This window comes from Stenotrophomonas pictorum JCM 9942, from assembly GCF_001431585.1.
In the GTDB taxonomy this organism is placed as follows: domain Bacteria; phylum Pseudomonadota; class Gammaproteobacteria; order Xanthomonadales; family Xanthomonadaceae; genus Stenotrophomonas; species Stenotrophomonas pictorum.
The window spans coordinates 1-57671 of the sequence record NZ_LLXS01000038.1 but is presented as its reverse complement, the minus strand read 5'-3'; the positions used below and the strand labels follow the sequence as shown (position 1 = coordinate 57671).

General features: G+C 67.1%; 49 protein-coding genes and 1 riboswitch (1 of these 50 running past the window's edge). Of the genes, 21 read left to right on the top strand and 28 right to left on the bottom strand.

The window, feature by feature from the left end; all coding sequences use genetic code 11:
- The 6 genes from ARC78_RS11740 to ARC78_RS11715 all read right to left on the bottom strand — a co-directional run.
- Positions 1–23: the start of a type II secretion system F family protein gene (locus tag ARC78_RS11740; RefSeq protein WP_096144965.1), read on the bottom strand. The gene continues 1189 nt to the left of window position 1, outside the view; only the first 23 of its 1212 coding nucleotides appear in the window; its start codon is at positions 21–23; its stop codon lies beyond the left edge, outside the window.
- Complete coding sequence (locus ARC78_RS11735) at positions 16–1731, bottom strand: GspE/PulE family protein (protein ID WP_054658319.1); 1716 nt, start codon at positions 1729–1731, stop codon at positions 16–18. Before ARC78_RS11735 ends, ARC78_RS11740 begins: the two co-directional genes overlap by 8 nt.
- Positions 1732–1783: 52 nt before the next feature.
- Complete coding sequence (locus ARC78_RS11730; RefSeq protein ID WP_054658316.1) at positions 1784–3154, bottom strand: pyridoxal-phosphate dependent enzyme; 1371 nt, start codon at positions 3152–3154, stop codon at positions 1784–1786.
- Positions 3155–3330: 176 nt separating this feature from the next.
- Positions 3331–3549, bottom strand: a complete 219-nt coding sequence (locus ARC78_RS11725; protein ID WP_054658314.1) for an HP1242/YdcH family protein — start codon at positions 3547–3549, stop codon at positions 3331–3333.
- Positions 3550–3877: 328 nt separating this feature from the next.
- A complete protein-coding gene (locus tag ARC78_RS11720) occupies positions 3878–4759 on the bottom strand; it encodes an OmpA family protein (RefSeq protein WP_057506368.1) in 882 nt (293 codons plus the stop codon).
- Positions 4759–5145, bottom strand: a complete 387-nt coding sequence (locus ARC78_RS11715) for a DUF4398 domain-containing protein (RefSeq protein WP_057506367.1) — start codon at positions 5143–5145, stop codon at positions 4759–4761. Before ARC78_RS11715 ends, ARC78_RS11720 begins: the two co-directional genes overlap by 1 nt.
- 98 nt (positions 5146–5243) lie before the next feature.
- Between ARC78_RS11715 and ARC78_RS11710 the strand changes: the two genes are divergently transcribed.
- Positions 5244–6377, top strand: coding sequence for a PilT/PilU family type 4a pilus ATPase (locus tag ARC78_RS11710; RefSeq protein WP_054659925.1), 1134 nt, complete (start codon positions 5244–5246; stop codon positions 6375–6377).
- An 83-nt stretch (positions 6378–6460) separates the two neighbouring features.
- Here ARC78_RS11710 and maiA read toward each other — a convergent pair whose 3' ends face one another.
- Positions 6461–7117, bottom strand: coding sequence for a maleylacetoacetate isomerase (gene maiA / locus ARC78_RS11705; protein ID WP_057506376.1), 657 nt, complete (start codon positions 7115–7117; stop codon positions 6461–6463).
- A gap of 89 nt (positions 7118–7206) precedes the next feature.
- On the bottom strand, positions 7207–8196 hold the full coding sequence (locus ARC78_RS11700) for a fumarylacetoacetate hydrolase family protein (protein WP_057506366.1): 990 nt from the start codon (positions 8194–8196) through the stop codon (positions 7207–7209).
- A gap of 371 nt (positions 8197–8567) precedes the next feature.
- On the opposite strand from ARC78_RS11700, the gene ARC78_RS11695 reads away from it, so the two are divergent.
- From ARC78_RS11695 to ARC78_RS11680, 4 genes are all read left to right on the top strand, one after another.
- Positions 8568–9965, top strand: coding sequence for a DEAD/DEAH box helicase (locus ARC78_RS11695; RefSeq protein WP_057506375.1), 1398 nt, complete (start codon positions 8568–8570; stop codon positions 9963–9965).
- 103 nt (positions 9966–10068) lie between these two features.
- The gene (queD, locus tag ARC78_RS11690) at positions 10069–10425 is read left to right on the top strand and encodes a 6-carboxytetrahydropterin synthase QueD (protein WP_054660459.1); all 357 of its coding nucleotides are present in this window, start codon (positions 10069–10071) and stop codon (positions 10423–10425) included.
- A 405-nt stretch (positions 10426–10830) separates the two neighbouring features.
- Positions 10831–11313, top strand: coding sequence for a GAF domain-containing protein (locus ARC78_RS11685; protein WP_054660461.1), 483 nt, complete (start codon positions 10831–10833; stop codon positions 11311–11313).
- On the top strand, positions 11310–11684 hold the full coding sequence (locus ARC78_RS11680; protein WP_054660463.1) for a TfoX/Sxy family protein: 375 nt from the start codon (positions 11310–11312) through the stop codon (positions 11682–11684). The genes ARC78_RS11685 and ARC78_RS11680 overlap by 4 nt, the downstream gene beginning before the upstream one ends.
- Before the next feature lie 4 nt (positions 11685–11688).
- On the opposite strand, the gene cobS is transcribed toward ARC78_RS11680, so the two are convergent.
- From cobS to cobT, 3 genes are read right to left on the bottom strand one after another with little or no spacing between them, the layout of a single operon-like run.
- Positions 11689–12435 (bottom strand): adenosylcobinamide-GDP ribazoletransferase, encoded by a 747-nt coding sequence (gene cobS, locus ARC78_RS11675; protein ID WP_057506365.1) that lies wholly within the window; start codon positions 12433–12435, stop codon positions 11689–11691.
- Positions 12432–13019, bottom strand: a complete 588-nt coding sequence (locus ARC78_RS11670) for a histidine phosphatase family protein (RefSeq protein ID WP_057506364.1) — start codon at positions 13017–13019, stop codon at positions 12432–12434. The genes cobS and ARC78_RS11670 overlap by 4 nt, the downstream gene beginning before the upstream one ends.
- On the bottom strand, positions 13016–14086 hold the full coding sequence (gene cobT, locus ARC78_RS11665; RefSeq protein ID WP_057506363.1) for a nicotinate-nucleotide--dimethylbenzimidazole phosphoribosyltransferase: 1071 nt from the start codon (positions 14084–14086) through the stop codon (positions 13016–13018). The genes ARC78_RS11670 and cobT overlap by 4 nt, the downstream gene beginning before the upstream one ends.
- Before the next feature lie 88 nt (positions 14087–14174).
- Positions 14175–14412, top strand: a riboswitch (cobalamin riboswitch).
- 116 nt (positions 14413–14528) lie between these two features.
- On the opposite strand from cobT, the gene btuB reads away from it, so the two are divergent.
- Positions 14529–16406, top strand: coding sequence for a TonB-dependent vitamin B12 receptor (gene btuB / locus ARC78_RS11660; protein ID WP_199398914.1), 1878 nt, complete (start codon positions 14529–14531; stop codon positions 16404–16406).
- 99 nt (positions 16407–16505) lie between these two features.
- Here the strand turns inward: btuB and gph are convergent, their stop codons facing one another.
- Together gph and dinB are read right to left on the bottom strand one after the other, a co-directional pair.
- Positions 16506–17171, bottom strand: coding sequence for a phosphoglycolate phosphatase (gph, locus tag ARC78_RS11655; protein ID WP_241772733.1), 666 nt, complete (start codon positions 17169–17171; stop codon positions 16506–16508).
- Between the two features lie 49 nt (positions 17172–17220).
- Positions 17221–18306 (bottom strand): DNA polymerase IV, encoded by a 1086-nt coding sequence (dinB, locus tag ARC78_RS11650; protein WP_054659697.1) that lies wholly within the window; start codon positions 18304–18306, stop codon positions 17221–17223.
- A gap of 210 nt (positions 18307–18516) precedes the next feature.
- Between dinB and fabA the strand changes: the two genes are divergently transcribed.
- Together fabA and fabB are read left to right on the top strand one after the other, a co-directional pair.
- Positions 18517–19032, top strand: coding sequence for a 3-hydroxyacyl-[acyl-carrier-protein] dehydratase FabA (gene fabA / locus ARC78_RS11645; RefSeq protein WP_054659699.1), 516 nt, complete (start codon positions 18517–18519; stop codon positions 19030–19032).
- Complete coding sequence (gene fabB, locus ARC78_RS11640; RefSeq protein ID WP_054659701.1) at positions 19032–20240, top strand: beta-ketoacyl-ACP synthase I; 1209 nt, start codon at positions 19032–19034, stop codon at positions 20238–20240. The genes fabA and fabB overlap by 1 nt, the downstream gene beginning before the upstream one ends.
- 120 nt (positions 20241–20360) lie before the next feature.
- Here the strand turns inward: fabB and ARC78_RS11635 are convergent, their stop codons facing one another.
- The 3 genes from ARC78_RS11635 to ARC78_RS11625 form a co-directional block, all read right to left on the bottom strand.
- A complete protein-coding gene (locus tag ARC78_RS11635; protein ID WP_083468512.1) occupies positions 20361–20708 on the bottom strand; it encodes an SH3 domain-containing protein in 348 nt (115 codons plus the stop codon).
- Between the two features lie 100 nt (positions 20709–20808).
- Positions 20809–22833 (bottom strand): M3 family metallopeptidase, encoded by a 2025-nt coding sequence (locus ARC78_RS11630; RefSeq protein ID WP_057506361.1) that lies wholly within the window; start codon positions 22831–22833, stop codon positions 20809–20811.
- A gap of 38 nt (positions 22834–22871) precedes the next feature.
- Positions 22872–23993 carry a PLP-dependent cysteine synthase family protein gene (locus ARC78_RS11625; RefSeq protein ID WP_054659935.1) on the bottom strand — a complete coding sequence of 374 codons (1122 nt, stop codon included), beginning with the start codon at positions 23991–23993 and terminating at the stop codon, positions 22872–22874.
- A gap of 100 nt (positions 23994–24093) precedes the next feature.
- Between ARC78_RS11625 and ARC78_RS11620 the strand changes: the two genes are divergently transcribed.
- The 5 genes from ARC78_RS11620 to gloA all read left to right on the top strand — a co-directional run bounded on the left by ARC78_RS11620 (position 24094) and on the right by gloA (position 28594).
- The gene (locus ARC78_RS11620; RefSeq protein WP_158499987.1) at positions 24094–24465 is read left to right on the top strand and encodes a CopL family metal-binding regulatory protein; all 372 of its coding nucleotides are present in this window, start codon (positions 24094–24096) and stop codon (positions 24463–24465) included.
- Between the two features lie 120 nt (positions 24466–24585).
- Positions 24586–26394, top strand: coding sequence for a copper resistance system multicopper oxidase (locus tag ARC78_RS11615; protein ID WP_057506359.1), 1809 nt, complete (start codon positions 24586–24588; stop codon positions 26392–26394).
- A complete protein-coding gene (locus ARC78_RS11610) occupies positions 26391–27311 on the top strand; it encodes a copper resistance protein B (protein ID WP_057506358.1) in 921 nt (306 codons plus the stop codon). Before ARC78_RS11615 ends, ARC78_RS11610 begins: the two co-directional genes overlap by 4 nt.
- 126 nt (positions 27312–27437) lie before the next feature.
- The gene (locus ARC78_RS11605) at positions 27438–27962 is read left to right on the top strand and encodes a DUF411 domain-containing protein (protein WP_172675066.1); all 525 of its coding nucleotides are present in this window, start codon (positions 27438–27440) and stop codon (positions 27960–27962) included.
- Between the two features lie 104 nt (positions 27963–28066).
- A complete protein-coding gene (gene gloA, locus ARC78_RS11600; protein WP_054658751.1) occupies positions 28067–28594 on the top strand; it encodes a lactoylglutathione lyase in 528 nt (175 codons plus the stop codon).
- A 70-nt stretch (positions 28595–28664) separates the two neighbouring features.
- Here the strand turns inward: gloA and ARC78_RS11595 are convergent, their stop codons facing one another.
- The 12 genes from ARC78_RS11595 to glmS all read right to left on the bottom strand — a co-directional run bounded on the left by ARC78_RS11595 (position 28665) and on the right by glmS (position 48950).
- Positions 28665–30008, bottom strand: a complete 1344-nt coding sequence (locus tag ARC78_RS11595; RefSeq protein WP_057506357.1) for a M16 family metallopeptidase — start codon at positions 30006–30008, stop codon at positions 28665–28667.
- Positions 30005–31369 carry a M16 family metallopeptidase gene (locus tag ARC78_RS11590; RefSeq protein ID WP_083468454.1) on the bottom strand — a complete coding sequence of 455 codons (1365 nt, stop codon included), beginning with the start codon at positions 31367–31369 and terminating at the stop codon, positions 30005–30007. Before ARC78_RS11590 ends, ARC78_RS11595 begins: the two co-directional genes overlap by 4 nt.
- Before the next feature lie 57 nt (positions 31370–31426).
- Entirely contained in the window at positions 31427–33544 is a 2118-nt protein-coding gene (locus tag ARC78_RS11585) for a protein-disulfide reductase DsbD family protein (protein ID WP_057506356.1), read from the bottom strand.
- Entirely contained in the window at positions 33528–34772 is a 1245-nt protein-coding gene (locus tag ARC78_RS11580; protein WP_054659323.1) for a TlpA disulfide reductase family protein, read from the bottom strand. The genes ARC78_RS11585 and ARC78_RS11580 overlap by 17 nt, the downstream gene beginning before the upstream one ends.
- Positions 34773–34874: 102 nt before the next feature.
- A complete protein-coding gene (locus tag ARC78_RS11575; RefSeq protein WP_083468490.1) occupies positions 34875–38045 on the bottom strand; it encodes a TonB-dependent receptor in 3171 nt (1056 codons plus the stop codon).
- Positions 38046–38206: 161 nt separating this feature from the next.
- Entirely contained in the window at positions 38207–39361 is a 1155-nt protein-coding gene (locus ARC78_RS11570; protein ID WP_057506355.1) for a FecR family protein, read from the bottom strand.
- Positions 39362–39403: 42 nt separating this feature from the next.
- Positions 39404–39922, bottom strand: a complete 519-nt coding sequence (locus tag ARC78_RS11565; RefSeq protein WP_054661009.1) for an RNA polymerase sigma factor — start codon at positions 39920–39922, stop codon at positions 39404–39406.
- Positions 39923–40091: 169 nt separating this feature from the next.
- A complete protein-coding gene (locus ARC78_RS11560; protein ID WP_241772735.1) occupies positions 40092–41333 on the bottom strand; it encodes a Wadjet anti-phage system protein JetD domain-containing protein in 1242 nt (413 codons plus the stop codon).
- Positions 41334–41338: 5 nt separating this feature from the next.
- Positions 41339–44770: an SbcC/MukB-like Walker B domain-containing protein gene (locus ARC78_RS11555; RefSeq protein ID WP_057506353.1), complete on the bottom strand. Its 3432-nt coding sequence runs from the start codon at positions 44768–44770 to the stop codon at positions 41339–41341.
- A complete protein-coding gene (locus tag ARC78_RS11550) occupies positions 44757–45380 on the bottom strand; it encodes a DUF4194 domain-containing protein (RefSeq protein WP_054660522.1) in 624 nt (207 codons plus the stop codon). The genes ARC78_RS11555 and ARC78_RS11550 overlap by 14 nt, the downstream gene beginning before the upstream one ends.
- A complete protein-coding gene (locus ARC78_RS11545) occupies positions 45377–46837 on the bottom strand; it encodes a Wadjet anti-phage system protein JetA family protein (RefSeq protein WP_057506352.1) in 1461 nt (486 codons plus the stop codon). The genes ARC78_RS11550 and ARC78_RS11545 overlap by 4 nt, the downstream gene beginning before the upstream one ends.
- A gap of 280 nt (positions 46838–47117) precedes the next feature.
- A complete protein-coding gene (glmS, locus tag ARC78_RS11540) occupies positions 47118–48950 on the bottom strand; it encodes a glutamine--fructose-6-phosphate transaminase (isomerizing) (protein ID WP_057506351.1) in 1833 nt (610 codons plus the stop codon).
- Positions 48951–49165: 215 nt separating this feature from the next.
- On the opposite strand from glmS, the gene ARC78_RS11535 reads away from it, so the two are divergent.
- From ARC78_RS11535 to ARC78_RS11500, 8 genes are all read left to right on the top strand, one after another.
- Positions 49166–50434, top strand: coding sequence for an efflux RND transporter periplasmic adaptor subunit (locus ARC78_RS11535; RefSeq protein WP_057506373.1), 1269 nt, complete (start codon positions 49166–49168; stop codon positions 50432–50434).
- A 34-nt stretch (positions 50435–50468) separates the two neighbouring features.
- The gene (locus ARC78_RS11530) at positions 50469–51182 is read left to right on the top strand and encodes an ABC transporter ATP-binding protein (protein WP_057506350.1); all 714 of its coding nucleotides are present in this window, start codon (positions 50469–50471) and stop codon (positions 51180–51182) included.
- A gap of 10 nt (positions 51183–51192) precedes the next feature.
- Positions 51193–52497, top strand: coding sequence for an ABC transporter permease (locus ARC78_RS11525; RefSeq protein ID WP_057506349.1), 1305 nt, complete (start codon positions 51193–51195; stop codon positions 52495–52497).
- A 65-nt stretch (positions 52498–52562) separates the two neighbouring features.
- Complete coding sequence (locus ARC78_RS11520) at positions 52563–53786, top strand: ABC transporter permease (RefSeq protein WP_057506348.1); 1224 nt, start codon at positions 52563–52565, stop codon at positions 53784–53786.
- Positions 53783–54310: a nuclear transport factor 2 family protein gene (locus ARC78_RS11515; protein ID WP_057506347.1), complete on the top strand. Its 528-nt coding sequence runs from the start codon at positions 53783–53785 to the stop codon at positions 54308–54310. Before ARC78_RS11520 ends, ARC78_RS11515 begins: the two co-directional genes overlap by 4 nt.
- Positions 54307–55638 carry an ABC transporter permease gene (locus tag ARC78_RS11510; protein WP_057506346.1) on the top strand — a complete coding sequence of 444 codons (1332 nt, stop codon included), beginning with the start codon at positions 54307–54309 and terminating at the stop codon, positions 55636–55638. Before ARC78_RS11515 ends, ARC78_RS11510 begins: the two co-directional genes overlap by 4 nt.
- 13 nt (positions 55639–55651) lie before the next feature.
- Entirely contained in the window at positions 55652–56875 is a 1224-nt protein-coding gene (locus ARC78_RS11505; protein ID WP_054660660.1) for an ABC transporter permease, read from the top strand.
- Positions 56876–56914: 39 nt separating this feature from the next.
- Positions 56915–57671: sigma-54-dependent transcriptional regulator (locus tag ARC78_RS11500; protein ID WP_145974334.1), on the top strand; the 757-nt coding region annotated here is incomplete at its 3' end.

Below are 57671 nucleotides of genomic sequence, written 5' to 3'. Positions count from 1 at the left end.
CGATATTGCGACATGTCACTCATCGGCAGTCATGCCGCCGGTGACACGCACTACTTCTTCCACGGTCGTCAGCCCCGCGCGCGCCTTGAGCAGGCCATCGTCGCGCAGGGTTCTGCCACCTTGGGCATTGACAAGACCGCGCATCTTCTCAGCGGTCGCGCCTGCAATGACCAACTCCTGCAGCTCAGGCGTCACATCCACCAGCTCATAGATACCCAGACGGCCGCGATATCCGGTGCCCTGACAGCGCGGACAGCCAACCGCCTCTTTCCAGTTTGCCTCGCTGCCCTCATCGACAAGGGAACCGGCCATCTGTTCAAACACCGGCAGCACCACCGTCGGCCGACAGCAGTGCGGGCATAAGCGACGCACCAATCGCTGCGCCTGCACAGCGCGCACGCTGGTGGCGATAAGAAATGGCTCCACGCCCATATCGACCAGACGGGTGAACGCACTCACTGCGTCGTTGGTGTGCAGAGTGGAAAGTACCAGGTGGCCGGTGAGCGATGACTGGACCGCGATTTCAGCCGTTTCCAAATCGCGGATTTCACCAATCATGATGACGTCAGGGTCTTGGCGAAGGATGGCGCGCAACGCGCGTGCAAAGGTGTACCCGATGTCCGAGTTGGCCTGTATCTGGGTAACGCCATCCACCTCGTATTCCACCGGATCTTCGACAGTGATGATCTTGCGATCGCGCTGGTTCATTTCCTCCAGCGTGGCGTAGAGCGTCGTCGATTTTCCCGAGCCGGTGGGGCCGGTTACCAGAATGACGCCATGGGGCTCCGCAACCCAAGTCCGGAACAGCGCCAGATCAGGCGGAGAAAAACCCAGCCCCTCAAGGCTCAGATCCTTCCTTTCCTTGGGCAACAGGCGCAACACGATCGACTCTCCATGAACAGCAGGAACCGCCGAAGCACGCACATCCACTTCCTGCCCGCTCACGCGGACACTCAGACGCCCGTCCTGTGGCAGACGACGTTCTGCGATATCCATTCCTGAAATCAGCTTCACTCGGGAAGCGACCGCCGGATAACGACTCGCCGGAAGCACCATGCGTGTATGGAGTATCCCATCCGTACGCATGCGAACATTGAATACCGCTTCCTCTGGCTCGATATGGATGTCAGAGGCACGCTGATCCATCGCTTGGGCAAGGATATTGTTGACCAGCTCTATGACAGGCGCCTCCTCCGCGAGTTCACGAAGGTGGCTCACGTCATCATCCAGACCCATATCCCCACGTGAGCGGGAATTGCCGACCATATCGATAAGCCTTTCCGTTTCCTGGGATCTGGCCAGACGCCAAGCCCATGTTTGCCCGAATGCCTTGTCCAGGGCTTCGTTCACTGAAGGATCAAGAGGGTCACGCGCCACAGCAAGAACCCCCTTCTCCTCGACCTGCCAAGCAACAATACCGTTGTCCAGCCACCAGTCCAAACTGCAGCCTGCATCAGACAGTGTCGAGCGCACGCCTTCACCACCGGCCGGCCACTCGTCACCGGCAAGCATCGGAATATCCAATTGCTCGGAAAGCACCGGCACCAGGCTGTCTTCCGACAACGCTCCAAGTCTTACCAGAACGCTACCGATCCTGCCGCCGAACTGCGCCTGGAATGAGAGCGCCTTCTGCACATCCCCTGTAGAGACTAGTTGACGTTCCACCAGCAGCTCACCCAGTAGGCGATGTTGCGTCACCGGTGTGTAGTCCGCATGCATGCTGTTCTGCATTTCCGCCTCAAATATTCGAAGATCCGAACACGCTGACACCCCAGTTCACTTTTTACTGAACCCGGCGACGCAGGTAGTTCAGCAGGTCGATGCGGGTGATCAGACCGAGAAACACCTCGCCGTCGGTAATGATCGCCACCTGGCCGCGGTCGAACACCGGCAGCAGCGCCTCGATCGGCGAGTTGACGTCCAGCCGGTCCAGCTTGCTGACCATCGCCACCGACACCGGATCACGGAACCGGACTTCGTCGCCGTACACGTGCAGCAGCACGTCGCTCTCGTCGATGATGCCAACCAGCTGGTTGCCTTCCATCACCGGCAGCTGCGACACGTCATACAGCTTCATGCGCTGGTAGGCGGTGGTCAGCAGGTCCTTCGGGCCCACCACCACGGTGTCGCGCTGGCTGTACGGGCGCAGGATGAGGTCACGCAGGTCGCCGTGCTGCGGGCGCTGCAGGAAGCCGTTGTCCAGCATCCAGTAGTCGTTGTACATCTTGGACAGATACTTGTTGCCGGTATCGCATACCAGCACCAGTACCTTCTTGGGCACGGTCTGCTCGCGGCAGTACTTCAGCGCGGCCGCCAGCAGGGTGCCGGTGGAGGAGCCACCGAGGATGCCCTCCTTGCCCAGCAGCTCGCGCGCGGTGTGGAAGCTTTCCGCATCGCTGATCGAGTACGCCTTCTTGACCCGGCTGAAATCGGCGATGTCCGGCAGGAAATCCTCACCGATGCCTTCCACCAGCCAGCTGCCGGATTTCTCGCTCAGCGTGCCTTCGTTGATGTACTGGGTCAGGATCGAGCCGACCGGGTCGGCCAGCACCAGCTCGGTCTTGGGCGAGAGCTTGGCAAAGGCGCGCGACAGGCCGGTCATGGTGCCGGAGCTGCCGCAGCCGAACACGATCGCATCCAGCTCGCCGCCCATCTGCGCGATGATTTCCGGGCCGGTACCGAACTCGTGCGCGGCCGGGTTGTCCGGGTTGCCGAACTGGTTGATGAAGTAGGCGCCCGGGGTCTGCTCGGCCACGGTCTTGGCCAGGTCCTGGTAGTACTCCGGATGGCCTTTGGCCACGTCCGAACGGGTCAGCACCACCTCGGCGCCCATCGCCTTCAGGTTGAAGATCTTCTCCCGGCTCATCTTGTCCGGAACGACCAGGATCAGCTTGTAGCCCTTCTGCTGGGCGACCAGCGCCAGGCCCAGGCCGGTGTTGCCGGCGGTGCCCTCGACCAGTGTCGCACCGGGCTTGAGATCACCACGTTTCTCGGCGGCCTCGATCATCGACAGACCGATGCGATCCTTGATCGACCCGCCCGGGTTGGAACTCTCCAGCTTCAGGTACAGCTCGCAGACGCCCGCATCCAGCCGCTGGGCCTTGATGATGGGCGTGTTGCCAATGAGTTCGAGGACGGAGGAATGGATGGGCATCGGAGGGTTTCGCATCGCGCCGCAACTGCGGCCGGACCATCGATTATCCGATGGATGTGCCGGAAAGTCAGGCAACGGACGGTGCTTGCATCATTCCCGGCGGAGTGACGCGGACGACAGCGGTTGACGAGTAGGCCGCCATCGCCCGCGACAGAAGCGGTATTGCGGGGGAAGGTTCAGTTCAACGCACTTTCATAGATCCGCAGGAGCTTCTGCTTGGCCAGCAGTTTTTCCCGCTTCATCTGGCCCAACGTGACATCGTCGATGGGAAGCACACCCAGCCCGGCATCCATGCACTTCTTGTTCAACTTCTTGTGTTGCTGGTAGAGCTGCTTGAACTCGGGATCGGCTTTCATCAACGCATCGATTTTGCTCTGCGGCTGCCCTTCAAACATGACTACCTCCTTCAGCAGATACACAAACGCCCCGGCCTGACGGCACGGGGCGTTGCGGGATTGGAGTGCCAAGACGCACCTGGAGGGAACCACCCGTCAGCCCCCGGCTATCGTGCCGGCGGTTGCCCGGTACTGGTTCGCGCCCCTGTTGCATCGGCTCGGCCCTCCGCTGTCCGGACGGCGAAAGTACCGCCCGGACGATTGACCCTACGCCTGCGAAAAGGTTCCGGCAAGCGCTATTGGCAACTGCCGGATAAATGTCTGGAACACGGCGCAGTCAGCCACGGAAAACAAACCAAAACATAACAATCTCAGCCAGTTACCCGGCTCAGGGCGCCACGATCACCTCCACCGAACGCGCCCGGGTCGAAGCGGCTTTCTTGCCGGCCACCTGGATACGGTTGGCCGCAACCCCACCCGCCACCAGCGCATCCTTCAGCGCCTGCGCACGCCGCTGGCCGACGCCATTGGCACTGTCGTAGCCCTCGATCACCACCCGGCCCTTCTTGCCGATGTTCAGGTACTCGGCCAAGGCCTTGGCCTGGTTGCGCGCGCCGGCCGACAGCGCCGCCTGCCCTGCGGCAAAGGCATCGCCGGCCAGGGTGAATACTTCCCCGCGACTGTCGAACTTCGAGCCGGGCAGGCGTTGCCCGGAAACCAGTTCGGCCTCCTCGCGGGCCAGCTTGGCCGCGTTCTGCTGGGCGGCCGTCAGCCGCGCGGCCTGTTTGCCGGCCACACTGGTCAACGCGGTTTCGGCATCCTGGCGGGCCAGCGTCTCGGCTTCGGCCGCCAGCCGCATACGCTCGGCCTCTTCGGCCTGGATCTGCGCCTGGACGCGCAGGCGCTCGGCCTCCTGACGGGCACGGGCCGCTTCCCGACGGCTGGCTTCAATCAGCAATTCGGCACGGGTGCGCTCGAGCTGATCCACCTCGCGCCTCGCCACCGCCGCCCGGGCGCTGGCCTCGGCGATGGCGACCCGGCGCTCGGCCAGGTACCGGGCCGTATCCAGCTCCCTGCGCTTGGCCTTGGCCAGCGCGGCGATGGCCTGCTGCGCCTGCAGCTTCTCGAATGGCGCGACATCGGCAGTACGCATATCGGCCTGCAGCGCCACCAGCCGCTGGTTCAACAGCGCCACTGCCGGATCCTCGGCGGCCATGGCAGCCAACGGCAGGGCGAGCAGCCCGGCAACCAGCATGTTCCTGATACCCATCAGTGCCCCTCCCCGGTCGCCAACTGCTGTTGCAACTGCTGCACCTCGGCACGGCGCTGGGCCAGCTGGGCCTGTGCCACCGCCTCCTCGCTCAGGGCACGGGCCAAATCGGCATCGGCCGCCGCCCGCAGCGCCAGGACCGGGACCTGCTTGCGCTCGCGACGGTCGCCGGCGGCACGCTGCGCCTGTTCCAGTTGCTGGCGGGCCATGGCCATCGTGTCCGCGGCGTACTGGTCGGCATCGGCGCGGTCGGCACGCTCCACCGCCTGCTGTGCGGCCAGCAGTTCGGCCGCGCCCGGATCCTGCGCGAAAGCACCGCTGGACAAGGCCAAACTGCAAACCACTGCATACAGGAAACGTCGTAATTGTGCGAAGCTAGGTTTCATTGGGGAGCCGTTGCCTGAGGGATTGTGCGCGGCCATTGTCGTCAAGCCTGCGGCGTGCTTGCAACGGCACGCCGCCGTTTGTTGGGGAAACATTGCGCATGGATATCGGCTATTTCCTGAAGCTGATGACCGAAAAGAACGCTTCGGACATGTTTTTGACCACCGGGGCGCCGGTCTATATCAAGATTGAAGGCAAGCTTTATCCACTGGGCAATACCGGCCTGCCACCGGGCATGGTCAAGAAAATCGCCTATTCGCTGATGGATGAGGGCCAGGTACCGCAATTTGAGCGTGACCTGGAGCTCAATATGGCCATCGCGCTGGCTGATGCCGGCCGTTTCCGCGTCAACGTGTTCAAGCAGCGCGGCGAAGTGGGTATGGTGATCCGTGCGATCAAGAGCAAGATCCCCAGCATCGAGGAGCTGCACCTGCCGCAGGTGCTCAAGGACGTGATCATGACCCCGCGCGGGCTGGTGCTGGTGGTCGGCTCGACCGGCTCGGGCAAGTCCACCTCGCTGGCCTCGATGATCGACCACCGCAACAGCACCTCGACCGGGCACATCCTCACCATCGAGGACCCGATCGAGTTCCTGCACAAGCACAAGATGTCCATCGTCAACCAGCGCGAAGTCGGCCTGGACACCCATGCCTTCCACAACGCGCTGAAGAACGCGATGCGCGAGGCGCCGGACGTGATCCTGATCGGCGAGATCCTCGACGCCGAGACCATGGAGGCGGCCATCGCTTTTGCCGAGACCGGCCACCTGTGCCTGGCCACGCTGCACTCCAACAACGCCGACCAGACGATCGAGCGCATCCTCAACTTCTTCCCGGAAACCGCACACAAGAACGTGCTGATGAACCTGTCGCTGAACCTGCGCGCGGTGGTTTCGCAGCGTCTGGTCAAAGGCAAGGATGGGCGCCGCCGGCCGGCCACCGAGGTGCTGATCAACACCCCGATGATCCGCGACCTGCTGCGCCGCGGCGAGGTGCACGCGATCAAGCAGGCGATGGAGGAGTCGCTGGAAGAAGGCATGCAGAGCTTTGACCAGTGCCTGTTCCGGATGGCCAAGGACGGCATCATCGAGCAGGAGGAAGCGCTGCGTGCGGCCGACTCGCGCGACGGGCTGGCGTTGAAGTTCCGCCTGTCCGAGGGCGGCAGCGGCGAGCTCGACCCGTATGCGGATTTCTCCGCTCCCGCCACCGCACCGGCCATCACCCACGGCTTCTGAACCCGGACGGCCGACCACGAAAAAGCCCCGCAGATGCGGGGCTTTTTACATTGCTGGACGCGGGACCGGGGCGGCCGCGGCAATCACGCCGCGTCGGGCTGGTTCTCCGGGCGGGCACGGTCAAACGCCGGCAGCCCCAGACAGGCCTGCTCGATCCGGACCAGGGTCGGATACGGCGCCAGATCCAGATGGAACCGGCGGGCGTTGTACAGCTGCGGCACCAGACAGCAGTCGGCCATGCCCGGGCTGTCGCCGTGACAGAAACGGCCGGTATCCTGCGATCCCACCAGCATGTCCTCCAGCGCCTGGAAGCCGGTCCGCATCCAGTGCAGGGTCCACAGGTCGCGCTCGGCCTGCGGCACGTTCCACTCGCGATCGAAGAACTGCATCACCCGCAGGTTGTTGAGCGGATGGATATCGCAGGCCACCAGCTGCGCCAGCGCCCGCACCCGCGCGCGACCGGCCGAGTCGTCCGGCAGCAGTGCCGGCTCGGGCCAGATCTCATCCAGATACTCCAGGATCGCCAGCGACTGGGTCAGCACACGCTCGCCGTGGCGCAGCGCCGGCACCAGTTCCTGCGGATTGAGCGCGGCATAGTCGTCCGAATGCTGCTGGCCGCCATCGCGCACCAGGTGCACCGGCTCGATCGCGTAGTCCCGCCCTTTCAGATTCAGGGCGATGCGCACGCGATAGGCCGCACTCGAGCGCCAATAGCTGTAGAGCTTCAGCTGTCCATCCATGTCCATGCCTCCATGTTCATGCCTCAACCATAGCCACCGGCGGCCGGGTTTGCCTCACCGCCGGTCTGACCCCTGCGCCGTTGGCCGGATCAGGGCGCCTGGGCCGGCTCGATGCGCTGCTCGATCGCGCCGAAAATGCTGTTGCCGGCACGATCGAACATCTCGATGCGGACCACGTCGCCGAAGCTCATGAACGGCGTGGACGGCTTGCCGTCACGCAACGCCTCCACAGTGCGCTGCTCGGCAAAGCAGGAGGCCCCCAGCGAGGTGTCCTCGTTGGCGATAGTGCCCGAACCGACAATCGCGCCGGCCGACAGCGGGCGGGTCTTGGCGGCGTGGGCGACCAGCTGGGAAAAATCGAACTGCATGTCCACGCCGGCCTCCGGTGCGCCAAACCACTGGCCATTGATGTGGGTGACCAGCGGCAGGTGCACCTTGTTGCCCTGCCAGGCCTCCCCCAGCTCGTCGGGGGTGACGAACACCGGGCTCAGCGCCGAGCGCGGCTTGGACTGCAGGAAACCGAAACCCTTGGCCAATTCGCCCGGGATCAGGTTGCGCAAGGACACGTCGTTGACCAGACCCACCAGCTGGATGTGGCCGGCCGCCTGCGCCGGGGTGACCGCCATCGGCACGTCATCGGTGATGACCACGATCTCGGCTTCCAGATCGATACCGTAGTCCTCGCTGACCACCTTGACCGCATCACGCGGGCCATAGAAACCGGCGCTGGTGGCCTGGTACATCAGCGGATCGGTGTAGAAGCTCTCCGGCACCTCGGCACCGCGCGCCTTGCGCACCCGCGCCACGTGCGGCAGGTAGGCGCTGCCGTCGACGAATTCGTAGGCACGCGGCAGCGGTGCGGCCAGCGCCTCCATCTCCACCTCGAACGCCTCGGCCGCGTTGCCGTCGTTCAGCGCCTCGTACAGCGCGTTCAGGCGCGGCGCCAGGTTGGACCAGTCCTCCAGCGCCTGCTGCAAGGTGGCGGCAATACCGGTGGCCCGCACGGCGCGGGTCAGGTCACGCGAAACCACGATCAGGGTGCCGTCGCGGCCGCCTTCCTTCAGGGAACCAAGCTTCATGGGAACGTCCAGTCTGCAGAAGAAACAAGTTTCAAGTGTAATGAATTGGCCCGCATCCACACAGCCGTCCGTTTGAAAAGCTGAACGGGTGTTTTTGTACCGATCTCAACTATCCCTTAGACTATCGCGGTCTGCCAGCGGCCGTCCGTTTCCCTCAGGGACCGCCGGCGGTGCAGGACCAGCGGCCTTTTGGCCCGTCCGCCCGCCCGCCCCCACTCCGACGCCATTCGTCACGCATTCCAGCCAGCGCTTCGCGCTGGTTGCATCCAGATCTTGCAGCGCGGTTTACGGGAACGCTCCGAGATCAGCCGATCTTATCGATCAGCAACGCAGGTCCTTGCGGGCGTGCGTTATTTTCTTTGGAGTTCTCCATGTCGTTTGAAAACCTGGGCCTTGCGCCCTTCCTGCTGCGCGCGCTTTCCGAGCAGGGCTACGAAAACCCGACCCCGATCCAGGAGCAGGCCATTCCGCTGGCCCTGGAAGGTCACGATCTGCTGGCTGGCGCACAGACCGGTACCGGCAAGACCGCCGCGTTCGGCCTGCCGCTGCTGCAGCACCTGGGCACCGCGCCGCAGCCGGTCGGCAACGGTCCGCGCAAGCCGCGGGCGCTGGTGCTGGCACCGACCCGCGAGCTGGCCACCCAGGTGCATGACAGCCTGCGCGGCTACAGCAAGTACCTGCGCATCCCCAGCGCCTGCATCTACGGTGGCGTCGGCATGGGCAACCAGCTGGATGTGCTGCGCCGTGGCGTGGACCTGCTGGTCGCCTGCCCGGGCCGCCTGATCGACCACCTGGAGCGTCGCAGCATCGACCTGTCCGGGATCGAGATCCTGGTGCTGGACGAGGCCGACCGCATGCTCGACATGGGCTTTTTGCCCTCGATCAAGCGCATCCTGGCCAAGCTGCCGCGCCAGAACCGCCAGACCCTGCTGTTCTCGGCCACGTTCGAGGAGAGCATCAAGCAGCTGGCGCTGGAGTTCATGCACAACCCGAAGCAGATCCAGGTCACGCCGAAGAATACCGTGGCCGAGACCATCACCCACCGCGTGCATCCGGTCGATGGCAGCCGCAAGCGCGAGCTGCTGCTGCACCTGCTGGCCGAGGATTCCCGCGTGCAGACGCTGGTGTTCGGCCGCACCAAGCACGGCTGCGACAAGCTGGCCCAGTTTCTGGAGAAATCCGGCATCAAGACCGCCGCGATCCATGGCAACAAGAGCCAGGGCCAGCGCCTGCGTGCCCTGAGCGACTTCAAGGCCGGTCGCGTGACCGTGCTGGTGGCCACCGATATCGCCGCCCGTGGCATCGACATCAACGAGCTGCCCAAGGTCATCAACTACGACCTGCCGATGGTCCCGGAAGACTACGTGCACCGCATCGGCCGTACCGGCCGCAACGGCTCCACCGGTGAGGCGATTTCGCTGGTGGCGCAGGACGAGGCCAAGCTGCTGCGTCAGATCGTGCGCATGCTCGGTCGCGATATGGACATCACCGATGTGCCGGGTTTCGTGCCGCAGACCCCGATCCGCTGGGGCAACAGCGCGCCGGGCAAGGCCGAGCAGCCCGGTGGTCAGAAGGCGCCGCGCCGTGGCAACGGCGGCCATGCCGCGCGGCGCCCGACCGGCGACAGCCCGCGGGCGGGCCATGTCAACCACGGCGGTCCGCGCAAGCCGGCCAATGGCCAGCGCGTCGCGGCCGGACGCAGTGGCCCGCGTGATGGTCAGCCGCGCCGCCAGGGTGGCGGTGGCGGTCAGCGCCGTCCCAGCGCCTGATCCGCAGGCAGCCCCCAGCGAAAGGCCGGCATCTGCCGGCCTTTCGCTTTACCGAGATCCCCCATGCCGGCCTACCCGCCGGCCCCAGCGATACAATCGAGCCATGGATATTTTCAAGGTTTTCACCCTCGAGGCCGCCCACCGGCTGCCCAACGTCCCGACCGGCCACAAGTGCTCGCGCCTGCACGGCCATTCGTTCCGCGTTGAACTCAAGGTCAGCGGCGAACCGGGCGAGGACACCGGCTGGATCATGGATTTCAGCGATCTGAAAGCCGCCTTCCAGCCGCTGTACGACCAGCTCGACCACCACTACCTCAATGACATTCCCGGCCTGGAAAACCCGACCAGCGAGCGTCTGGCGATGTGGATCTGGGACCGCCTGAAGCCGGCGCTGCCGCTGCTGAGCGAAGTGACCGTGCACGAGACCTGCACCTCCGGCTGCAGCTACCGCGGCCCCTGAGGGACGCCGGCCGACGACCGGACGAAGACCGCCAGATTGCGCAGGCGCCCCGCGTTTTTCAGCAGGCCGGCCACCTACCTGCAACCACTACGGGCCGCCGCCAGCCGGCAGATATGGACGGAGTCTGCACCCCGGCGATATGCGCAGGGAACCAGCGCCCGAGCCCTTCGAACGCACCGCCACGCGGGCACCCGGATTCCCTGAACCTGCGAGCCCGCAGGCTCACCCCAACGCGGGCCACCTCGTCCGCCCCCGGGGATGCCGGCCGGGTATCCATTGGGGCAACGCAATGGCAGCGGCCGCCGCCCGTGAGCGCCCGCCGTCACCAAGCCGCCGAACATATTCCAGCCACAGCGTTGTCGCCGCTGGCACAATCGGTGCCCCCGCAGGCGCTAGACTCATACGATGTTCAATACCTCCTCCCTCACCGGCAGCAAGCCGGAACAGTACGCCCAGCTGCTGGCCCAGGCCCGTGCACTGGTGCAGGGCGAACGCGACCGCATCGCCAATGCCGCCAATCTGTCAGCCCTGATCTACCACGCGCTGCCGCAGCTGAACTGGGCGGGTTTCTATTTTTACGATGGCACCGAACTGGTGGTCGGGCCCTTCCAGGGCTTGCCGGCCTGCGTGCGCATTCCCCTGCACAAGGGCGTCTGCGGCGCGGCGGCGAGCAGCCGCCAGACCCAGCGCATCGATGATGTGGATGCGTTCCCCGGCCATATCGCCTGCGATTCGGCCTCGCGTTCGGAACTGGTGGTGCCGTTGCTGCATAACGGCCAGCTGGTCGGCGTACTGGATATCGACAGCCCGGTCACCGCGCGCTTCGATGCCGAGGACCAGCACGGCCTGGAAGCCATCGCCCAGGTCTTCGTCGAGTCGTTGGCGTGAGTACCACCAAGCTGCGCAACATCGGCCCGAAAAGCGCCGCATGGCTGCGTCAGGTGGGATTGCGCAGCCAGCAGGACCTGGTCGCCGCCGGTCCGGTCGCGGCGTTCATGAAAGTGCGCCGTGCCGGCTTCAAGCCCAGCCTGAATCTGCTGTATTCGCTGGAAGGCGCGCTGGTCGACTGTCATTGGCAGGACGTGCCCGAAGCCCGCCGTCAGCAGCTGGTCGCCGAATACGAAGCGGCCTTGGCCGAGTTGCCGGCCGCGCGCGGCACTCAGGCCGCCGGGCCGGTGCACGAAACCCGCCTGCCCCCCGCGGAGCCGGCGGAAGCCGAATCGGACCGCACCGCGGAAATCCGTTTCGGCGAAGACTGACGTCTCACGCCCAGAACGGCAGCGCGCTGCCCGGCCACAGCACCAGCGCCAGCAACAGCAGGGTTTCGACCACCTCGACACTGGCGCCAAGACAGTCGCCGGAAATACCGCCCAGCGCGCGCCGCCAGTACCAGGCGACCAGCGGCACCAGCAGCAACGCCAGCAGCAGCGGCCACGCACAGACCCCGGTCAGCGCCGCCAGCAACAGCGCCCACAGCCACATCGCCGCCGGCCGCAGCTGCCAGGAAAAACGTTCCCCCATGCCATCGCCATGCAGCGACGGAATCCGCTGGCTCCACCACAAGGTGCCCCAGCGCGCCCACACCGGCACCAGCACGATGCCGAACCAGGCGGGACTGGCCGCCAGTTCGGTCAGCAGCACGAACTTGAGCAGCAGCTGCATGACCAGCGTGACCACGCCGAACACGCCCATGTGCGGATCCTTGAGCACCTCCAGAAATCGCTGCGGGTTGCGATGCGCCGCGCCGAACGCGTCGGCCACATCGCCCAGCCCGTCCAGATGCAGCGCGCCGGTCACCCACACCCACAGCAACAGGGTCAGCGCGCCGGCCAGCCACGGCCGCTCGCCCAGCGCATACAGCGGCAGCGCCAGCAGCACGCCGATAAGCGCCCCCACCAGCGGGTAGTACACGGCCGAACGGCTCAGGTCCTCCTGGCGGAAGTCCTTGACCTGCGGCGTCGGCAGCCGGGTCAGGAACTGGATGGCCAGGATCAGCCGGCGCGCGCTCATGGCTGGCGCAGCTCCAGCAGCTCGCCCCACAGCCGGCCGTCCTCGCCGCGCTCCACCCGCAACCGCACGCGGGTGCCGTAGTCGATACGCAGCGCCCACAGCAGCGACAACGGCATGCCGCAGATGCGCGAGATCGCCAGCCGCAACACGCCGGCATGACTGACCACCAGCACCGGCCGGCCATCGCCGTCGTCCTCGTCCATCAACCGCTGCAACTGCAGTTCCACGCGCGCCTGGAACTGCTGCCACGACTCGCCATTGGGTGGCATCACCTCGTGCGGCTCTTCATACAGGCCGGCCAGTTGCTCGGCCGGCAGCTCATCGAAATGGCGACCGTCCCAGTCGCCGAAGTCGAGCTCGGCCCAGTCCGGATGGATCTCGCAGAACTGGTCGGTGCCGGCCAGCAGCGCGTGCGCGGTATCCAGCGCGCGGCGGCGCGGCGAGGCGATCACCCGGCTCCAGTCCAGACCGGCGTGGCAGCGATGCAACGCCTCCATCGCGCCGTCGACCAGCGGCGGGTCGGTGCGGCCGTCCAGATAGCCCTGGCGCCCGGTGGACGCGTGCCGCATCAGATCCAGGATCATCGGCGGCCGTCACGATCGGCCACGGCCGCTTCTTCAAACGTGGCCATCTGGTTGTGCAGCGCGCAGGCCATGCGCACCAGCGGCAAGGCCAGCGCCGCGCCGGAGCCTTCGCCCAGACGCAGATCCAATTGCAGCAGCGGCTGCGCCTGCAGCAGCTCGAGCAGGCGGACATGCCCGCGCTCGGCCGACTGGTGCGAGAACAGCAGCCACGGCCGTACCCCGGGATTGATGCGCACCGCGGCCAACGCGGCGGCCGAGACGATGAAGCCATCCACCAGCACCGGCACGCCGCGCTGTGCGGCGGCGATCATCGCCGCACTCATCGCCGCGATCTCCAGCCCACCGACGCGGCGCAGCGCTTCCCAGCCCGGTGATGCCGCGGCGTTGATCGCCTCGCCATGCAGGGCCAGCGCGCGGGCGATGATGTTCTTCTTCTGCACCATGCGCACCGCGTCCAGCCCGGTGCCGATGCCGACCAGCTCCTCCAGCGGCAACGGCCCCAGCACCGCGGCCAGGGCACTGGCGGAGGTGGTATTGCCGATGCCCATTTCCCCCAGCACCAGCAGGTCCGCGCCGCCGGCGCAGACAGGGTCCACCGCGCGCCGGCCGGCGTCGAAAGTGGCACGCAATTCGACTTCCGACATCGCCTCGGCGGTGCTGAAATCCGCGGTGCCGTGACGGGCCTTGTCGGTGACGACTCCGGCGATCGGGGCGGTCGCGCGGCTGCCCACATCCCACACATGCAGCGGCAGGCCCAGCTCACGCGCCAGCACCGCGATAGCCGCGCCCCCGGCAGCGAAGTTGTGCAGCATCTGCACCGTGACTTCGGCCGGATAGGCCGAGACCCCGCGCGCGGCAACCCCGTGGTCGCCGGCGAACACGATCACCGGCACCTGCGCGGCCTGCGGCCGGTCAGCGGCCTGCAGCGCGGCCAGTTCGATGGCCAGCGTCTCCAGCCGGCCCAGGGCGCCCTCGGGCTTGGTCAACTGCCGCTGGCGGGCGATGGCACGTTGGCGGTGTTCCTGCGAAGGCTGCCCACAGGCCTGCCCGAACCACGTTTCTGTCACGACTGTTCCGATACTGCGATGCAATCGCGCATTTTAACCGCCCGGGCGCGGTTGCCGGCCTTTTGCGCAGGCCTGGCGGTGATCGCATAGAATGCGCGCACTTTCGGGTGACCGGCCGGCCTTGCCGGACGGTTGAAACGGGAAGCCGGTGCCGCGCCCTGCTGGAATTCCAGCCGTCCGCCATTCCGGCACTGCCCCCGCAACGGTAAGCAGGACAAGACCAGGCAACACCGCCACTGTGCATGGCACGGGAAGGCGCCTGGTCGGAAGCAGCCTCGGCTGCCTCGCCTGCGAGTCCGGAGACCGGCCCGGAAGCCGACTGGTTGCGATGCGGAGGGCATGGCGGCGGCTGTAGCGCCGTGTGCGCGACCTCCGTCTTCTTCCCTCTTCTGGCAGCCTTCCCCATCCGCCTGCGCGGGAGCGCGCAGGTCCAGGAGCTTCCATGAAACTGTCTTACCACACCCTTTCCCTCGCCCTTGCCTTGGCCTTGCCGGGCGTTGCCGCCGCGCAGAACGCACCGACCGAGCCGGCTCCGACCCGACTCGATGACATCACCGTCACCGCCACCCGTACCCCGGTCTCGATCGAGAACAGCGTGGTGCCGGTGCAGGTGATCGACCGCGTGCAGATCGACCGCAGCCAGGCCAGCTCGCTGCTGGAACTGCTGCGCGGCCGCGCCGGCCTGGATTTCGCCAACCAGGGCGGCGCCGGCAAGATCACCTCGCTGTTCCTACGTGGCAGCAACTCCAACCAGGTGCTGGTGCTGGTGGACGGCGTGCGCATCGGTTCGGCCACCAACGGCATGCCGACCCTGCAGGACCTGCCGGTCGACCAGATCGAGCGCGTGGAGATCGTGCGCGGCCCGCGTTCGAGCCTGTACGGCTCTGAAGCCATTGGCGGCGTGATCCAGATCTTCACCCGCGCCGCCGGCCAGGGCCTGCAGCAGAATCTGGCGCTCACCGCCGGCAGCCACAACCTGCGCCAGGCCAGTGCCGGCTTCAGCAACCGCGGCGAACGCGGCTGGATCTCCGCCCAGGGCGGCTACCAGAGCACCGACGGCATCAACGCCTGCCGCGGCACCGCCGCCGGCTGGGGCGCGGGCTGCTATGCCGATGAGCCGGACCGTGACGGCTACCGCAACACCTCGATCAACGTGCGCGGCGGTTATGCGCTGAGCGAGGCATTGAGCCTGGAAGGCCACATGCTGAACTCGGACAGCTTCAACGAGTACGACGGCAGCATCTTCGGCGGCAACGAAGCCGACAACCGCCAGCAGGTCTACGGCGGCAAGCTGGCATGGGCGCCCTCGGACAGCTTCCGCCTGAGCGCGCAGCTCGGCCGCAGCAACGACCAGGCCGACAGCTACTTCGCGGCCGGCGGCGCGCGCACCCTGGCCAGCGTGTTCAACACCCGTCGCGACACCGCCGCCGTGCAAGGCGACATCAAGTTCGGCGAAGGCCAGCAGATCAGCGCCGGCGCCGATTGGCAGCAGGACCGGATCGAAAGCACCACCGCGTTCGATGTGGATAACCGCGACAACACCGGCGTGTTCGTCGAATACCAGGGCGGCTTCGGCGCGCACTCGCTGCAGGCCAGCGTGCGCAACGACGACAACGAGCAGTTCGGCAACCACACCACCGGCAGCCTGGGTTACGGCTTTGCCTTCGGTCATGGTTTCCGCCTGACCGCCAGCGCCGGCACCGGCTTCAAGGCACCGACCTTCAACGACCTGTACTACCCGGGCTTCAGCAACCCGGACCTGAAGCCGGAAGAATCCAAGAGCCTGAACCTGGGTCTCGCCCAGTACGCCGACACCTGGAACTGGACCTTCAACGCCTACGAAACCCGCATCGACCAGCTGATCGGCTATGACAGCAGCTTCGCGCTGGTCAACGTCGCCGAAGCCCGCATCCGCGGCGCCGAGCTGACCGGCTACCTGTCGCTGGCCGGTTTCGACCTCAACGCCCAGGCCAGCTTCACCGACCCGCGCGACCACACCGCCGGCGCGGCCACCTACGACAACCTGCTGGCCCGTCGCGCGCGCACCAGCGGCCGCCTGGACGTGGACAAGAGCTTCGGCCCGCTGCGTCTGGGCGTGACCGCGGCCGGCAGCGGCCACCGCTTCGACAACGCCGCCAACAGCGTGCGTCTGGCCGGCTACGGCACCGTCGATGTCCGAGTGGAATACGCAATCAACGCAGAGTGGAGCCTGCAGGCCAAGGCCGCCAACGTGTTCGACCGCGACTATGAAACCGTGGCCTGGTACAACCAGCCGGGTCGCGAGTACCAGCTGACCCTGCGCTACAACAGCAAGAACTGAGGCGGAGCACTCCGCTGATACGACGATGCCCCGGTGTTCGCACCGGGGCATTTTTGTTGCGGCGACTGCCCCGAAAACCCGGCGCCGCGAATCAGCCGCTCAGACGAGGGGCAACAGCTCGCGCAGATCGTCGATCACCGCCAGCGCGCCGGCCGCATCCAGGTCCAGATCACGCGGGTAGCCGTAGCGCACCAGCACCACCGGCATGTGCGCGTGGTTGGCCGCGCCCAGATCGGTGGCCGAATCGCCCACCATCAGGCACGCACCGGGCGGCTGCCCCAGCAGCGCGGCGGCGTGCAACAGCGGCTCGGCCGCAGGCTTGCGCTGCGGCAGGCTGTCGCCGCCGACGATATGGGTGAAGAACTCCGCGATCCCCAGATGCGCCAGCAGCGGCGGCACCAGCGCCACCGGCTTGTTGGTGCAGATCGCCATCGGCAGGGCGCGTGCGCGCAGCGCCTGCAGCGTTTCCGGCACGCCGGCATACAGGCGCGGGCTACGCAGCAGGCAGGCGTGGTAGTGGCGCATGAAGGCCGGCATCACCGTTTCCAGCGGGCGGTCGCTGCCGGCATGCTTCAGTGCGGTGGCCACCAGATTGCGCACGCCTTCGCCGATCCAGCTGCGCACCCGTGCCTCAGGCACGCGCGCCAGCGCCAGCTCCTCCAGACAGCGGTTGACCGCCTCGGCGATATCGCCGGCGCTGTCCACCAGGGTTCCGTCCAGATCGAAAATCACCGCTGACGTGGCCACGTTGTCGACACTCCTCACGCAGAAAACCGTCGATTGTAGCCCTGCCCCGGAAGCGGACCCGACGCGCTCACTCCGGCGATGACCCGCGAAACAGATCGCCCTGCAGCAGCACCTCGGCACGATCACGGAAGCCGGACAGGCCCACCCCCACCAGCCGGTAGCGCGTGTCCGGCGGCAGCTGCACCCGCTGGCACAGCGCCAGGGCGATATCGCGCAGCTCCTCCACCGAGCCGGGCGGAGAGTCCGGGGTGAAGCTGCGAGTAAGAATGCGGAACTGCGCGGTCTTGAGCTTGAGCACCACCGTATGGGCGATCCGCTCGGTGCGTCCGGTGGCGCGCCAGGTGCGCTCGGCCAGCTGGGTGATCAGCTCGTCGAACTGGCCCAGCGGCAGATCCTCGGCAAACGTGTCCTCCGAGGAGATGGACTGCACCGGCTGGTCCGGTTCCACCGGGCGCTCATCGATCCCACGCGCGCGCTTGTACAGGCGGGCGCCGAAACTGCCGAACAGCGCCTGCAGCTGCTCCAGTGGCAGTCCGCGCAGATCACCGACGGTGGCGATCCCCAGCGCCGCCAGCCGGCCTTCCATCACCTTGCCCACGCCCGGCACGCGGTTGACCGGCAACGGCGTCAGGAACTGCTCCACCCTGGACGGCGGCACCACGAACTGGCCATCGGGCTTGCGCCAGTCCGAGGCGATCTTGGCCAGGAACTTGTTCGGGGCGATGCCGGCCGAGGCGGTCAGCGCGGTCGTCTCGCGGATCTGCGCGCGGATCAGGCGGGCGATGTCGGTAGCGATGCCGCCGCAGCTGGGCGAGGCGGTCACATCCAGATAGGCCTCGTCCAGCGACAGCGGTTCCACCAGCGGCGTGTGCTGCAGGAAGATCGCGCGGATCTGCCGCGACACCGCCTTGTAGCGGGCGAAGTCCGGCGGCACGAACACCGCGTCCGGGCACAGCCGTTCGGCGCGCAACGCCGGCATCGCCGAGCGCACCCCGAAGGTGCGCGCCTCGTAGGAGGCCGCACAGACCACCGACCGGGGCCCCTTCCACGCCACCACCACCGGCCGCCCGCGCAATCCGGGGTCATCGCGCTGCTCCACCGACGCATAGAAGGCGTCCATGTCCACATGGATGATCTTGCGAAGCTGGGCCACGACAACAGTCCGGAACGGTCGCCAACATGATAGCTGCTGTCGCTAAATGCACACTTGTCCTCACAATTGTGCATTTTAAAACGACTCGCAACAGCCCTCGAACGGCTGCTAACTGCGCCGAACATACGCAACCGTCCAGTTAAAACATTTGATTGAACGCTGCTGCTGCCGCATGCTCGGCGACTCGCTCCTGGCTTTGGATTACCCCGGATGACCCGTCTGCATACGTTCTCGCGTGACCAGCTGCTGGCCAGCGCGCGCGGCGAACTCTTCGGCCCCAACAAGGGCCGCCTGCCCAACGACCCGATGCTGATGTTCGACCGCATCACCGACATCCGCGAGGACGGTGGCGCCCATGGCAAGGGCCTGATCCGCGCCGAGCTGGATATCCGCCCGGACCTGTGGTTCTTCGGCTGCCATTTCCTCGGCGACCCGGTGATGCCCGGCTGCCTGGGTCTGGACGCCATGTGGCAGCTGACCGGCTTCTTCCTGACCTGGCTGGGCGCCGAAGGCCGCGGCCGTGCGCTGGGCTGTGGCGAGGTCAAATTCACCGGCCAGGTGCTGCCCAGCGCCAAGCTGGTGCAGTACGAAATCGATGTCTCCCGCGTGATCAACCGCAAACTGGTGATGGCCCAGACCGATGCCCGCATGCTGGTGGACGGGCGCGAGATCTACACCGCCAAGGACCTGAAGGTCGGCCTGTTCACCTCGACGGAGAGCTTCTGATGCGTCGCGTCGTCATTACCGGCATGGGCATCACCTCCTGCCTGGGCAACGATCTGGACACCGTCTCCAGCGCCCTGCGCGAAGGCCGCCCCGGCATCGTCGCCCTGCCCGACCACGCCGAAGCCGGGCTGCGCAGCCAGGTGGGCGGCAAGGTCGACATCGACCTGACCGCGCAGGTGGACCGCAAGCTCAAGCGCTTCATGAGCGATGCGGCCGCCTACAGCTACCTGGCCATGCGCGATGCCATCGCCGATGCCTGCCTGGACGAGGCGACGGTCAGCAACGTGCGTACCGGCGTGATCGCCGGCTCCGGTGGCGGCTCCAGCGAATGGCAGGTGGAAGCGGCCGATCTGCTGCGCAACCGCGGCGTGCGCAAAGTCGGCCCGTACATGGTGCCGCGCACGATGTGCTCGACCGTGTCGGCCAACCTGGCCACCGCGTTCAGCATCAAGGGCCTGAGCTATTCGCTATCGGCCGCCTGCGCCACCTCGGCCCATTGCATTGGCGCGGCGGCGGACCTGATCCGCCACGGCGCCCAGGACGTGATGTTTGCCGGTGGCGGCGAGGACCTGCACTGGTCGATGAGCGTGATGTTCGACGCCATGGGCGCGCTGTCCACCGGTTTCAACGAAACCCCGGCCACCGCCTCGCGTCCGTATGACGCCAACCGCGACGGCTTCGTCATCGCCGGTGGCGGCGGCATGCTGGTGCTGGAAGACTATGACCACGCCATCGCCCGTGGCGCGAAGATCTACGCCGAGCTGGTCGGTTACGGCGTGACCTCCGACGGCGCCGACATGGTCGCGCCGTCCGGTGAAGGCGCGGTGCGCTGCATGAAGATGGCGATGGCAGGCCTGGACCGTCCGATCGACTATCTGAACACCCATGGCACCTCCACCCCGCTGGGCGATGTGACCGAGCTGGGTGCGGTGCGCGAGGTGTTCGGCGAGTCGGTACCGCCCCTGTCCTCGACCAAGGCGCTGTCGGGCCACTCGCTGGGCGCGGCCAGCGTGCACGAGGCGATCTACTGCCTGCTGATGATGCGCGACGGCTTCATGGCCGGCTCGGCCAACATCGAAACCCTGGACGAGCGCGTGGAAGGTTTCCCGATCCTGCGCCAGACCCGGGACGCGACGCTGGATACGGTGATGTCCAACAGTTTCGGCTTCGGCGGTACCAACGCCACGCTGATCTTCGGCCGGGTGTGAAGCCGCTGCGGTATTGATGCCAAAAAAACAGCCGCGAAAGCGGCTGTTTTTTTACGTGGTTGCGGAGAAATGAAATCCCGTCGGCGGGTTGCACACTGCACTGACCGGTGCCGCCGGCGCTCAACCACCGGGGCGCGCGGTCTCGATCACCACTCCCAGCTCCTTGCCGGCCTCGGCCAACCGGACCCGTTTGCCGTCACTGCGCGCGATCAGGTAATCGGCCGCGACCCAGCCGCTCTTGCCGCCCGCCCGCACGTTGCACCACTGCAGGTCATCCAGGCAGCGCTGCACCTCCACCGTCGTGCCCACCGGCAGCACCGCCAGCCGCTCGGCACGCGCGTCCGGCGCGCTGCGCAGGTTCAGGCCGTTGCTGACCTGGGCGGCCGGTTCGTTGATGCGTGGCTGGAACCAGAGCACGACACCAATGATGGCGGCACATGCAGCGATGCGGGTAACAAGCCGGGGCATGGCGTCGATACGGAAGAAGTCCGGTGGCACAGCTTGCCGCGCAACGCCGCCGCTGACCAGCCGGTTGCGGCGCGCGGACCGGCCGCGCGCAGGGTGGGATTCAGGCAGCCATGCCGTTGTGCCGCAGCAGCGCATCGATGCTCGGTGCACGGCCCCGGAACGCCTGGAAGTTCTCCGCGGCACTGCGACTGCCGCCGCGCGCCAGCACCTCGGCGCGGAACCGGGCACCGGTATCGGCCAGTTGCCCCGGCGCCTCCTCGAAAGCGGCGTAGGCGTCGGCGCTGAGCACCTCGGCCCATTTGTAGCTGTAGTAACCGGCCGCATAGCCGCCGGCGAAAATGTGGCTGAACTGGTGCGGGAAGCGGTTCCAGGCCGGCGGGAAGTTCACCGCCACCGCCTGACGCACCCGTTCGAGCAGCTGCAGCACGCTGTCATCGGCCGGATCGAAGCCGCTGTGCAGCTGCATGTCGAACAGCGCAAACTCCAGCTGGCGCACGGTGAACATGCCGCTCTGGTAGTTCCGCGCCGCCAGCATCTTCTCGAACAGCGCCCGCGGCAGCGGCTGGCCGCTGTCCACATGCGCGCTCATCGCCTGCACGTGCTCCCACTCCCAGCAGAAGTTCTCCATGAACTGGCTGGGCAGTTCCACCGCATCCCACTCCACGCCATTGATGCCGGCCACGCCCAGCTCTCCCACCTGGGTCAGCAACTGGTGCAGGCCATGCCCCATCTCGTGGAACAGCGTGGTCACTTCGTTGTGGCTCAGGGTCGCCGGCTTGCCCGCAGCGCCACGGCCGAAATTGCATACCAGATACACCAGCGGCGTCTGCACGCCGGCGGCGGTGTGGCGACGGTTGCGGCAATCGTCCATCCACGCCCCGCCGCGCTTGCCCTCGCGCGCATACAGATCCAGATAGAACTGGCCGACCAACGTGCCATCGGCATCCACCAGCCGGTAGAAACGCACATCCTCATGCCACACCGGCGCGGTGTCGGGCTGCACCGTCAGCCCGTACAGGCGCTGGATGACATCGAACAGGCCGGCCAGCACCGCCGGTTCGGTGAAGTACTGCTTCACCTCCTGCTCGGAGTAGCTGTAGCGGGCCTGCTTGAGTTTCTCCGAGACGTAGCTCAGGTCCCAGGCCTCCAGCGCGGCCAGGCCCAACTCGTCCCGGGCGAAGGCGTCCAGTTCGGCGCGGTCGCGCTGCGCATAGGGCTTGGCACGATCGGCCAGATCCTGCAGGAACGTCTGCACCTGCGCCGGGCTCTCGGCCATCTTGGTGGCCACCGAATAGGCCGCGTAGCTGTCAAACCCCAGCAGCGCCGCCAGCTCGGTGCGCAGGACGAGGATGCGGTCGATGTGGCCGCTGTTGTCCAGCGCCGGATCGCCCAGTTCGGAGGCGCGCACCGCGTTGGCGCGGTACAGCTGCTCGCGCAGCGCGCGGTTGTCGGCATAGGCCTGCACCGGCAGGTAGCACGGCATCTGCAAGCTCAGTTTGAAGCCGGATCTGCCCTCCTTCTGCGCCGCCGCGCGGCAGGCGGCGACCACCTCGGCCGGCAACCCGGCCAGCTCGTTTTCGTCTTCCACGTACAGCGCGAAGGCGTCGGTGGCATCGAGCACGTTCTGCGAAAACTTCGCCGACAACGCCGAGAGTTCTTCCTGGATTGCACTGAAACGCGCCTTGCCGGCCTCGTCCAGTTCCGCCCCGCCCAGGCGGAAATCACGCAAGGCGTTGTCCAGCACCTTGCGCCGCGCAGCGTCGTAGCCGGCGGCCTCCGGGGTGGCCGCCAGCGCCTTGTATTGCGCGAACAGCGCCAGGTTCTGGCCCAGCGCGCTGCCGAAACGGGTGACCTTGGGCAGGTTGGCGTTGTAGGCCTCGCGCAGCGCCGGGGTATTCACCACCGCCTGCAGATGGCTGACCTGGCCCCAGGCGCGGTACAGGCGCTCGGTGGCATCGTCCAGCGGCACCACGAACGCCTCCCAGCTCAGCGGCGAAACGGTTTCCGCCGCCTTCACCGCTGCTTCGGCCTGGGCCAGCAGTGCATCGATGGCCGGGCCGACGTGCTCCGGACGGATTTCATCGAAACGCGGCAGGCCGGAAAAATCGAGTAGCGGGTTGGTCATCGGGAGCTCCGTCAATACATGCCCGGCCACTGCCGGGATCACCTGTTATATGGCGACGGTTCCAGCCACGCACAAGGCAATGGCGGCAAGGGCTGCCCGGCCACCGCCGCGGCGATCAGCGCATCGGCCTGCTGCACCTCGATGCCCTGCGCCCGGTACCAGTCCGGGTTGTAGTAGCTGTGGGCGTAGCGCTCGCCCGAGTCGCACAGGATGGTGACGATCGACCCCTCGCGGCCGGCCGCACGCATCTGCTGGGCCGCATACAGCACGCCGATGAAGTTGGTACCGGTGGAACCGCCGACACGGCGCCCCAGCGTCGCGCTGACATGGCGCATGGCCGCCAGGCTCAGCGCATCGGGCACCTTCACCATCGCATCGACGCAGGTCGGGATGAAGCTCGACTCCACCCGCGGCCGGCCGATGCCCTCCACCCGCGAGCCGCCCGCACAGGTCAGTTCACGCCATGGCTTGCCTTCCAGCGCGGCGCAATAGCCGTCGTAGAAGATCGACACTTCCGGGTCCGCGCACAGGATCCGCGTGTCATGTCGGCGATAGCTGACATAACGCCCCAGGGTCGCGGCGGTGCCGCCGGTGCCGGGGCTGCAGACGATCCACTCGGGCACCGGATGCGGCTCCTCGGCCATCTGCTTGAAGATCGACTCGGCGATGTTGTTGTTGGCACGCCAGTCGGTGGCCCGCTCGGCGTAGGTGAACTGGTCCATGAAGTGGCCACCGGTCTCACGCGCCAACCGCTCGGATTCGCAATTCAGGTCGCAGGCACGCTGCACCAGATGGCAACGGCCGCCGTGGAATTCGATCGCGGCGATTTTTTCCGGCGAGGTGCTGGCCGGCATCACCGCGATGAATGGCAGCCCCAGCAGACGCGCGAAGTACGCTTCGGACACGGCGGTGGAACCGCTGGACGCCTCGATCACAGGACAACCCTCGCGCAACCAGCCATTGGCCAGCGCGTACAGGAACAGCGAGCGCGCCAGACGGTGCTTCAGGCTGCCGGTGGGGTGGCTGGATTCATCCTTCAGATAGACCTCGATCCCGGGAAAACCGGGCAGGTCCATCGGAATCAGGTGGGTATCGGCCGAACGGTTGTAGTCGGCTTCAATCTTGCGGATGGCCGCTGCCACCCAATGACGCTGGGACATGGATCGCCACTTCAATGAAAGCTGAAGCCGATTCTACTTCGCCCCCACTCTTCGCGCCGGGAGCTGCGGGCCGCCAACGCCGAGTGCTATGGTTACGCCCTTGTTTCAAGCGCCGGTTCCCGTGCTCCGCATCCTGCTGCCCCTGCTGCTTTGCCTTTCCCTGATCGCCAGCGCGACCGGGTCGGTATGGGCTGCGACGGCGATGGCGATGCCGGCCACGACGATGGCCATGGATGCAGACCACGCCTGCTGTCACGATGAAGGCGGCATGCACGCGGACACCACGGCGCCGCAACCGATGGAACTGTGCGGCGATGGCAAGCACTGCGACTGCATGCAGCACTGCAACATGCTGCCGACGCAGGCCCTGCCGCCTCTCAGTGGTGTTCCGCAAACCGCGCAGCCATCAGCATCCACACAGGCGCGCGACGACGCGGCCCCTGCCCAGCTCAACCGCCCGCCCATCGCCTGACCCCGGCGCCTTGGCGCCCCAGCGGACACCTGCGTCATGGCAACGCCGTGACGTCTTTCTTGATCTGTTCAGGCCATGCGGCCGCGCGTTGATGCGTGGCGGTGTGAGCGGGAGTTGCCTATGTCCTCCGATTTTCTTTCCGATCCGCGCCCGGCCTTGTCGCGGCGCCGCTTCGTGCAGGGCCTTGCCCTGGGCGGTGTGGTCGCCGGCGCCGGGCTGGGTCGCATCCCCGATGCGTTCGCCGGCGCACCAGCGTCCATGGCCGTGCCCCCCGTGGAGCTGCGCGGCACCCGGTTGAGCCTGGCCATCGGCCGTTCGGCGGTGAACTTCACCGGCCGCAGCCGTGGCGCGATCACCGTCAACGGTTCGCTGCCGGCGCCGATCCTGCGCCTGCGCGAAGGCGACACCGTCGACATCCGCGTGGCCAACACGCTCACCGACGATGTGACCTCCATCCACTGGCACGGCATCCTGCTGCCGGCCAACATGGACGGCGTGCCCGGGCTGAGCTTCAACGGCATCGCACCCGGTGAGGCCTTCCAATACCGCTTCCAGCTCAGGCAGTCCGGCACCTACTGGTACCACAGCCATTCGCTGTTCCAGGAACAGGCCGGGCTATATGGCGCGTTGATCGTCGATCCGCTGGCGCCGCCGCCATATCACTACGACCGCGAGCATGTGGTGCTGCTGTCGGACTGGACCGATATGGATCCGGCCGCGCTGCACCGGCGCATGAAGAAAATGGCCATGCACGACAACACCTACCAGCGCACGGTCGGTGATTTCCTGCGTGACGCCCGCCGCGACGGCCTGCGGGACACCCTGGCCGACCGCGGCATGTGGGGGCGGATGCGGATGACACCCTCGGACATCTCCGACATCAACGCCCACACCTACACCTACCTGATGAACGGCACCGCGCCGGCCGGCAACTGGACCGGGTTGTTCCGCAGCGGCGAGAAGGTGCTGCTGCGCTTCATCAACGGCTCGGCGATGACCTATTTCGACGTGCGTATTCCCGGGCTGAAAATGACCGTGGTCGCCGCCGATGGCCAGTACATCCATCCGGTGAGCGTGGACGAGTTCCGGATCGCGGTGGCCGAGACGTTCGATGTGATCGTCGAGCCCAGCGGGCAGGATGCGTTCACGATTTTTGCCCAGGACATGGGCCGCACCGGCTATGCCTGCGGCACGCTGGCCGCGCGGCCGGGTCTGCAGGCACCGATCCCCGCGATTGACCCACGGCCGCTGCTGACCATGAGCGATATGGGCCATGACATGGGCGATCACGGCGGACACGCCGGCATGGAGGGTGGCTGCGGCGCCAACATGGGCATGAAGGGCATGGAAGGCGGCTGCGGTGCGGCGATGATGGGCCACGGCGGTCACGGTGCGGATGACAAAGCGCCGAAGCACAAGCCCAGCGAGGCCGGCAATCCGCTGGTGGACATGCAGACCTCGGCCAGCGAACCGAAGCTGGACGATCCGGGCATCGGCCTGCGCGACAACGGCCGCAGCGTGCTGACCTACGGCGCGATGCATTCGCTGTTCACCGATCCCGATGGGCGCGAACCGGGCCGCGAGATCGAGCTGCACCTTACCGGACACATGGAGAAATTCGCCTGGAACTTCGACGGCATCCCGTTCGGTGGCGCCGAACCGATCCGCCTGAAGTACGGCGAGCGTATGCGCATCGTGCTGGTCAACGACACGATGATGACGCACCCGATCCACCTGCACGGCGTATGGAGCGACCTGGAAAACGCCGAGGGCCAGTTCCAGCTGCGCAAGCACACCATCGACATGCCGCCGGGCACCCGCCGCAGCTACCGCGTCCGCGCCGACGCACTGGGCCGCTGGGCCTTCCACTGCCACCTGCTGTACCACATGGAAGCGGGCATGATGCGAGAAGTGAGGATCGAGGCATGAAGACACTTCCCCACTCCCTGCTGTTCCTCGCCCTGGCCACCAGCGGTGGCGCGTTCGCCCAGGATCCGCATGCCGGGCAGGGCAAACCGCAGGCCAAGGCCAGCGCGCACGATGCGCACGCCGGGCATGCGATGCCGCCTGCGGCAAAGAACGATCCGCACGCCGGGCACGCGATGCCGCCGAAAGCCGCCAGCGATACCCCGCGTGAACCGGTCCCGGCGCTGACGCCGGACGATTTCACCGCGGCGTTTCCGGTAATGAAGCCGCACGCGATGGAACACGCCCCGGCCTTCAACAGCCTGGTGGTATTCGACCAGCTGGAAGCCTGGGACAACGCCCATGGCGGGGGCCAGGCGTGGGGCATCGATGCCTGGTTTGGAGGTGACATCAACCGGCTGTGGCTGCGCAGCGAAGGTCACCGCAGTGACAACGCGCTGGGCGACTGGTCGGTCGATGCGCTGTACGGCCGGGCGATCTCGCCGTGGTGGGATGCGGTGGCCGGCGTTCGCCATGACAACCACCGGCACGCAGCGGACCTGACCCGCGCCGGTTTCGGCTTCCAGGGCATGGCGCCGTACAAGTTCGAAATGTCGGCGATGGCCTATCTGGGCGGCAGCCGCAAAGCCGAGCTGGTGGTTGAAGCCGAGTACGACGTGCTGCTGACCAACCGGCTGATCCTGCAACCGGTGCTCGAGGCCAGCCTGGTCGCCGATGACGATCCGCGCCGGGCTGTCGGCAAGGGCCTGAGCAGCGTGGAGGCGGGCCTACGCCTGCGTTACGAGTTCAGCCGCCGCTTCGCCCCGTATGTGGGGTTCGTCCACGAACGCGTCTTCGGCAACACCGCCGACCTGCATCGCGATGCTGGCGAAGACGTCAGCGAATCGCGCTGGGTCGCCGGCGTGCGCTTCTGGTTCTGAGGATCAGGGACGGGCATGCCTCCGCTGCCCGTCCCGCGCCACTGCCGGCAGCTACCTCGGCATGTTCCCTACCGTCTCCCGCATCACCTCCGCACAGCGCGTGATGCCCTCCAGGAAGCAGATTCCATGATCATCCGTTCAACAGCGTTTCCCCTGGCCGTACTGATCGGCAGCTTGCTGCTGGTCAGTGCCTGCAACGCCGCCCCGCCGGCGGCTTCCGGCACCGCCTCTCCCCCTGCCGGGACAGCCACAGCGGCGCCGGCAGAGAACCGCCTGCCACTGGTGAAAGTCCACAAGGATCCGAACTGCGGCTGCTGTGGCGGCTGGGCCGAACACATGCAGGCGGCCGGCTTTCCGGTGGAAATCCACGACAGCGGCGACATGCTCGCGGTGAAACAGCGCCTCGGCATCGGCGAAGGCATGTACTCCTGCCATACCTCCGAGATCGATGGTTACGTGGTGGAAGGCCACGTGCCCGCCGATGCGATCCGCAAGCTGCTGGCCGAACGTCCGCAGGCGCGCGGCCTGGTACTGCCCGGCATGCCGATCGGCTCGCCGGGCATGGAATCCCCGGACGGCTACCGCCAGCCGTTCACCGTCGGCCTGCTGCAGATGGACGGCAGCGTCCGTGCGTTCTCGCAGCATCCTTGATGCCATTCCGGACGACGGCGGTTACGGCCGCCGTCATCCGGCGACCGGGAAGCGCACGTAAAATACAGGCCTGCGCCCTGTGCATTCCCCCTCAAGGAGCTTCCATGAGCCTCTCCTCCCTGCGCGAGCAGCCCGGCGTCGCTGCCGCCACGGCGGCTGAAACCCGCGGTTTCGTCTTCAATCACACCATGCTGCGGGTCAAGGACATCACCGCTTCGCTGGACTTCTATACCCGCGTGCTGGGGTTTTCGCTGATCGACCAGCGCGACTTTCCCGAGGCCGCGTTCAGTCTGTACTTCCTGGCCTATGTGCCGGCCGGCACCGCCATCCCCGAAGACGATGCCCAGCGCCGCCTGTGGATGGCCGGCATTCCCGGCGTGCTGGAACTGACCCACAACCACGGCACCGAGCAGCAGGACGGTCCGGTGTACCACGACGGCAACAGCGATCCGCGCGGCTTCGGCCATCTCTGCGTGTCGGTGCCGGAGCTGGAGGCGGCCTGTGCCCGCTTCGAGGCGCTGGGCGTACCGTTCCAGAAGCGCCTGAGCGATGGCCGGATGAAGAGCCTGGCCTTCATCAAGGACCCGGACGGCTACTGGGTGGAGATCATCTCCAATACCGTGCGCGCCTGAGCGGGTTGACGATGGAAAAAGAAAACGCCGGCAATGCCGGCGTTTTCTTTGTTGTCTGCCAATCAGGCAATCACTTGCCGAAGGTGCCGGCCTTGACCATCACCATCTGCTTGGGATCGATGTAGGTGCGGATGGCGGTGTTGATCTGCTCGCGGGTGACCGATTCGATCATCGACGGATAGTTGTCCAGCCACTCCAGGCCGACGCCACGTTCAACCGTGCCCAGGATCGCCGAGGCCATGCCATCGGTGTTGCCCAGGCCCACCTGGTAGCTGCCCACCATCGCCTGCTTGCGGCCGGCCAGTTCCTCGGCGGTGATGCCGTCCTTCCACCAGTGCAGCAGTTCACGGCGGGTGCTGGCGATACCCTTGTCCAGCAGTTCCGGGGCGAAGGTGGTGCTGATGGCGAAGCCACCGTCCATGTAGTCACTGCCCAGCAGATTGCCACCGATGCCATAGGTCAGGCCTTCCTTGGCACGCACCGCCGCCATCAGCCGGCCGGTGAAGCCCGAGCCGAGCACGTCCACACCCACCATCAGCGGCACATAGTCCGCGTCGGTCTGGCGCAGGCCGGTGCTCTGGCCGAAGAACACGCTGGTGCTGGACTTGTCCTTCATCGCGATGCTGTGCTCGAAGGTCTTGGGCTTGATCCGCGCCGGTGCGGTGCGCAGGTAATCCACCCCACCGCTCCAGCCCCCGAAACCGTGCGTCACCGCCTGCTCGATCGCCTTGGCATCCACATCACCGGTGAATACCAGGGTCATGTGCTCCGGGCCGTAGTACTTGCTGTGGAACGCCTTGATCTGCTCCAGCGTCACCGCCGGCACCGCCTTGAGCATGTCCTCGCGCGGCACCGGGGCGTTGTAGCTGCCGCGCGGGAAGATGCTCAGCATCAGCGTCTCGCGCGCCATCGTGCCCGGGTTCTCGCTGGCCTGGCGCAATGCCGCCTCCAGCTGCACCTTGGCCTTGGCCAGCTCCTCGGCGGTGAATGCCGGCTCGCGCAGCTGTTCGGCCAACGCATCGACCACGGTCGGCATGTCGCGCTTGAGGCTTTTGCCGTAGACCGAGATGCGGGCCGGACCCGGGCTGATCGACAGCGAGGCGCCGATGCTGTCCAGGGCATCGGCAATGGCGAACTTGTCACGCTTGAGGGTGCCGGCCTGCAGCAGCATCGCCGTCAGGGTCGGCACCGCCGGGTTGTCGGACTTGGAGGCGATGAAGGCATCCCCCAGCGGCATGGCGCCGGTGATGGTGACCACGTCCTTGACGTCCATCGGATAGATGATCAGATCCACCCCCGCGGCTTCGGCACGCACGGCCGTGTCGGCGACACCGGCCTGCGCCAGCAGCGGGCTCAGGCAGAAGCTGGCGGCCAGCACCAGCGGAAACATCAGATTGCGCTTTGCGTTCTTCACTTGCTGCTCTCCGGCACGAACCAGCCGACCGTGCTCTGGTCTGCGTTGAAATATTTGCCTGCCACGCGCTTGAGATCATCCGAGGTGACCTTTTCCAGCTCGTCCAGGAAGGTGGCGTACTTGGTCCAGTCACCCAGTGCGATGTACTCGTTGAGCGAGTCGGCGGCCTGGTCGGTGCCGTCACGGCGGAACGCCACATCGGCACGGTACGGGCCCAGCACGCGCTTGATCTCCTCGATAGCGGCACCTTCGCGGGCGACCTTGCCGATCTCGTCGTTGATGATCTTCTCCACCTCGGCGTGCTCGACGCCCGGCGCCAGCACCGCGCTGAGCATGAACAGGCTCGGATCACGCTGCTGGTACATGCCGCCGGAAACACCGACCGCCTTGGAGGTATCGACCAGGGCGCGCGACAGGCGGCTGCCACGTCCGCCCTGCAGCACCAGCTCCAGCACGGTCAGCGCCGGGATGTCCGCATCCAGCCCGGCCGGGCCCTTGAACGCCATCATCACCGTGCCCGCCTCGCCGGCACGTCGCAGGATCACGCGGCGCTCGCCCTGCTGGGCCGGCTCGGTGGTGTACACCTCCGGAATGGCATGCGGCGAACGCGGCACCTTGCCGAACTCCTTGCCGATGGTGGCCAGCAGCTTGGCCGGCTCGACATCGCCCACCACGGTCACGGTGGCGTTGTTGGGCCAGTAATAGGTGTCGTAGAACTCGCGCAGCTTGTCGATGGAGACGTTCTCGATATCGCTGCGCCAGCCGATCACCGGATGATGGTACGGCTGGGCCTGGAACGCGGTGCTCCAGATCAGCTTCATCAGCGCGCCGTTGGGGTTGTTCTCGTTGCGCTCGTACTCGTTGCGCACCACCGTCATTTCGCTCTGGCGGTCCTTCTCGCGCAGCAGCAGGCCGCGCATGCGGTCGGCTTCAATGGCGATATAGCCGTCCAGCGCCGAGGGCGGCAGGGTGGCGTAGTAGTTGGTGCGGTCCATCGAGGTGGTGGCGTTGAAGCCGGCACCGACGCGGTCCAGGTAGGTGTCCACACTGTTGCCCTTGCTGGCGTCGTAGTGGGTGCTGCCCATGAACATCAGGTGCTCGAGCAGGTGGGTGCCACCGGTGGAGCCGGTGACCTCGTTGCGTGACCCCACCCGGTAGGTGATCTGGAAGGTGACCACCGGCGCGGCATGGCTGGGCAGTACCAGCACGCTCAGGCCGTTGCTGTCCAGGCGGTATTCGTCGATGCCGTCCATCGACTTGATATGGGTGAAACCGTCAACCTTGACCGGTGCGGCCCAGGCAGCCGGAGCTGCCATAAGACCGAACGCAAGGCCGACGCACAGCAGGCGTGGCGAAATCATTCGTTGCTTTCTCTTCGAGGTGCGCACCAGGCGCGTGGATATTCCAGACATGACCGTTCAGTCCTGCCTGCGGGGGGAGGGGGTTTCAAACGCGGCCAGCACGATGTCCGGCGTCAGCACTTCGGGCATTTCCTGCGGCGCACTGCCGTCGGCGCGGTAGACCAGGTTGAACGGCACCGCGCTGCGGCCCCATTTCTCCAGTTCCGCGGTGATCAGCGGATCGGCATTGGTCCAGTCCGCCTTCAGCGTGGCGATGTTGTGGTCGCGGAAATAGCTGCGGACCCGTTCCGAACTGAACACGACCTTCTTGTTGACCTGGCAGGTGGCGCACCAGCGTGCGGTGAAGTCGATATAGACACCGCGGCCTTCGCGCTGCAGTTCCTGCACGCGCTGGCTGCTCCAGGCTTCCCACTGCACCTGGTCCGGTGCCTGTGCCCGCGGCCAGCCCAGCACTACTGCCAGCACCAGCGCCAGCACGGCGGCGCCCATGCCGATACCGGCACGCGTTCCCTTAACGCCCGGACGGGTGGCCCGCCCGTACAGCCACAGTGCGAACGCGGCCAGGGTGAGCGCGCCGATCACGTTGAACAGCGCCGCTTCCTGCAGCTGTCCGGCCAGCACCCACACCAGGTAGCCGACGGTGGCATACAGCGGGAACGCCATCAGCTGCTTGAACGTCACCATCCAGACGCCCGGACGGGGCAGCAGATCCACCAGCTTCGGGAACACCGACAGCAGCAGATACGGCAGCGACAGACCCAGCGCGATCACGGTGAACACCACGAACGCCTGCGCGGTCGGCAACGCCAGCGCCGCGCCCAGTGCCGGCGCCAGGAAGGGCGCGCTGCACGGCGTGGCCACCAGCGTGGCCAGCATGCCGGAGAAGAAGCTGCCGCCGATACCGCTGCGCGTCTGCAGCCCCGACCCGATGCTGGTCGCCCGCACTCCCACTTCAAACACACCGCTCAGGTTCAACGCGAACGCCAGCATCACCAGGGTCAGGCCGAACACGAACGGTGCCGACTGCAGCTGGAAGCCCCAGCCCAGTTGCTGGCCGCCCTCGCGCAGCATGGCCAGCACGCCGGCCAGCGCCCAGAACGAGAGCAGCACGCCGGCGGTGAACATCAGCGCGTGCAGCGTGACCTTGCGACGGTCATTGCCGGCCTGCTCGATGAAACCCACCACCTTCAGGCCCAGGACCGGGAACACGCACGGCATCAGGTTCAGGATCAGGCCGCCGAGCAGCGCGAACAGCAGCACCGTCATCGACAGGGCCACCGGCCCGCTATCGGCCCTGGCCGGTTCGCCACTGTTGCCCAGATCGTCCAGGCTGATCAGTGCCGCAGCCTCGGCCTCGCTGGAAAACGGCACATCGACCTGGACCCCGCGGTAGACGCCCTGCGTATCGGTATACGCCAGCACCCCGCGCAGACGCGCGTCATCGGCCATCTGCTCGGCCGGATCCAGCGGCAGTTTCAGCAGCGCGCGCGCGCCGCGGTTGCCGATCGTCTGCGGGATCTTGTAGGAGACGAAGCTGTCGGCCGGGAAGAAATGCAGCTCGGCGATATCGGCCGGCGCACGCACCCGCAATGCCAGGTTGTCGGGCGCGCGGGTGGCCGCCAGCTGCCAGCCGTCACTGCTTGCCGGCATCGGCTGCGCCGCCAGCGCCGCCTGCACCTGCGTATCGGCCTGTGCCGTATCGGCACTGACCGGCAGCCGCAGCGACACTTGCGCCTTGCCCGGAATGCACACCGTCTCGCACATCAGCCAGCGGGCCGTCGCCTTCAGCTCGACCTCGCTGCCCGGCCGCAGCCCCGCTGGCGCGGTCAGCTGCATCGGCAGATGCAGCAGTCCCTCGTAGCCGTGCCCGGTGATGTTGCCCTCGCGGTCGCGTACCAGCACCGGCGTCGGCCAATGGATCGCCCCGGTGTGCCAGCCCTCCGGCAGCTCCCACTGCACGCGCGTGGGCAGTCCGGTACCGGCGTTCTTCCAGAAGCTGTGCCAGTGCTCACGGTGTTCCATGCGCAGCGCCACGGTCAGCGGCTGACCGGGCTGGATCGATTGTTCCACCGCGACCAGCGAAGCCTGCACCTGGGCACTGGCAACGGCGGGCAGCAGGCCTGCCAGCAGCAGGCCCAGCAGTATGCGCAACAGCAACTCAGAGCCCCTGCGCATTTTCAGTCTTCTTGATCTGCGCACGCACTGCGCGCTCCACATCCCACTCGCGCATGCCGACGCCGACGATCGTGCCGTCGGAAGCGATGAGGTAGTTCTGCGGCAACTGGGTGACGCCATAGGTCTGTGCGGCAGATGCTTCAAAGCCCGGTGCCTGCAGGTTGATCCACGGCAGATCGGTGGTGCCGCCCTCCTCGTGCATGGCCTTGACCCAGTCCTTCTTCTCTTCATCCAGCGATACGGCGTAGATCTCGAAGCCGTGGGGATGGAACTCGCGGTAGACCTTGAGCAGATGCGGGAACTCGCCACGGCACGGACCGCACCACGACGCCCAGAAATCCAGCAGCACCAGTTTGTTCCTGGCCAGCACTTCGGACAGCTTGACCTGCTTGCCATCGACATCCACCGCGGTGATGTCGGCGTAGGGCTTGCCGGGACCGAACTTCTCGGCCAGCTGCATCGACTTCCGGTGTTCCTCGGCCGCGTGCCGCATCTGCGCAATCACCGGGTGCGGCCCCAGGGTCTTGGCGTACTGGGCCAGCATCTGCTCGCGACGCGCCTGGTCGTAGCGCTTCCAGTCGTAGTTCTCCGACAGCACCAGCAGCTTGAGCATGTCCGGCGCATCACTCTCCAGCAGCGCCCGGTCGTAGTCGTTCTTCACCTGGTGCAGGTGGGTGAAGGCGGGCACCGTGGATGCGCGCGCCCGCTTCATCGCCTCTTCGTCCGTCTCATCGACATTGGCGAAGGCGGTGCGGTTGGCCTCGCGGTTGGCCTTGTAGGCGGCCACATAGTCCGGACGCTGCAGATAGCCGTAGACGCGCTCGGTATAGGTCCCGCCTTTGGCCACCGGGCCGAGTTCACCGGCTTCGATACGCAGCTCACCGGCTTCCAGGACCAGTTTGGCGGTGCCCTGCTTGCCCAGCTGCAGCAGCGCCGGTACCGGCTGCTCGACCGTGCCGCTGAGGACGAAGCTGCCGCCCTGCGCGGTGGTCTTGGCCACCGGCGTGATATCCAGCGGGTCGCTCACCTGCGAAGGCACCAGCAACGCTATTTCCTCACCGTCCTTCAATCCGTCCAGCGTGCCGCGGATGCTGTAGGCCTGCTTGGCATCGGCGGCCGCCGGGACAGGTGCGGGGGCTTCGCCCTGGCTGCAACCGGCCAGCCCCAGGGCCAGTAGAACCGCGCCAGCAAGAACGCCGGCACGCAATGAAGTAGAGAACAGGTTCATCAGTAATCCTTGAAATCAGATACGGCACACCGGATGACCGGTGACGATGGCCGCGGGAAGGCAAACAGGGCCCGCGCCGCCAGGACGCGGGCCCGGGGAGACTCAGAACTCTTTCTTGATATCGAAATACAACACGCGGCCGCGGATGTTCACCCGGTTGGAGACAAAGCCGTTGATGTTGTCGACGAACGGATAGGCGCGATCGAACATGTTCTGAACGCCCAGCCGCGCCGTCACCCCGCCCAGCCAGCCCTCGCGCTGCAGCTTGCGGTAGCCGACCTGCGCATCGAAGGTGGTGTAGGAGGCGGAGCGCGTGCGCGGATTCTCGTTCGGGGTGAAATCGTTGTAGTCGTTGGCGGTGGCCGACAACGGATACAGCACGCGGTGCGCGGCCGAATAGTGCGCGCCCAGCGAGGCGAACCAGGAGTTGTCTTCCCAGCCGACGAACAGGTCGCCGGCCCACTTGCTCGGACCCAGCTCGCTGTCCGAATAGGTCAGTGTCGGCAATGACGGCAACGAACGCGCACTGAGCTCCAGCGTACGCACCGCGTTGAACTCCACGCGCCAGTCACCCCAGTCGTTGCCGAAGTAGTAGCTGGCGGCGGTGTCGATGCTGCGCGAACGACGACCCAGGAAGTTGACGGCGCGGTTGTCCCACAGCAGCACCCCGTTCTCCCCCGTCGTGAACATGCCCTCGGGCATGTTTTCCAGGTTGCTGAACACCTGGCTCAGGGTCAGGCCCGACAGCGGATCGCCGATGTAGTTGTCGAACTTGGTCTGGTTGTAGGTCGCCGACAGCTGCAGACCACTGGCAAAGTCCGGCGTCCAGTCGAAACCGTAGGTGCTGGTGGTTGCCACCTGCGGTTTGAGATTGACATTGGGACCGGTCAGCGCCACCACCTGGCTGACGCCCTCGGGCAGCGGCACGCCGCCGAACATCAGGCGGCCGGTGTAATCGGCCAGGGTCAACTGGCCGAACTGCTGCTGCGCCTGCGGCACCAGGAACGATTCGCCCCAGGTCGCACGCACCCGCAGCTGCTCCAGCGGCTTCCAGGACAGGCGTGCCAGCGGGCTGGTGCGGCTGAAACCGCGCGACACATGGGTGCCGGTGCCGGTCAGGTCGTCTCCACCGTTGTTGACGGTGCCGGTCATCGCATCGATATCGAAGCCGCCGAGCTGGCCAAGACCATAGGAGCTGTCACGCAGCGCGTTCTTTCCGTTCTGCTGGAAGCGTTCGTGGCGCGCGGCCACGGTCAGGCTGAGCAGCTTGGCAAACGGCTGGTCCTTAAGCAGCGGAATGCCGATCTCGGTGAACAGCGCCTTCGAAGTGCCGTCGCTTTCCACAAGCAGGCGCTCGCCCAGGTTGCTCTCGTGGGCAAATTTCTGCTCGCGGTACTGTGCACCGAACGCCGCCTCGATCTTGCCGGCCGGCAACGAAAAAAGCTCGCCGCGGGTCAGCGCATCGACCACGTTGGAGCGCGACTGGAAGTTGTAGGCATAGCGCTCGACCAGGCTCTCCAGCAGCTTGCGGTTCTGCGCGACAACCGCCTCATCCCGCCCGTCGCCAAACACGTTCAGGCCCTGCAGGACTGCCTGGGTGCGTTCGTAGCCGTCCATGCCCATCGAGCCGGTCAGGTCGGCAAGCGCATCGGTACGGCCCTTCTCGCGGCCAGCGCTGAACGTCAGCTCATAGTCCCAGCCCTTGGCGAACGGCAACTTGCCGTCGATGCCGACATGGGCATCGATATTGGTCTGCTTCTGGTCCTCGCTCAGACGCATGTCCGAGAACTCGCGCGCGAACGAATACCCGACCAGCACATCGCGGCCAAAACTGTTGTACGGATTGGCTTCGGGCACGTAGACGTTGTAGCCGTGCTCGAACAGGTTGAAATCGAACAGCGTCGGCGACCAGGACTCCTTGTTCAACTGGCGCACATAGCTCATCCCATAGCTCAGGCGCAGGTCTTCGTTGATTCTGTGCTCGCCGCTGAAGCGGGCATGGGTGTTGTCGACCTTGGCGCCGATGCGACCCCGCTCGTAGGTGGTCGGTGCCGTGGCCGGGTCGTAGGGCAGCAGGCTGTCCGGATCCAGCGCGGTCCCGTTCTGGCCACCGGGAATCACCCCGATCACCTCGCCCATGAAGTGGTAGCCGATGCCATAGTCTTCCGACTCGTACACCACCCCAGGCTGGCCCTTGTTGCGCGTACGCCCGTTGACGCCACCGAGATCGGTCAGGTCACCGCGCCCTCCCGGACCAACGTGGATCAGCTGATTGACGTCGGCCGGCGAAGTGCGCTCACGGCCGATGGCCGCGGTGAGGTGGCCGCTCTTGAAACCGAAGGTATGGGCAAGGTCCAGACGCGATACATCGGCACCGTTGCTGGAGTTCTCGTGGCGCAGCTGCGCGGTGGTGCCGTCGTAGGACTGCTTGAGCACGATGTTGATCACCCCGGCCACCGCATCGGAGCCGTAGATGGCGCTGGCGCCGTCACTGAGCACTTCGATGCGCTCGATCTGCGAGACCGGGATGGAGGAGATGTCGGTATAGGCCCCCTGCCCCTGTGCCGAGGCGGCACGGCGCCGGCCGTCGACCAGGATCAGCGTGGAGCGGCTGCCCAGGCCACGCAGGTTGGCACCGGAGGAGCCCAGCAGGGACTGGCCATCGCCATACGTGCTGCCGTATTCGAGCTCGCCCAGCGCGCGCGAACTGCCGGTGCGGTTGGAGAAGTTCTGCGGCAGGTTGCGCAACACATCCTCAATGGAGGCGTAGCCGCGGCTTTCGATCAGCTGCGAGTCGATCACGATCAACGGCGAGGCCGGATCGATGTTCTTCAGATAGGTGCCGGTGACGTTGATGGTTTCCAGCGTTTCGGCACCCGCGCGATCAGCGGTGGCAACCCCCTCGCCTGCCGCCCTGCGCGGGCGCACGGTGACGGTATTGTCGTTGATGAAGCGGTGGTCCAGGCCGGTGGGCGCAAGCAGCTGTTCCAGTGCCTGGGCCGGTGTATAGCGCCCGACCACCGCCGCGGAACGTTCGTTGCTGGCGGTGGCGCCGGTACCGTAGACGATCTGCAGGCCGGTCTGCTGGGCAAAGGCTTCCAGCGCCGAGGACAGCGGCTGCGCCGGGATATCGAGCTCGCGCGAGGCAGCTTCAACGGCCACCGGCGCGGCTACCTGTTCCTGTGCGAATGCAGCGGTACCGGTACCGGCCAGCAATGCGACCGCGACCGCCTGGACCAGAACACTTTTACGAAAGCTATTGCGAGAACACATAGATAGATCGCCCCGAGTGAACCATCGACTGGATGTCGAGCCACCGGCTCCGCGCCATGCGAAACCAGCCTCTTGTTACATCCGTGTGTCCAACGGGGCGAAAAGGGTACTCGCCGGCAAAAATATTTTCGAAAAAATCCGGACCCCTGCTGTACCGCGGCTTACTGGCGGCTTGTGCCCTCGGCAAGCGGCGTCACCACGCTGCGATTGGGCTCGCGACTGACCCGCAGCGCCGAGCAGCACTCCAGGAATTGCAGGAACGATTCGGCATCATCGGCGTTGAACACGCCGCTGTAGCGTTGCTGGCGTGCCTGCTCGTCCTCGACCACGATCTGACGCGGGTTGTAGCGGTTGAACTCGGCGACGATGTCGGCCAGCGTGTCGTTGCGGAAATTCAACCGGCGCAGGCTGCCCGGTGCTGCGCTGGGCACTTCCAGCGGCATCCGCAGCAACGCCTGCTGCCCCTGGGGAATACGGGCCTGCTCACCGGCGGCCAACGCCGCCGGGCGACCCAGCGACTCCAGTGCGACACTGTCCTTGTCGATGATCGTGGCCGGCGGCTCGTCCAACAGCGACTGCAGCCAGCCGGTCTTGCTGGCGGTCACTTTGACCTTGCCCTCGGTGACCGCCACCCGCGTTCCGGAGGGCAGGCGGTTGACCGTGAATCGGGTGCCCACGGCCTGCACCGTGTTGTTGCCGGCATGTACCCGGAACGGGCGCGCGGTGTCGTGCGCGACGTCAAAGGTAGCCTCGCCTTCGCGCAGCTCGATATCGCGTACGCCTTCGGAGAACTGCACCGCGATGTGCGAGGCCGGTGCCAGCAGCACCGTGGAACCATCAGCCAGTACCAGGGTGCGCTGCTCGCCGATGGCGCTGGCATATTCCTGGGCCGGCGCGGCCGGGGCGGCCAGTCGCCACCCGATACCCGCAGCCGCACACAGCACAACACTGGCGGCCAGGGCCATCCCCCAGCGTCGGCGGCGAGGGTGACGCGAGGGCGGCAGGGGCGACGACACCGGCGTGGTGGCCAGTGCCGGCTGTTCGGCACGCAGCGGCACCACGTTGTCCATGGCCTGCGCCTGGGCAACGACCTGGTCCAGATCGAACGCTTCCAGTGCGCCACTGGCCGCCAGCTCGCGCTCGACCAGCTCGGCCATCAGCAGCTCTTCCAGGTGCAGCGGCGAGGCCGCCACCCAGCGGGAGAAGTCCGCACGCTCGGCAGCCGTGGGGCCGCCGCGCATGACCTGCAGCCACTCGGCCGCCTCGCGTGCGGCGCGCTCCCGGGTCTGCTCTGGCGATGTGCGGTAGATATTCATAATGTCACTCGATGCCGGCACGGGGCACGGACCACGTCCTGTTCAACGTTCCAGACTGGCGCGTACATGCGCCAGCGCTTCCACACTGTATTTCTTCACGGTGTGCACGCTCAGCCCCAGCCGCGCGGCGATCTCCGCATGGCACAGCCCTTCGCGGCGCTCCAGCAGCAGTACCGCCAGCCGGTTGGCCGGCAACTGGGCCAGCGCATCACCCACCTGGCGCTCGAAAAAGCCGCCCCCTTCCACGAACTGCGGCGATTCGGGGTTCTCGGTCAGCGATTCGACCACGGTCGAGTCGAATACCATCCGCCCTTGCCGCTGGCGCATGTTGAACTCGCTGGCCACATGCCCGGCGATGCCGTAGATGTACGCCAGCGGGTTGCGCACGGTTTCGATGTTCTGCACCCGCAGCAGCCGCAGATAGACCTCCTGCACCAGATCACCCAGATCCTGTGCGTCATAGACCCGCCGGCGCAGGAAGCGCTGCAGCTCGGCGCTGTAGCTCTCCACCACCTTGGCGGCAAACGCCCGCGCGGCCGGGTCCTGCTCGGCCGACACCATCAGCTGCCCCCACCCGTCACGGCAGCCGCCGGGCCATCGGCCCGGGTTGGCAGTGGGGACGCGGATACTATTGGCGACGGCATCGATACTCTCCACACAACGGGCGCAGGGGCCGCTGATATCCAGTGCCCCCCAGCAGGCGATAAGGGTACTCGCTTCCGCGCTCCATTTACTCCGGGTTCATTCCCGCGCCGTCGGGCCACGGCAGGCGCGGGGGCAGGCGTTCCTGCTCCAGCAGCAGCGGCGTGCGCTGCAGCCCGGCCGCCACCTCGGGCCAGCCCGCACGGTGCGCCCACTCGCACATCGTGGCCAGCACCGCCGGCGCGGGGCATTGGCCAGCAGCCCTGCACTCCGCCGGCAACGTGTCCGGTGCCATCAGCCAGGGCCGCAGCCGGCGTCCGCCGTCCGAGGCCACCTCCGCCAGTCTGGCTGCAATGCGGAAGCCGCCCCGGTCGATATCGCCCCAGTGATACACCGCCGCGTCATCCGGCAATCCGGCCAGCAGGCGGACATAGGCCTGCCGCCAGGCCGGCGACGGCATCCCGCCGGTGTACAACAGCAGCACCGGCGCCTGGCCGCGCGCGCTGGCCGCTTCGTGGAAGCTGGCCAGGTTCTCGATGCTCAGCAGCGCACGGGCACCGGTGGTGATACCGCCTATGGCATCCACCGGAAATCCCAGCCAGCGCTGCGGCAGTACATGGCCACTGCCATCGTCCAGCGTGATCACCCCCGGCCCGGCCAGCAGCAATGGCTGCGGCTCCTTGCGCAAACCCAACGCCGCCCAGATCTCCCCGTTCTCCAGACCGCTGGGCAACAGCTCACCGGTGACCAGCAGATCCAGCCACGGCGTCAGCGCCTCCAGCCGCTTGCTGTCGCCAAACAGGCGGGTGCTGGCCTTGCGCAGGATCTGGTCGCTGCGCGCAGCGGCCAGCAGGGTGTCCACCGCCTGCGCGGCCGCAGCCAGATCAACGGCCGCATCCGGACCCTTCCCACGCACCTTGCCGCCGCCGCGCCACGCCGCCAGGACCCGGGCGAGTACCGGCGCCGAGGCCTGCCAAGGGGCCAGCAACGCCTCGGCCCGCACCACCCGTTCGTGCAGCAGCTCACCCCCGAGGTCATGCGCCAGCGCAGCGGCATCGCGCACGCCCAGCCGCAACAGGCGCTCGCCGTCGTCGCGGTGGCGATCACGTTCGACTGTGATCGCGCCGCACCGCTCGGCCAACGCGATGCGGCCGTGGAACGCGTCGAAATCAGCCATCCCGCGCAGCGCGCGGTACTCGGCAGCATCGCGCTTGCCGGTCATCGACAAGCTGGCCGGCTGCGGGTCACCGGCCAGCGCGGCCGCCTCGGCGCGCCGCAGCAGACGTTCCAGGACGCGCCGGGCCGGCGTGTCCTGTCCGCCGCCCGGCATCTGGCTCACACCGTCGCCTGCTCGCGCGCGATGCGCTCGGTCTCTGCGGCGAGCAGTTCCGGATGCAGGTCGAACTGGTCGGACAACAGCAGCGTGCGCGCCGCTTCGGTGACTTCGATCCGTTCGGCCTGCAGCAGCTCGCCGTCGCGGAACAGCTCGATGTAGCTGTCGAGCACACCGGACAGTGTGCCCTGCGCGGTATCCGGCGCGGCCAGCACCAGCTGCAGGCCCAGCGAGCGCAGGTAGCCGGTGATCGCGCGCGCGTTCTGGGCGTCGATCTTGTCGCCGAACTCGTCCAGCAGGATCAATCCCAGCCCGCCGGGCTGGGCCTCGCTCTTGCCGTAGGCCGCCGCCAGGGCGGCGCCGGCGATCACGTACAGCGGCGCCCGATGCTCACCCCCGGAGCCCGAGCGCATGCGCTCGCTCAGGCTGCCGATCACACGGTCCTCCTGGCGGATCTGTACCTCGAAGCGGAAGAAGCGGCGATAGTCGTCCAGCGGCGAATTGGCCACATGTGCCGCGGCCTTGTCCTCGACCAGCGCGCGGAACGCCTCGGGCACCTGCCCGGCACTTTCAAACAGGGTGTCCTCGCCGCCGATATCGGCGGCCCGCTGGATGAAGCGATGCAACTCGCGGAACTCCGGCACCACTTCGTAGTGGAACTGGTAGCGCTCGTTGTTGGAGAACGCCGGACTGCTGCGCAGGGTGCGGTTGAGGGTGGCGATCTGGGTCTTGAGCCGGGTGAAGTTGTCATACAGCGTGGAGGCCACGCCGGTGCGGAAGGTGTCCACCGCCGTGGCGTAGGCCTGCTGCGCCTCGGCTTCGTACTGCACCAGTTCGGTGTCGCGCAGCTGGGTGAGCTCACGCTGCAGCAGGCCGCGCGCAGGCCGCCAGGCGCTGGCATCGAACTCCAGCTCCAGCGCGTGATCGCGCGCGTACTGCGCCAGTCCGCTCCAGGCCTCGGGCAGCAGCCGTGCCAGTTGCGTATCGCTGTCCCTGGCGCGCTCCTCGCACCGGCGGGCCCGCTCTTCCAGCGACGGATACTTCTCGTCCAGCTCCTCGCGCTGCCGCTCGACCCGGTTCGGGTCTACGTCCGGATCAGCGAAGGCGTCCACCGCGCGACGCACCACCAGCTCCTCCTGCTGGCGCAGGCCCTCCAGCAAGCCGCGGGTGCGCTCCAGCTGCGACGCCGCCACCGCTTCCTTGCCGACCAGCGCATCGGCGCGCTGTTCACATTGGCCCAGTTGCGCGGTCAGCTCCCGCAACTGCTCGGACAGATGCAGCAGATCCGGGTCGAGCGCGGCACGCCGGGTTTCCTGCGCACTGCGGTAGCGCTCGGCGACCTGACGGTGCTCCAGCACGCGCTCGTGCAGGGCCTGCGCCACCGCGTCGGCATCGGCCAAGCGCGCCAGCCCGCGCTGGCAGTCATCGGCACGACGCAGCCGCGGCTCGATCTGCCGCAATTCCTGCTCGGCCCGCTCGATTTCCTCGTGCAGCACCCGCAACCGCGCGCGGTTGTCCGACGCGCCGATGCGCAGGTCGGTGGCCGCCGGCAAACGCAGACGTTCGATGCTGCCACCGCGCGAGAGCAGGCCGTCACGGGTCAGGCCCTGGCGGCTGCGCACCAGCTCGGCTTCGGTCTCCACGCAGCGCAGTTCGCCCAGCTGCCGGCGCAGGAACGCCAGTGCATCGGCGTTGACGCCTTCCAACAGCGCCGCGACGCTGCCGGCGGACGGCGTTTCGGCCCCCCGCGAATTGCGTGCCTGGCTGGACAGCGCCAGCTTCACGCCATAGACCGCACGCCCGCCGGACAGCCCGCGATACAGCTTGACCGCGCGCTCCTCGTCCTGGTCGGGAATCAGCAGCGCCTCGACATTGCTGCGCAGGTAACCCTCGATGGCGTACTGCCAGGCGCCGTCGCTGACCCGCACCAGATCGCACACCGGGCGCGCATCGATGCCGGCGTCGCGCAGATAGCTCATCAGCCGCACGGTTTCGGGATTGAGCTCGGCCTGGCCGGCCGCCAGCCGCTTCTGGTTCTGCCGCGCGGTTTCCAGCGCCTCGCGGGCCTTGTCGTGGGCACCGTGCAACTGGCGGGCGTGGCGATCGACCTGCTCACGCAGCGGCGCGGCCGCGCGCAGCGCCTGCCGCGCCTGTGCATACAGTTCTTCCGGCGTCCACGGCAACGCAGCCTCGGCCGACAGCGCCAGCAACTCGGTGTGCCACTGCTCCCACTGACCGCGCACGCGGGCGAATGCGTCGCTGTCGACCCCCTCCAGCGCGAGCGCGTCAAGCTGGCGGAACTGCTCACCGGCGAATGCCAGCTCACGTGCCAGGTCTTTCTTCAGCTGCGCCAGACGGTCGCGGTCGCGGCCGGACAGTTCGTCCAGCTGGGCCTGCTCACCGTAGCCCTCGCTGCCCTGCAGACGCGCGTTGGCACGGGCCTGCTCCTCGCGCAGGGTGTCGCGTTCGACCCGGGTATCGGCCAGCTGACGGCGGGTATCGACGAGCGTGTTCTCCGCCTCGGCCAGCGCGCCTTCGGCCTGGTCCAGCTGCTCGCTGTACAGGTCGCGCGCGTATTCGGCCGCCAGCGCCCGCGCCGACGCGGCGCGCGTGGCCTGGCCGGCGATCTTCTCGTACTGCCGCTCCACGCCTTCGGCCGCGTCGATGCGCTGCTTGACCTGCTCGATCTTCTCCTTGATCAGGCGGAAGCTCTCCAGCAGCGCGCGGAAACGGGCGATGTCGGTGGGCCGGTCCTCGGCCACCAGCGTGCGCACGAACAGGTCCACGTCCTCCACGCGCTGCAGGTTCAGCGCATTGAGGAACGCCTTGCGGTAGGCGTTCAGATCCGGAGTGACCGACGGGCCGGCCCGCAGCCGCAGCAGCAGGTCGCGCAGGAAACGTTCGGCATTGGGATGCAGCTGCGGGGTTTCACCGGCCTCCTTGCAACGACGGGTGACGTGCTCGCGGAAGGTGTTCCACGCCAGCGGCAGCTCCTTGCCATTGACCCGTTCCAGATGCTCGTCCAGCTCCAGCGCCACACCCGGCAGCAGGTACAGGCCATGCACCCGGTGCTCGGGCTCATCGACCGAAGCACCCAGCGCGATGCCGGCGGTCAGCGGCTCACCGCTTGCGGTGTCACGGAACACCAGCGAGATGTAGGTCGTGGCGGTGCGCCGCTTGCGGCCTTCCTCGCCGGTGCGGAACACGCCCAGGCAATAGTCGCGGATGGTGCGCGCGCGGTGGCTGCCCCCGGCCTGGGCGTTGAAGCGGATACGGCTGCGGTCGCCGCCGAGCAGCACGATCTGCAACGCATCCAGCAGCGCGCTCTTGCCGGCGCCGTTGGGCGCGATGATCGCGCTGGTGGCATCCAGCTGCAGGCTCTGCGCTTCGAACAGGAAGAACTGGACCAGGTGGATGCGTTCAAGCTGCTGCATCGTCGTCCTCCGTCTCCACGCCGTCATCGTCGCGATTGTGCTGGTCCAGCCGCTGCAGCCACTGCTCGCCGACGATCTCCACGATCGCCGGACGCGTACGCAGGTGGAACGGCTGCGGATCATCGCCTTCCGATTCCACCAGCCGGCATACGCCCCAGCGTTTGAGGGTGCGTGCCAGGGCGCGCAGCGTGCCGGTGTCGGGCATCGCCCGGCCGGTCAGCGCCTGCCAGCTTTCCTGCAGCTCGGGCAGTTCCACCACCACCTCGCCGTGATCCTCGATCAGGCCCTGGCGCATGGCTTCGTCGTACCGCTGGCGCAGTACCAGCAGGGCCAGTGTTTCATCCAGCGTCACCGGCGTGCCTTCGCCATGCACCGGCAGCGCCACCACGTAGCGGTAATGCGCGTTGCGTTCCAGGCGGATGCCCAGCGGCTCAAGGGCGGCGACGAAATCGGGGTAGTGGTCTTCGACCAGGTGGTAGGCCACGCGGGTGCGCGTGTCGGCCGCGTACAGCACCTGCTCGGTGGCCAGACGATAGGCGGCGCGCTCGAAGTCCTGCACCGTGTAGGTGCCGTTGGACATCTGGCTCAGGGTGTTCCAGCTGCGTTTCATGCGGTTTCCGGAAGTTTGGCGCCGACCCGCACGATGCGGAAGCGCGGGCCGCGCAGGTAATTGTTGGTGTCGGTATCGCCGGTAGCGAGCAGTTCGACGCGGAAGCCGCGCAGCACCCGGCCGAGCGGGTCCTCGCGGCGCAGACCGCCGATGCGGTTGCCACGCAGGGCCAGCGTGAGCAGGGTCTGGTAGGCGCGCAGGTCCTCGATGCTGGCGATATCCAGCGCGTCCGAGTCGAGCACCGCGGCGCGTTGCAGATGGCGACCGACATAGCGCGCCATGTCCTCGGCGTTGACCAGCCGCGCGCGCTTCATCCGCCGCAGCAGCGACAGCCGCGCCAGCTGCTCGGGCGTGGGCGGCGCGGTGACGTTGGCGCTGCGCGGAATCGGCACCGGTTTGCGGTGCGGCGGACGCAGGCGGCTTTCGTCCATCAACGGACCGGGCGCCACCGGCAGGCGCAGCACCTCCTCCGGCGCGGACAGCACGCCACGGCAGGCGCGGCGCAGCAGCACGTCAAGCTTGTCGGGCGCACGCAGGCGGTAGTCGAGAAAGGCCAGCGCGCGGCGGTTGGCCTGGCGGATATCCTCGTCCAGCCGGGTCAGGTATTCGTCGATCCGCTCCAGCTCGCGCAGGCGCCCCAGACTGCGTGACAGGCGCTGCTGCGCGCGCGCTTCATCGCCACCAGTGAGGTGGTCGCGGTACCACGCCACCAGCGCCTCGCGCTGCGCGCCGGCCTCCAGCTGCTGCACCATCGCCAGGATCGAGCTGCGCCGCGCCATCGGATGGTCGGCACGGTGGAGCTCGGCGTAGTCGCCAATGAACAGCTGGCCGACATAGCGCTCGAACCACTGCCGGGCGAACTGTGCGGTGGTCTCGGCCCTGCTCAGCTCCGGCATCAGGTCGCGCACCTGCAGGCTCATCGAGGCCAGCGACACCAGCAGGCGCCGCGCCTGGTCGGCGGCCTCGTCGAGAATGCCGCCGTCGGCATGGCCGTCGGTCACCTTCTGCAGCTGGGATTCGATCGAGCCCATCTTGGCGCGGACGAAGGTCGGCCCCTGTTCGCAGAACTCCACCAGGGCCGACAGCAGCTCGGCCACCATGCGCGGCATGCTCACCATCTCGCGCGCACCGATGCGCTCCTGGCGCAGCCAGCCGGCATCGCGGAAGCGGTCGTGGATCGCCGCGGCCCGCACGTTCAGCGGCGCGTCCGGCGCCTGTCCGTCCTCGTCCTCCCAGGGATCGTCGGTCAGCAGGTAGCGCTCGATCGCCGCGGTGATCTCGCGGCGCGGAAAACCGTGGCTGGGCGGCACTGGCGCATCCGGGCCGAAGAACTCGTCGAACAGCCGGCACAGCAGCGCCCAGTAGTTCTGGCGGTTGGCCGAGGCCAGCGGACCGAAAATGCCGGCCGGCACCACCGAAAACAGGGACGGGAATGTCGCGGGGGATGTGGTGGTCAAAACGTCGGGGTCCTGCAGCTTCCTGCCATGCGCCGGCGATTGTGGCATATCGCCAGCGGCCTGGAACCGCCCGGCCGGCCGTGGGGACCAGGCGGCGTGCGGGGGCCGGCGACGGGCGATTTACGCACCTGCTCGCCGTCTTCGGCGGTTCCGGCCGTGTACACCCGGCCAAGAAAAAGCCCGGCACAGGGCCGGGCTCCGTCGCAGCGTCGGGGGAGAGAGGACCGGGCTGCAGGAGGGAGTTTCCACACCCGCAGTTACAGGGCCGTGACAGCCGTACTCACTCCACCGTGACGCTCTTGGCCAGGTTGCGCGGCTTGTCCACGTCGGTGCCGCGGGCCAGAGCGGTGTGGTAGGCCAGCATCTGCACCGGAATGGTGTGCACGATCGGACTGAGCACGCCGGCATGACGCGGGGTGCGGATCACATGCACGCCCTCGGAGGCGTTGAAGTTGCTGTCCTGGTCGGTGAACACGAACAGCTCGCCGCCGCGCGCGCGCACTTCCTGCATGTTGGACTTCACCTTCTCCAGCAGGCTGTCGTTGGGGGCGATCACCACCACCGGCATCTCCGCGTCCACCAGCGCCAGCGGGCCGTGCTTGAGCTCGCCGGCCGGATAGGCCTCGGCGTGGATATAGGAGATTTCCTTGAGTTTGAGCGCGCCCTCCAGCGCGATCGGGTAGTGCAGGCCACGGCCCAGGAACAGGGCGTTGGACTTGCTGGCAAAACGTTCGGCCCAGGCGGCAATCTGCGGCTCCAGGTTCAAGGCATGCTGCACGCTGCCCGGCAGGTGCCGCAGCTGTTCCAGGTAATCGGCCTCCTGGGCGGCGTCGACCTTGCCGTGCAGTTTGCCCAGCACCACGGTCAGCTGGAACAGCGCCGCCAGCTGGGTGGTGAAAGCCTTGGTCGAGGCCACACCGATCTCGGCGCCGGCACGGGTGTAGCAGACCAGCTCGCTGGCACGCGGGATGGCGCTTTCCGGCACGTTGCAGATCGACAGCGTGTGCGTATGGCCCAGCGACTTGGCGTACTTGAGCGCCTCCATCGTGTCCAGCGTCTCACCGGACTGCGAAATGGTGACGATCAGATGCCTGGGGTTGGCATAGGCGGCGCGATAGCGGTACTCGCTGGCGATCTCCACGCTGCATGGCAGCCCGGCGATGGCCTCGATCCAGTACCGCGCGGTCAGCCCGGCGTAATAACTGGTGCCACAGGCCAGGATCTGCACGCCGTCGATGTCCTTGAACACCGCTTCGGCATTGGCGCCGAACAGGGTGGCCGGGAAGCCACCGGCATCGATCGCCGCTTCCACGGTGTCGCCCAGCGCGCGCGGCTGCTCGTGGATTTCCTTCTGCATGAAGTGCCGGTACGGGCCCAGTTCCAGCGAGGCCAGCGACACGTCGGACAGGCGCTGCTCGCGCTGCACCAGGGCGTTGTTGCCATCGAACACGCGCACGCCCTGACGGGTCAGCTCGGCGGTATCGCCCTCCTCCAGGAACATCACCCGGCGGGTGGCCTGCAGGATCGCCGACACGTCCGAGGCGACGAAGTTCTCGCCCTCGCCCAGACCGACCAGCAACGGACAGCCCATGCGGGCTACCACCATGCGGTCCGGCTCCTTGCGGCTGATCACCGCCAGCGCGTAGGCGCCGGTCAGCTCCTTGACGGTGCGCTGCAGGGCGCCAAGCAGGTCGTCGTGATCGGCCTGCAGATGATGGTGGATCAGGTGGGCGATGACCTCGGTGTCGGTCTGCGATTCGAACACATAGCCCAGCGCGATCAACTTTTCGCGTTGCGCTTCGTGGTTTTCGATGATGCCGTTGTGCACCAGCGCCACGCCCTGGCTGATGTGCGGGTGCGCGTTGGATTCGGTCACGCCACCGTGGGTGGCCCAGCGGGTGTGGCCGATGCCGACCGTGGCGTGGAAGTGCTCGGCACCGGCCGCGGCTTCCATCTCCGCCACGCGGCCGGTGCGGCGTACGCGACGCACCTGGTCCGCATCCAGCACGGCAATCCCGGAGGAGTCGTAACCGCGATATTCCAGCCGTTTGAGTCCTTCAATCAGTACCGGAACCACATCGCGATCGGCGATCGCTCCAACAATGCCGCACATAGTCGATCCACTTGCGTTAGTGAACGGACATTCTAAGCCAGCCAATTCGGACAGCCGCAGGACACGGCGAGCCATGGACCCGCAGGCAGTGTCCGCGACAGTGTCCGCGGACACCCGGACAGCCAGCGACACCCGATATTTCCAAACAAATTCAATGGATTGTGATTGGCACGCGATCTGCTTAACCAACAGCAACCCATGCAGTGAAGTATCCGATGATCCGTGACACCTCCGCCCAGGACCAGGTAAGCACCCAGCCCCCGCGCCCCATCTGGCGGCGATGGCTGTGGCCGGCTGTCACCACCTTGGTCGCGGTGGCGGGTATCGGCTACGTCGCCAGCAGCTGGCTGGGCGCCAGCCGCTCGTTCGACAGCGACCGGCTGCGCCTGGCCGAGGTGGGGCGCGGCGACTTGGTCCGCGACATCGCCGCCGACGGCCGGGTGATCGCCGCCAACAGTCCGGTGCTGTACGCCATCTCCGCCGGCACCGTGACCTTGAAGGTGGTGGCCGGTGACGTCGTCAAACAGGGCCAGGAACTGGCGGTGATCGACAGCCCGGAGCTGCGCAGCAAACTGGCGCAGGAACAGGCCACCCTGGCCGGGCTGGAAGCCGAGGCCGGCCGTGCGGCACTCGATGCCACCCTGGCCCGTGCCACCGCCAGCAAAGTCACCGACCAGGCCGCCATCGACCGACAGGCCGCCGCTCGCGACTTGGAGCGCTACCAGCGCGGCTTCGATGGGGGCGCGGTGCCGCAGGTCAATCTGGCCAAGGCTCAGGACGACCTGAAGAAAGCCGAGATCACCCTGCAGCACGCACGCAGCGATGCCACCTTGCAGAGCCGGGGCGCGGATCTGGACGCGCGCAACAAGCGTCTGCTGGCCGAACGCCAGAAGGCGGTGGTGAACGAAGTGCAACGTCAGGTCGATGCGCTGACCCTGCGCGCGCCGTTCGATGGCCAGGTCGGCCAGGTCCAGGCCACCCAGCACACCCAGGTCATCGCCAACGCGCCGGTGCTGGGCGTGGTGGACCTGTCCAAGTTCGAAGTCGAGATCAAGGTGCCGGAAAGCTTCGCCCGCGATCTGGCGATCGGCATGCCGGCGCAGCTCACCAGCGGCACGGGGCAGCCGTTCCCGGGCGAGATCGCGGCCGTTTCCCCGGAAGTGGTCAACGGTGAAGTGGTCGCCCGCCTGCGCTTCTCCGACCAGCAGCCGCCGGGCCTGCGCCAGAGCCAGCGGATGAGCGCGCGGGTCCTGCTGGACACCCGCAAGAACGTGCTCAAGGTCGAGCGCGGCCCCTTCATCGAACAGTCCGGCGGGCGCTACGCCTACGTCGTGACCGGCAGCACCGCGACCCGTCGCCCGATCCAGACCGGTGTCAGCAGTCTGGGCGAAGTGGAAATCGTCTCGGGTCTGCAGCCGGGCGAAAAAATCGTCGTCTCCGGTGCCGACCTGTTCGGTGACCACGAGCGCGTCTCCATCAACTGACCCTCCGTTTCTCCTTTCAGCCCAGGAACCTCCCATGCTCCAGATGCAATCCGTCTCCAAGGTCTTCCGCACCGAACAGGTTGAAACCCATGCACTGCGTTCGCTGGACCTGCATGTGCGCGAGGGCGAGTTCGTCGCGGTCACTGGCCCGTCCGGCTCGGGCAAGACCACCTTCCTCAACATCGCCGGGCTGCTGGAAACCTTCACCTCCGGCCAGTACCTGCTCGATGGCCAGGACGTGAGCCACCTCGGCGATGACGCCCGTTCGCGGCTGCGCAACCAGAAGATCGGTTTCATCTTCCAGGGCTTCAACCTGATCCCCGATCTGAACCTGTTCGACAACGTCGATGTGCCACTGCGCTACCGCGGTATGCCCGCGGCCGAGCGCAAGCAGCGCATCGAGAAAGCGCTGGGTGATGTCGGCCTGGGCTCGCGCATGCGCCACTACCCGGCCGAGCTGTCCGGCGGCCAGCAGCAACGCGCCGCCATCGCCCGCGCCCTGGCCGGCAGCCCGCGCCTGCTGCTGGCCGACGAACCGACCGGCAACCTGGACACACAGATGGCGCGCGGGGTGATGGAGCTGCTGGAGGAGATCAACAGTCAGGGCACCACCATCGTCATGGTCACCCATGATCCGGAACTGGCCGCACGCGCCCAGCGCAACGTGCACATCGTCGATGGCCAGGCCACCGACCTGCTGCGCGAGCCGGTGCTGGCCCGTCCGCATCCCGTTTCCATCGCAGGCTGAGGCCACCGCCATGTTCGGCTACTACTTCAAACTCGCGCTGCGCAGCTTCGGCCGCAACAGGATCCTGACCGCGCTGATGGTGCTGGCCATCGCGCTGGGGATCGGCGCGGCGATGACCACCCTGACCGTGTTCAAGGTGCTCTCCGGCGACCCGATCCCGCACAAGAGCGACCGGCTGTTCTACGTGCAGCTGGACCCGGCGCTGCGCGAAGGCTACCTCCCCGGTGAGGAACCCGAATCGCAGTTGACCCGTTTCGATGCCGAGGAACTGCTGCGGCAGAGGAAGGCGCCACGGCAGGCGATGATGACCGGCGGTGGCGGCATCGTCGATCCACGCATCGACGCCCTCAAACCGTTCAGCGTCAGCATGCGCTACACCTCGGCCGATTTCTTCCCGATGTTCGACACGCCCTTCCAGTTCGGACAGGGCTGGAGCGGCGATGACGACCAGGGCCGCGGCCGGGTGGCGGTGATCAGCAAGACGCTCAACGACAAGCTGTTCCAAGGCGCAAACAGCGTCGGCAACGACGTGCTGGTGGAGGGCAATGCCCTGCGCATCGTCGGCGTGCTGGAGCAATGGGCGCCGGCGCCGAAGTTCTATGACCTGTATTCGGGCAAGTACGATTCGGGCGAAGAGGTGTTCGTCCCGTTCAGCACCTCCCGCGAACTCAAGCTTGGTCGCAGCGGCAACATGAATTGCTTCGGTCGCGAGGCGATCAATGACAATGAAGCGCTGAATGTGCCCTGCGCTTGGATCCAGTACTGGGTGGAACTGGATTCACCCGCGGACGCGGCCGGTTACAAAGCCTATCTGGACAACTATTCCGAGCAGCAGCGTGCCAGCGGCCGCTTCGAACGCCCGGCCAACACCCGCCTGCGCAATGTCATGGAACTGATGGAGCACCGCAACGCGGTGCCGGGCGACGTGCGCCTGCAGATGTGGCTGGCCTTCGGCTTCCTGCTGGTGTGCCTGGTCAATACGGTCGGCCTGCTGCTGGCCAAGTTCCTGCGCCGCAGCGGGGAGATCGGCGTGCGCCGGGCGCTGGGAGCCAGCCGCGCGGAGATCTTCAAGCAGTGCCTGGTCGAGGCCGGCACGATTGGCCTGGCCGGTGGGCTGCTCGGGCTGGTGTTCGCGCTGGCCGGCTTGTGGGCGGTGCGGCAACGGCCGGCCGAGTACGCGTCGCTGGCCCATCTGGACGGCTCGATGCTGCTGATGACCTTCGCTCTGGCGGTGCTGGCCAGCATGCTGGCCGGCATCCTGCCCGCCTGGCGGGCGATGCAGGTGGCGCCGGCACTGCAACTGAAAAGCCAGTAACCGGACGCCCGCTTCCGCGGCCCCGGCTTCCTCTCTCCCTACTCCAGGCTTCACGGAGAACCCTCATGGATATACGTCCCATCCTCTCCACGCTGACCCGGCACAAGACCGCCGCGGCGTTGATCGTGCTGGAGATCGCGCTTAGCTGCGCGATCATCTGCAACGCGCTGTTCATCGTCTCCCAGCGCATCGACGCCATGCAGCTGGCCAGCGGCATCGATGACGACCGCCTGGTCGAGATCGGCCTCAGCGGTATCGGCACGCAGGTCGACGGCGACGCCCGCACCGCCGAGGACCTGGCCGCACTGCGCGCCATCCCCGGCGTGGAGAATGCGGCCATCGTCAACCAGCTGCCGTTCCAGAACGGCTCCTGGAACACCTCGCTGGCCATCAGCGCCGAACCGGACGCGCAGTCGATCAATGGTGCCCAGTACATGGTCGGCGAGAGCGCGCTGGACACCCTCGGCGTGAGACTGCTGGCCGGCCGCGACTTCAACCACGACGAGTACATCAGCATGGACGTCATGCAGAAGATGGAGGATCTCAGTGCGCTGCGTGCACCGGCGATCCTCACCGACGCCATGGCCCGGAAGTTCTTCCCCGACGGCGATGCGATCGGCAAGACCCTGTACATGGCCAACATCCCGGTCACCGTGGTCGGCGTGGTGCAGACCCTGCTGCGCCCGAACATGCAGGACAACAACCGCACCCATTCGCTGATCTTCCCGGTCCGCACCAACTTCGCCAACGGCGGCCGCTACATCCTCCGCACCAGCGATCCGGCGCGCCGCGACGAAGTGCTCAAGCAGGCGCTAGCCACGCTGGAGAAGAACGACCCCAACCGGCTGGTATGGGTCAAACAGACCGTCGAGGAGAAACGCGCCAAGTACTTCGCCAACGACCGCGACATGATCGGCATGCTGCTGATCGTCAGCGGCCTGCTGTTGCTGGTCACCGCGCTGGGCATCATCGGCCTGGCCAGCTTCTGGGTACAGCAACGCACCAAACAGATCGGCATCCGGCGTGCGCTGGGCGCCACCCGCGGGCAGATCCTGCGCTACTTCCAGACCGAGAACTTTCTGCTGGCCAGCATCGGCATCGTGATCGGCATGCTGCTGGCCTACCTGCTCAACCAGTGGCTGATGGGCCGCTACGAGTTGCCGCGGCTGCCGCTGCTGTACCTGCCGGTCGGCGCGCTGACGTTGTGGCTGCTGGGCCAGTTCGCCGTGTTCGGCCCGGCGCGGCGGGCGGCGGCCATTCCGCCGGCCGTGGCCACACGCAGCGCATGATCTCGTCCTTCTTCCTGCCATCGCGCCTGCGGCCGGTGATCACGCGGGCGCTGCTGGGCCTGTTGCTGGCGCCGGGCGGTGCCCTGGCCCAGACCAGCGACGCCGGCGACACCGCACTGCACGACACCATCGCCGCGCTCGACCGGGCGGTGTTTGACAGCTTCAACCGCTGCGCCGATCCGGCGCAGCTGGACAGGCACGCCAGCTACTTCGACCCGGCCGTGGAGTTCTACCACGACACCGGCGGGGTGACCTGGACCCGCGCGGCGATGTTGGCCAACACCGGCAAGTTCGCCTGCGGCCATTTCACCCGGCAGCTCGTCCCCGACACGCTGGAGGTATTCGCGATCAGGGACTTCGGCGCACTGGCGCGTGGCCAGCACCGCTTCTGCGACAGCCAGAGCCGCAGCTGTGACGGCCTGGCCGACTTCACCATCCTCTGGCGCCTGCATGACGGGCAATGGCGGATCACCCGGGTGCTGAGCTATGCCCACCGCGCCAACCGCAGGGATGCCCCGAGATGAACTACACGCTGGAGACCGGCCTGCGCGGCTGCCTGCGGCATCCGCGGACGATGACGCTGGTGGTGCTCACCCTTGCCCTGGGACTGGCCGCGGTGATGACGATGCTGACGCTGCTCTCGGTGTTGGGCGCCGATCCCCTGCCCGGCATCAGCCACACGTTGCACCTGGCCTGGGCCGACTCGCGTGAAACGGCCAAAAGCGGCGACAGCGACACCTACGGCGATGGCTCGCCGGTGCCACCGCTGTGGAAGCTGGCCGATGCACGCGCAATGCAGCAGCTACGCCCGGACATCCGCCAGGTGGCACTGGTCACCGCACCCGTGACGGTGGCCAGCATCGACGGCAGTGCCCGCAAGCAGGTCTCGGCGGCCTTCGCGCTCGGGCCGATGCTGCCGGTGTTCGAAGTGCCGTTGCGCCACGGCCGCTACTGGACGCCGGAAGAGGAGATGGCACGCACGCCGGTGGTGGTGATCAGCCGCGCGTTGAGCCAGCGTCTGCTCGGGCGCGAGGACGGGACCGGTGCCGAGGTGCGTCTTGGCAAGCGCAACTTCCGCGTCATCGGCATCAGCGAGCGCTGGGCGCCGCGGCCACGTCCGCACTTCCTCCCCGCCAGCGACGCCGGTTGGCGTGGCGAGGGCGATGAAGTCTTCGCCCCGGCCGAAGCCGCGCTGGCGTCGGGCATCGAGATCAGCAGTACACGCATCTGCGACGACGCAGGTTTCGGGGGTTTCCGCTTCGACCAGGTCAACGTGGACCAGTGCCGCTGGCTGGTGCTGTGGGCCGAACTGGCCGATGCCGGCCAGCAGCGCAGCTACGCGCAAAGCCTGCAGGCATTCGCCGCCGACCGGCATGCCGCCGGCATCTTCCCGCGGCCGCCGCTGACGCGGCTGCAGTCCATGCCGCAATGGCTGCACCTCAACCGCGTGGTCCCCGACAGCGTGCGCCTGAACCTGTGGCTGGCGATCGGCCTGCTGGTGCTGTGCCTGGTCAACGTCGCCGGCCTGCTGGCGGCACGCTTCCTGCGCCGCTCCGGCGAATACGGTGTGCGCCGCGTGCTGGGCGCGCCCCGTCGCGCGATCATCGCCACCTGCCTGGTCGAATCCACCCTGGCCGGACTGCTGGGCGGGTTGCTGGCGCTGCCGCTCACCCTGGCCGGGCTGTGGCTGATGCGCCAGCAGGGCGACGCCTACGCGCCGCTGGCCCGTCTGGACGTCCCACTGTTCACGCTGCTGTTGCTGCTGGCACTGCTCACCGGCGTGCTGGTGGGTCTGCTGCCGGCGCTGCGTGCCGCGCGCCAGGAGCCTGCGCTGCAGGTGAAAACGCTTTGAACGGGAGCACCGCATGAATCCCCTGTTTTCGCCGTTGCGCCGTCACCCGCTGATGCCCTGGCTGATCGTGCTGCAGATCGCGGTGGCCTGCGCGATCCTGTGCAACACCCTGTTCCTGCTCGCGCAGCAGGTCGCCCCGCTGCTCACCGACGATGGTATCGCCCGCGATGAAGTGGTCATCGTCGACCAGCTGGTCAACGGAGGTGGGAACTGGAGCGCGGCACAGGCCCGCAGCGGGGCCGAAGCGCTGGCCCGCATTCCCGGGGTGGAGCGCGCCTCGGCGGTGGTGGGTGCCCCCATGCGGCAGACCCTGACCATGGTCTACGACCTCAAGTCCGCCAACAGCCCCACCCTGGTGGTCAGCGGCTTCCTCGGCGAGAAACTCATCGACACCCTGGGCCTGCAGCTCAGTGCCGGCCGTGATTTCCTTGCCGACGAATACCGCGACCTGCAACTGGAGGGCAACGACGACAGCACCACCACGCCGGTCATCCTCACCCAGGCGCTGGCGCGCAGCCTGTTCGGCAGCGACAACCCGGTCGGCCAGTCGTTTACGGGCGGCGATGGCAGCGGCCACTACGTGGTGGTGGGCGTGGTCGCGCACCTGATGCGCTACCAGCTGACCGAGCTGGATGATGGCAAAGCCGAGTACGCGATGCTGCTGCCGCGCCGGCCTGGCGGCCTGCCGCTGCTCAGCTTCGTCATCCGCAGCGACGCCCGGCAGCGCGAGGCCGTGCTCAAGGCCGTGCCCGGCGTGTTGCAGGCCACCTTCGCCGGGCAGATCGCCACCGGGTTTGAACCGCTCGTCGCCGACTACGAACACCTGCGCGAGGCCGGCCTGCGCTCGCGTCGTGCCGCGGTCTGGCTGCTGCTCACCGTCAATGCGGTGGTGGCGGCCATCACCGCGATCGGCATCGCCAGCCTGAGCGGCTACTGGATCCAGCAGCGCACCCGCCAGATCGGTATCCGCCGGGCGCTCGGTGCCCGCCGTGGCCAGATCCTGCGCCAGTTCCTGGCCGAAAATCTGCTGCTGACCAGCGCCGGGGTGTTCGCCGGCGGAGTGTTGGCGCTGCTGGTCAACCAGTGGCTGATGCATCACTACGAGCTGCCCCGATTGCCGCTGGTCTACCTGTCCATCGCCGCGCTGTTGCTGGTGCTGCTGGGTCAGCTGGCGGTGGCCGCACCGGCGCGGCGGGCCGCCCGACTCCCCCCTGCCAGCGCCACGCGCAGCGTGTAATGTGCGGATGCGCCCGAACCCAGCCTTCCAAGACAGCCGATGCCGCAGATCCTGATCATTGACGACAACGCCGCCGTGGCCACCGCACTGGACGTGCTGTTCTCCCTGCACGACATCGACACCCGCCACGCCAGCGCGCCGGAACAGGGACTGGCGATGCTGGCCGAGCAGGAGTTCGACCTGGTGCTGCAGGACATGAACTTCACCGCCGACACCACCTCCGGCGAGGAAGGCCAGGCGCTGTTCCGTGCCATCCGCGATGCGCATCCGGACCTGCCGGTGATCCTGCTCACCGCCTGGACCCATCTGGACAGCGCGGTGGAGCTGGTCAAGGCCGGCGCCGCCGACTATCTGGCCAAACCGTGGGACGACGGCCGCCTGCTGACCACGGTCAACAACCTGCTGGAGCTGGCCGAGACCCGCCGCGAGCTGGCTCGGCGCCGCGCCCGCGAGCTGCGCCAACAGCAGGCCCTGCACGAGCGCTACGACCTGCGCGGGGTGGTGTTCGCCGATCCGGCCAGCGAGCGGGTGATCTCGCTGGCCTGCCAGGTGGCGCGCTCGGACCTGCCGGTGCTGATCACCGGCCCCAACGGCGCCGGCAAGGAAAAGATCGCCGAGATCATCCAGGCCAATTCGGCCAACCGCAAAGGCCCGTTCGTGGCTCTGAACTGCGGCGCCATTCCCGCCGAACTGATCGAGGCCGAACTGTTCGGTGCCGAGGCCGGTGCCTACACCGGCGCTAACAAGGCCCGCGAGGGCAAGTTCGAGGCCGCCGACGGCGGCACCCTGTTCCTGG

What these genes read in the sequence shown, in the direction of transcription:
- ARC78_RS11735 (WP_054658319.1), bottom strand. Translation starts at nt 1,731, where the DNA reads ATGCAGAACAGCATGCATGCGGACTACACACCGGTGACGCAACATCGC.
- ARC78_RS11730 (WP_054658316.1), bottom strand. Translation starts at nt 3,154, where the DNA reads ATGCCCATCCATTCCTCCGTCCTCGAACTCATTGGCAACACGCCCATC.
- ARC78_RS11725 (WP_054658314.1), bottom strand. Translation starts at nt 3,549, where the DNA reads ATGTTTGAAGGGCAGCCGCAGAGCAAAATCGATGCGTTGATGAAAGCC.
- ARC78_RS11720 (WP_057506368.1), bottom strand. Translation starts at nt 4,759, where the DNA reads ATGGGTATCAGGAACATGCTGGTTGCCGGGCTGCTCGCCCTGCCGTTG.
- ARC78_RS11715 (WP_057506367.1), bottom strand. Translation starts at nt 5,145, where the DNA reads ATGAAACCTAGCTTCGCACAATTACGACGTTTCCTGTATGCAGTGGTT.
- ARC78_RS11710 (WP_054659925.1), top strand. Translation starts at nt 5,244, where the DNA reads ATGGATATCGGCTATTTCCTGAAGCTGATGACCGAAAAGAACGCTTCG.
- maiA (WP_057506376.1), bottom strand. Translation starts at nt 7,117, where the DNA reads ATGGATGGACAGCTGAAGCTCTACAGCTATTGGCGCTCGAGTGCGGCC.
- ARC78_RS11700 (WP_057506366.1), bottom strand. Translation starts at nt 8,196, where the DNA reads ATGAAGCTTGGTTCCCTGAAGGAAGGCGGCCGCGACGGCACCCTGATC.
- ARC78_RS11695 (WP_057506375.1), top strand. Translation starts at nt 8,568, where the DNA reads ATGTCGTTTGAAAACCTGGGCCTTGCGCCCTTCCTGCTGCGCGCGCTT.
- queD (WP_054660459.1), top strand. Translation starts at nt 10,069, where the DNA reads ATGGATATTTTCAAGGTTTTCACCCTCGAGGCCGCCCACCGGCTGCCC.
- ARC78_RS11685 (WP_054660461.1), top strand. Translation starts at nt 10,831, where the DNA reads ATGTTCAATACCTCCTCCCTCACCGGCAGCAAGCCGGAACAGTACGCC.
- cobS (WP_057506365.1), bottom strand. Translation starts at nt 12,435, where the DNA reads ATGAGCGCGCGCCGGCTGATCCTGGCCATCCAGTTCCTGACCCGGCTG.
- ARC78_RS11670 (WP_057506364.1), bottom strand. Translation starts at nt 13,019, where the DNA reads ATGATCCTGGATCTGATGCGGCACGCGTCCACCGGGCGCCAGGGCTAT.
- btuB (WP_199398914.1), top strand. Translation starts at nt 14,529, where the DNA reads ATGAAACTGTCTTACCACACCCTTTCCCTCGCCCTTGCCTTGGCCTTG.
- fabA (WP_054659699.1), top strand. Translation starts at nt 18,517, where the DNA reads ATGACCCGTCTGCATACGTTCTCGCGTGACCAGCTGCTGGCCAGCGCG.
- fabB (WP_054659701.1), top strand. Translation starts at nt 19,032, where the DNA reads ATGCGTCGCGTCGTCATTACCGGCATGGGCATCACCTCCTGCCTGGGC.
- ARC78_RS11635 (WP_083468512.1), bottom strand. Translation starts at nt 20,708, where the DNA reads ATGCCCCGGCTTGTTACCCGCATCGCTGCATGTGCCGCCATCATTGGT.
- ARC78_RS11630 (WP_057506361.1), bottom strand. Translation starts at nt 22,833, where the DNA reads ATGACCAACCCGCTACTCGATTTTTCCGGCCTGCCGCGTTTCGATGAA.
- ARC78_RS11625 (WP_054659935.1), bottom strand. Translation starts at nt 23,993, where the DNA reads ATGTCCCAGCGTCATTGGGTGGCAGCGGCCATCCGCAAGATTGAAGCC.
- ARC78_RS11615 (WP_057506359.1), top strand. Translation starts at nt 24,586, where the DNA reads ATGTCCTCCGATTTTCTTTCCGATCCGCGCCCGGCCTTGTCGCGGCGC.
- ARC78_RS11610 (WP_057506358.1), top strand. Translation starts at nt 26,391, where the DNA reads ATGAAGACACTTCCCCACTCCCTGCTGTTCCTCGCCCTGGCCACCAGC.
- ARC78_RS11605 (WP_172675066.1), top strand. Translation starts at nt 27,438, where the DNA reads ATGATCATCCGTTCAACAGCGTTTCCCCTGGCCGTACTGATCGGCAGC.
- gloA (WP_054658751.1), top strand. Translation starts at nt 28,067, where the DNA reads ATGAGCCTCTCCTCCCTGCGCGAGCAGCCCGGCGTCGCTGCCGCCACG.
- ARC78_RS11590 (WP_083468454.1), bottom strand. Translation starts at nt 31,369, where the DNA reads ATGATTTCGCCACGCCTGCTGTGCGTCGGCCTTGCGTTCGGTCTTATG.
- ARC78_RS11585 (WP_057506356.1), bottom strand. Translation starts at nt 33,544, where the DNA reads ATGCGCAGGGGCTCTGAGTTGCTGTTGCGCATACTGCTGGGCCTGCTG.
- ARC78_RS11580 (WP_054659323.1), bottom strand. Translation starts at nt 34,772, where the DNA reads ATGAACCTGTTCTCTACTTCATTGCGTGCCGGCGTTCTTGCTGGCGCG.
- ARC78_RS11575 (WP_083468490.1), bottom strand. Translation starts at nt 38,045, where the DNA reads ATGTGTTCTCGCAATAGCTTTCGTAAAAGTGTTCTGGTCCAGGCGGTC.
- ARC78_RS11570 (WP_057506355.1), bottom strand. Translation starts at nt 39,361, where the DNA reads ATGAATATCTACCGCACATCGCCAGAGCAGACCCGGGAGCGCGCCGCA.
- ARC78_RS11565 (WP_054661009.1), bottom strand. Translation starts at nt 39,922, where the DNA reads ATGGTGTCGGCCGAGCAGGACCCGGCCGCGCGGGCGTTTGCCGCCAAG.
- ARC78_RS11560 (WP_241772735.1), bottom strand. Translation starts at nt 41,333, where the DNA reads ATGCCGGGCGGCGGACAGGACACGCCGGCCCGGCGCGTCCTGGAACGT.
- ARC78_RS11555 (WP_057506353.1), bottom strand. Translation starts at nt 44,770, where the DNA reads ATGCAGCAGCTTGAACGCATCCACCTGGTCCAGTTCTTCCTGTTCGAA.
- ARC78_RS11550 (WP_054660522.1), bottom strand. Translation starts at nt 45,380, where the DNA reads ATGAAACGCAGCTGGAACACCCTGAGCCAGATGTCCAACGGCACCTAC.
- glmS (WP_057506351.1), bottom strand. Translation starts at nt 48,950, where the DNA reads ATGTGCGGCATTGTTGGAGCGATCGCCGATCGCGATGTGGTTCCGGTA.
- ARC78_RS11535 (WP_057506373.1), top strand. Translation starts at nt 49,166, where the DNA reads ATGATCCGTGACACCTCCGCCCAGGACCAGGTAAGCACCCAGCCCCCG.
- ARC78_RS11530 (WP_057506350.1), top strand. Translation starts at nt 50,469, where the DNA reads ATGCTCCAGATGCAATCCGTCTCCAAGGTCTTCCGCACCGAACAGGTT.
- ARC78_RS11525 (WP_057506349.1), top strand. Translation starts at nt 51,193, where the DNA reads ATGTTCGGCTACTACTTCAAACTCGCGCTGCGCAGCTTCGGCCGCAAC.
- ARC78_RS11520 (WP_057506348.1), top strand. Translation starts at nt 52,563, where the DNA reads ATGGATATACGTCCCATCCTCTCCACGCTGACCCGGCACAAGACCGCC.
- ARC78_RS11515 (WP_057506347.1), top strand. Translation starts at nt 53,783, where the DNA reads ATGATCTCGTCCTTCTTCCTGCCATCGCGCCTGCGGCCGGTGATCACG.
- ARC78_RS11510 (WP_057506346.1), top strand. Translation starts at nt 54,307, where the DNA reads ATGAACTACACGCTGGAGACCGGCCTGCGCGGCTGCCTGCGGCATCCG.
- ARC78_RS11505 (WP_054660660.1), top strand. Translation starts at nt 55,652, where the DNA reads ATGAATCCCCTGTTTTCGCCGTTGCGCCGTCACCCGCTGATGCCCTGG.